Below are 57,671 nucleotides of genomic sequence, written 5' to 3' on the forward strand. Positions count from 1 at the left end.
CTCCTCGGAGACGGCGGTGGTCCCGATGCCGTCGTCCGGGGAGAATCCGCCCCACAGGCCCGCGAGCGCCGAGGCCGGGACCAGCTGCTCGCAGGCGAGGGGGATCGGCGTGCCGCTGACGGCGCCGCTCGCGCTCGGCTCCGGGTCGGCCGCTGGGGAGCAGCCGGAGAGGGCCGCCGCGGCGAGGGCGACGAGGAGGAGGGCGGCGGGACGGCGCATGCGTCGCACCCTAGCAACGCCGCCCTGCCGAGCGGCCCCGCGGTGCAGGAGGGACGGGGGGCGCGGGCGCGGCGGCCGGTAGAATCGCTCCCCGTGACTCCCGAACAGCTCGCCGCCTCCCTGCACGCCCTCGTCCTCGACGCCGTGCAGCGACGGGGGAGTGTTGCGGGCGTCGAGCTCTCGGACGTCGTGCTGGAGCGCCCGAAGAACCGCGACCACGGCGACTGGGCCTCGAACATCGCGATGAAGCTCGCGAAGCGGGTCGGCGCGAACCCGCGCGAGCTCGCCGCCGAGCTGGCCGAGGGGCTGGGCGCGGTCGAGGGCGTCGCCACGGTCGAGGTCGCCGGTCCCGGCTTCCTCAACGTCCGGCTCGAGGCCGCGGCCGCGGGCGCCCTTGCCGGCGCGATCGTCGAGGCGGGCGAGGCCTACGGCACCGGGTCCGCCTACGCCGGCGTCCGGATGAACCTCGAGTTCGTCTCCGCCAACCCCACCGGCCCCATCCACATCGGCGGGACGCGCTGGGCGGCGGTCGGCGACAGCCTGGCACGGATGCTCCTCTCGCAGGGCGCCGAGGTGACCCGCGAGTACTACTTCAACGACCACGGCGCGCAGATCGACCGCTTCACGCGGAGCCTCCTCGCCGCCCACCGCGGCGAGCCGACCCCGGAGGACGGCTACGGCGGCGCCTACATCGGCGACATCGCCGAGCGCGTCGCCGCCGCCTACCCGGGCGACCTCGCCGTCCTGCCCGAGGAGGAGCTCGCCGAGACCTTCCGCTCCATCGGCGTCGAGCTGATGTTCGGCGAGATCAAGCAGAGCCTGCACGAGTTCGGCGTCGACTTCGACGTGTACTTCCACGAGAACTCCCTGCACGAGTCGCGTGCCGTCGACCGCGCGATCGAGCGCCTCCGCGAGCTCGGGCACATCTTCGAGGCGGACGGCGCCACCTGGCTGCGGACCACCTCGTTCGGCGACGACCGCGACCGCGTCATCATCAAGAGCGACGGGGAGGCGGCCTACATCGCGGGCGACCTCGCCTACTACCTCGACAAGCGCGAGCGCGGCTTCGATCGGGCGATCATCATGCTCGGCGCCGACCACCACGGCTACATCGGCCGGATGATGGCGATGTGCGCGGCGTTCGGCGACACCCCGGGCGTGAACCTCGAGATCCTGATCGGCCAGCTGGTCAACCTGCTCCGCGACGGCGAGGCGGTCCGGATGTCCAAGCGGGCGGGGACCGTCGTCACGATGGAGGACCTCACGGAGGCCGTCGGCGTGGACGCCGCGCGCTACTCGCTGGTGCGCTCCTCGGCCGACTCGACCCTCGACATCGACCTCGACCTGCTGACCAAGCGGAGCAACGACAACCCCGTCTACTACGTGCAGTACGCCCACGCGCGCACCCGCCAGGTCGCGGCGAAGGCCGCGGCGTCGGGCGTCCCCGTCGAGCCGTTCGCGCCCGAGACGCTGGTGCATCCGACCGAGTCGGCGCTGCTCGGCGGCCTGCAGGAGTTCCCGCGCATCGTGGCGCACGCCGCGGAGCTGCGCGAGCCGCACCGCGTCGCGCGGTACCTCGAGGAGGTCGCCGGCCTCTACCACCGCTGGTACGACAACTGCCGGGTCGTGCCGCAGGGCGAGGACCCGGTCGAGGCCGTGCACTCGACCCGGCTGCGCCTGAACGAGGCGACCGGGCAGGTGCTCCGCAACGGGCTCTCCCTGCTGGGCGTCACGGCCCCGGACCGGATGTGAGCGCGTCGGGGGCGGCGCCGCGGCGCCGACGCGGGGGACGCGCGGCCGTGGTGGTCGTCGTAGTGCTGGTGCTGCTCGTGGTCGCGGCGGTGGTGGGCGACTCGCTCGCCCGCCGCGCCGTCGCGGACCGCGCCGCCGCGAGCCTCCGCGAGGCGCTCGCACTGCCCGCGGACCGGGCGGTGGACGTCGACGTCGCCGGCTGGGCCGTTCTCCCGCAGCTCGTCTCGGGGCGGCTGGACCGGCTCGACCTGCGCAGCTCGGACGTGACGTTCGGCGAGCTCGACGGCGACGTCGCCGCGACCCTGATCGGGGTGCCGGTGAGCGGCGTCGGAGCGGTCGAGTCCGGCAGCACGACGGTCGCGATCGACGCGGCCTCGGTCTCGCGGCTCGTCACCGAGCGCAGCACCGTACCTGTCGACGAGGTGACGCTGGACGCTCCGCTCGTGCGCGTGACCGCCTCCGTCGAGGTGCTGGGCCTCCGGCTCGGCGCGGGCGTGGGGATGGAGCTCGCCGCCGTGGACGGCGCCATCCGGCTGACCCCGGCCGAGGTCTCCGCCGCCGGTGCGACCTTCTCGGCGACCGACTTCCGCGACCGCTTCGGCGCCGTCTCCGGCGACCTGCTCGCTCCGTCGTCCGTGTGCATCGCGGACTCGGTGCCGCGCGGACTGACGCTGACCGGGGTCGAGGTCGCCGACGAGTCGCTGAACGCGAGCTTCGCGCTCTCTCCGACGTTCCTCAGCGACCCCGCGGAGCAGGAACCGGGCACCTGCGCCTGAGCCCGCGCGGCGCCGCCGCCCCGGACCGCTAGGATCGGAGCCCTGTGCCGGCGTCTTCCGCGGGCCGAACACTGACATCGCTGGCTTCAGGGGTCAATCCGGACCCGCTCGCCCCGCAGTGACGCTCCCACTCTCTCCTGTGAGGTCTCACCCGTGGACACCGTCGACGCCCGCGCCCGCGCCCCCCGGCATCCGCTCGCGCCTGATTGGCTGCTCACGCCCGCCGACCCGAACGCCCTGGCCGACGGCGTGTGGCCGGACAGCGCCGAGCGCGGCGAGGACGGCGGGATCCGGATCGCCGGAGTGCCCGTCGCCGAGCTGGTGCGCGAGCACGGCACTCCTCTCTACGTGGTGGACGAGGCCGACGCCCGCCGCCGGGCCGTCGAGATGCGCGAGGTCTTCGCCCGCGAGCTCGGCCGGATCGGCACCGGCGTCACGGTCTACTACGCGGGCAAGGCGTTCCTCTCGACCGAGGTCGCCCGCTGGATGCGCGACGAGGGCCTGAACCTCGACCTCTCCAGCGGCGGCGAGATGGCGGTGGCCCTCGCAGCCGGGATCGAGCCCGAGCGCTTCGGCCTCCACGGCAACAACAAGTCGCTCCGCGAGATCGACCGGGCCGTCGAGGTGGGCGCGGGCACGATCGTGCTCGACAGCCTCGTCGAGATCGAGCGCGTCGCAGCCGCGGCCGAGCGGCACGGCCGCGTGCAGGCGGTGCGCCTCCGGGTCAACAGCGGAGTGCACGCGCACACCCACGAGTTCCTCGCCACGGCGCACGAGGACCAGAAGTTCGGCCTCGCACTCGCCGACTGCCCGGCCGCGGTCGCCCGCATCCGCTCCTTCTCCTCCCTGCGGTTCCTCGGGCTGCACTGCCACATCGGATCCCAGATCTTCGGCTCCGCCGGGTTCGCGGAGTCGGCGTCGCGCCTGCTCGACGTCCACGCGGCTCTGCTCGCGGACGGCCCCGTGCCGGAGCTCAACCTCGGCGGCGGCTTCGGCATCGCCTACACCAGCGCCGACGACCCGACGCCGATCGCCGAGATCGCGGCCGCCGTCGCCGACGCGGTGGCCGAGCAGTGCGCCGCCCGCGGTGTCCCGGTGCCGCACATCGCGATCGAGCCCGGCCGCTCGCTGATCGGGCCCGCCGGCGTCACCCTCTACGAGGTGGGCACCGTGAAGGACGTGACAGTCGGCTCCGAGGGCTCGACCGCGGTCCGCCGCTACGTCAGCGTCGACGGCGGCATGAGCGACAACGCCCGTCCGGCGCTCTACGGCGCCGACTACACGGCGCGGATCGCCGACCGCTCCTCCTCGGCCGAGCCCGCCCTCGTGCGGGTGGCCGGGAAGCACTGCGAGTCGGGCGACATCGTCGTCCACGACGACTTCCTGCCCGCGGACGTGCGGCCGGGCGACCTGCTCGCCGTCGCCGCGACCGGCGCCTACTGCTGGTCGCTCGCCAGCAACTACAACTACCTCGGGCGCCCCCCGGTGGTCGCCGTCCGCGACGGGCGCTCGCGCGTCCTCGTGCGCGGCGAGACCGAGGAGGACCTCCTCCGCCGCGACGCCGGCATCGAACGAAAGGCCACCTCCCGATGATCGAGTACCGCAGCCTCCGCGTCGCCCTGCTGGGCGCCGGGTCCGTCGGTGCCCAGGTGGCGCGCCTCCTGCTCGACCACGGCGACGAGCTCGCCCAGCGCGTCGGGGCGCCGCTGGAGCTCGTGGGCGTGGCCGTCAGGGACGTGGACGCGCCCCGCACCGCCGACATCCCGAAGCACCTGCTCACCACCGACGCCGAGTCGCTGATCCTGGGCGCCGACATCGTGGTCGAGCTGATCGGCGGGCTCGAGCCCGCCCGCAGCCACATCCTCACGGCGATCTCGTCGGGCGCGGACGTGATCACAGCCAACAAGGCCCTGCTCGCCGCCCACGGCAACGAGCTCTTCGAGGCCGCCGATCAGGTGGGCGCCCAGCTCAACTACGAGGCGGCCGTCGCCGGCGCGATCCCGATCATCCGGCCGCTGCGCGACAGCCTCGCCGGCGACCGGGTCCACCGCATCCTCGGCATCGTGAACGGCACGACCAACTACATCCTCGACCGGATGGACACCGAGCACGCGAGCCTCGAGGACGCGCTCGCCCGCGCGACCGAGCTCGGCTACGCCGAGTCCGATCCGACCGCCGACATCGAGGGCTACGACGCGGCGCAGAAGGCGGCGATCCTCGCCCGCCTCGCGTTCCACACCGACGTCCCGGTCACCCTGGTGCACCGCGAGGGCATCACCGGCATCACGAAGGCGCAGGTCGACCAGGCCCGCGACTCCGGCTACGTGATCAAGCTGCTCGCGATCTGCGAGCGGCTGACCGACGCCAAGACCGGCGTGGAGGGCGTGTCCGCGCGGGTCTACCCCGCGCTCGTGCACCGCTCCCACCCGCTCGCGGCCGTGCACGGGGCCAACAACGCGGTCTTCGTCGAGGCGGAGGCGGCCGGCGACCTGATGTTCTACGGCGCCGGCGCCGGCGGGATCGAGACGGCCTCCGCCGTCCTCGGCGACGTCGTCTCGGCCGCCCGCCGCCACGTCGTCGGCGGCCCCGGCCTGGTGACCAGCGCGAGCTCCGGGCTCGCGGTCCTCCCGATCGGCCACGTCACCACCCGCTACCAGGTCACCCTCGAGGTGCTCGATCGCCCCGGCGTGCTCGCGCAGATCGCGGGCGTCTTCGCCGATCACGGCGTCTCGGTCGAGACCCTGGTGCAGACCCCGCCCGGCGCCGACCCGCTGGAGGAGCAGGGCGGTGCGGAGCGGCGCGAGCCGACCGCTACCCTGGTCATCGGCACGCACGCCGCGGCGGAATCCGATCTGGCGGCCACCGTCACCGCCCTCCATTCGCATGGTTTCGTCGGCGCCGTGACGTCCGTTCTACGAGTTGAAGGAGCCTGAGATGGCCAAGCAGTGGCGCGGAGTCCTGCACGAGTACGCGGACCGCCTCGATGTCACCGAGGCGACCCCGGTCATCACTCTCGGCGAGGGCGGCACGCCGCTCATCCCCGCGGCGGCGCTCTCGGCGCGCACGGGCGCGAAGGTGTGGGTCAAGTACGAGGGCATGAACCCGACCGGCTCCTTCAAGGACCGCGGCATGACCATGGCGATCTCGAAGGCCGTCGAGCACGGCGCGAAGGCCGTCATCTGCGCTTCGACCGGCAACACCTCCGCGTCGGCCGCCGCCTACGCGACGCACGCCGGCATCACCGCGGCCGTCCTGGTGCCGGAGGGCAAGATCGCCCTGGGCAAGCTCAGCCAGGCGATCGCGCACAACGCGCAGCTGCTGCAGGTGCAGGGCAACTTCGACGACTGCCTCGACATCGCCCGCGACCTCGCGAAGAACTACCCGGTCCACCTGGTCAACTCGGTGAACCCGGACCGCATCGCCGGCCAGAAGACCGCGGCCTTCGAGGTCGTCGAGGTGCTGGGCGATGCTCCGGACTTCCACATCGTCCCGGTCGGCAACGCGGGCAACTACACCGCCTACTTCCGCGGCTACTCGGAGGAGCTGGAGCGCGGCGAGTCGACCCGCCTCCCGCGCATGTTCGGCTTCCAGGCCGAGGGCTCCGCTCCGATCGTGCACGGCGCCCCGGTCCGCCACCCCGAGACGATCGCCAGCGCGATCCGGATCGGCAACCCGGCCTCGTGGGAGCTCGCCCTGAACGCGCGCACCGTCAGCGACGGCTACTTCGGCGCGATCAGCGACGAGAAGATCCTCGAGGCGTACCGCATCCTCGCGGGCGAGGTCGGCGTCTTCGTCGAGCCGGCGTCGGCGATCAGCGTCGCGGGGCTCCTCGAGCGCGCCGAGGCCGGAGCGATCCCGAAGGACGCCACCGTCGTCCTGACGGTCACCGGCCACGGGCTCAAGGACCCGCAGTGGGCGCTCCGCACGGCCGACGGCGCGGACATCACGCCGACCGTCGTCCCCGTCGACACCGCCGCGATCGCCGACGTGCTGGGGCTGGCCGGCGCATGACCTCGGCGGTTCCCGTCGGCCGCACCGTCCACGTCAAGGTCCCCGCCACCTCGGCGAACCTGGGCCCCGGCTTCGACACGCTCGGCCTGGCGCTCTCGTTCTACGACGAGCTCGACGTGACGGCCGTCGCGGCCACGGGTGCGCGGGTCACCGTGCACGGGGTCGGCGAGGGAGAGGTGGCGACCGACGAGACGAACCTCGTCGTGCAGGCCATCGCGTACACGTTCGCCGACCAGCGGCAGGAGATGCCCGGCATCGAGGTGATCGCGCGCAACATCATCCCGCACGGCCGCGGGATGGGCTCGTCCGGCGCCGCGATCGTCTCCGGCATCATGGCCGCGAAGGGCCTGCTCGAGGGCGTCGTCGAGCTCGACTCGGACGACCTCCTCCGCATCGCCACCGAGATGGAGGGGCACCCCGACAACGTGGCGCCCGCGCTGTTCGGCGGCCTCACCATCGCCTGGGTCGAGCCGCACGCCTCCGGCGCCGACGACTCGCCGCTGCGCCCGCGCTCCAAGAAGCTCATGGTCCACCGCGGCGTGTCCCCGGTCGTCTTCGTGCCCGAGCACACCATGTCGACGCGGCTGGCCCGCTCGCTGCAGCCGCAGAGCGTGCCGCACGAGGACGCGGTCTTCAACGTCTCGCGCTCCTCGCTCCTGATCGCCGCCCTCATCCAGAGCCCGGAACTGCTGTTCGCGGCGACCGAGGACAAGCTGCACCAGAACTACCGCGCGGCTGCCATGCCCGAGACCTCAGCGCTGATCGCGCTGCTGCGCTCGCACGGCTACGCGGCGGTCGTCTCGGGTGCGGGACCGAGCGTCCTGGTGCTCTGCAGCGACCCCGCGCAGCGCCTCGCCGCCGCGGATCTGGTGGAGCGGGAGGCCCCCACGCCGTGGCGCGCGCACATGCTGGCCGTCGACTTCAAGGGTGCTACAGTGGGGACCGCATCCCGAGGAACCGCGTAACGAGCGGAATCTGTCCGACGGATCGTCCCGACAACCACGGCCATCACATCGTGTGAAGGGCGCCCCTGCTCCTCTTGCAGACCGGCGCCTGGTCTCCGGGCCCTCTCCTCGCTCTCTGCGGCAGTCGGTCCCGGCGGCCGAGAGCATCGCGTGGATCAGAACACGCGATGGCACCGCACGGTCGATGAGCTCTCCCGGTGAGCACTCGTTCCCGGGGGGAAGGAACCCTCTCCAGTGACAGACGTCAACACCCACGGCTCGGCCGTGGACCTCACCGCCGACCTCTCCGGTCTGCGCGTCGCCGAGCTCCAGGCTCTCGCGACGCGGCTCGGCCTCGGCGGCGCCTCCAAGCTCCGCAAGGGCGAGCTGGTCCAGGCCATCTCGGACCTGCGCGCCGCCTCCGCCGAGGACGCGCCCGCCGCGATCGCCGACGCGGTCGGTCCGGACGACGCAGCGGTCGCCCCGGACGTCGACGCCACCGGCGTCGAGGCCGAGCCGGCCGATGTGGCCGAGCAGTCCGCTCCGCAGCCCGAGGCGCCGGCGGAGCTGCCGACGCCCGTCGAGAGCACCGAGGCCGACACGGCCGACGTCCTCGAGCAGGCCGCGCCCACCGTCGACGAGCCCTCCGCGACGGCCGCCGAGTCGGCCCCCGTCGAGCTCGAGCTCCCCGCGGCGGCCGAGCCGGTCGCCGAGCCCGCCGAGCGCGCGCCCCGCCGACGCAGCTCGCGCCGCGCCTCCAGCGGCACCGTCGCCGCCGGCGAGCACCTCAACATCCCCGGCGGGACCGGCGTCGAGTCGCTGATCCCCGACCTCCCCGTCATCGAGCAGGACCGCGACGCCGACCAGGCCGCGAAGCCCGTCATCGACATCGAGCTGCCCAACGGGCCGGAGTCGGACGACTCCTCCCGCGAGGGCGGCCAGCGCGAGCGCCGCGGACGCCGCCGCAGCCGCGGGGGCGCCTCCGAGCAGAGCGAGCAGGCCGAGCAGGCGCCCGCCGAGAACGACGCCGACTCCTCCGACTCCGGCGACCAGCAGGAGCAGCAGGGCGGCGACCAGCAGCAGAACGGCGACCAGCAGGGCACCGGCCGCGGTCGCAACCGCCGCAACCGGAACCGCAACCGCGGGGACGACCGCCAGAACGATGCTCAGCAGAGCCCCGCCGCGCAGTCCCAGCCGCAGAACGGTCAGGGCGCGCGCGCCGCGCAGTCCGAGGGCCAGCAGGCTCCTCAGCAGAACGGCTCCGGACAGCCCCAGAACGGCCAGCAGGCCGAGGGCGAGGACGGCCGCCGCAGCCGCTACCGCGACCGCAAGCGCCGCGGCGGAGCGATCGGCGACGACTTCGAGCCCGAGATCGGCGAGGACGACGTCCTCATCCCGGTCGCCGGCATCCTCGACGTCCTCGACAACTACGCCTTCGTGCGCACCACCGGGTACCTGCCCGGCGTCAGCGACGTCTACGTCTCCCTCGGCCAGGTCAAGAAGTACAACCTGCGCAAGGGCGACGCGGTCGTCGGCGCCATCCGCCAGCCCCGCGAGGGCGAGGGCGGCGGCCGCCAGAAGTACAACGCGATCGTCCGCGTCGACTCGATCAACGGCCAAACCGTCGAGGAGGCCGCTGCGCGCGTCGAGTTCCAGAAGCTCACGCCGCTCTACCCGACCGAGCGCCTGCGCCTCGAGACGGAGCCCGGCAAGCTGACCCAGCGGATCATCGACCTGGTCGCCCCGATCGGCAAGGGACAGCGCGGCCTGATCGTCGCGCCGCCCAAGGCCGGCAAGACCATCGTCCTGCAGCAGATCGCCAACGCGATCGTGCAGAACAACCCCGAGGTCCACCTGATGGTCGTCCTGGTCGACGAGCGTCCCGAGGAGGTCACCGACATGCAGCGCACCGTGCGCGGCGAGGTCGTCGCCTCCACCTTCGACCGCCCGGCCGAGGACCACACGACCGTCGCCGAGCTCGCGATCGAGCGCGCCAAGCGCCTGGTCGAGCTGGGCCACGACGTGGTCGTGCTGCTCGACTCCATCACCCGTCTCGGCCGCGCCTACAACGTGACCGCTCCTCCCTCGGGCCGCGTGCTCTCGGGCGGCGTGGACGCCTCGGCGCTGTACCCGCCGAAGAAGTTCTTCGGCGCGGCGCGCAACATCGAGAACGGCGGCTCGCTCACCATCCTCGCGACGGCGCTCATCGAGACCGGCTCGAAGATGGACGAGGTGATCTTCGAGGAGTTCAAGGGCACCGGCAACATGGAGCTCCGCCTCTCCCGTCACCTCGCCGACAAGCGGATCTTCCCCGCCGTCGACGTGAACGCCTCCGGCACGCGCCGCGAGGAGATGCTGCTCAGCGCCGACGAGGTCAAGATCACCTGGAAGCTGCGCCGCGCCCTCGCCGGGCTCGACCAGCAGCAGGCTCTGGAGATCATCCTGTCGCGCCTCAAGGAGACCTCGTCCAACGTCGAGTTCCTCATGCAGGTCTCGAAGTCGGCCGTCGGCCCGGCCACCGCCGGCCACGGCAACGGCCACCACTAGCGCCCCGACGTCCGCGGTCGCCCCTGTCACCGGGGGCGGCCGCGGGCGTTTTCGCGTCCCCGGGCGATGAGCCCGACCCCGACCACCTCCGGAAGCCAGGACCCCATGTTCGAATCCGTCAGCGTCCTCCTCGCCGAGCACGAGGACCTGCAGACGCAGCTCTCCGACCCGGCCCTTCACGCCGATGCCGCCCGCGCCAAGAAGGTCAACCGGCGCTACGCGGAGCTGAGCCAGATCAAGTCGGCCCACTCCGCCTGGATCCAGGCCGGCGAGGACCTCGAGGCCGCGCGCGAGCTCGCCCGCGAGGACGAGGCCTTCGCGGAGGAGGTCCCCGAGCTGGAGGAGTCGCTGCGGGTGGCGCAGGAGAAGCTGCGGCGCCTGCTCATCCCGCGCGACCCCGACGACGGCCGCGACGTCATCATGGAGATCAAGGGCGGCGAGGGCGGAGCCGAGAGCGCGCTGTTCGCAGCCGACCTCCTCCGGATGTACCTCCACTACGCCGAGGCGAAGGGCTGGAAGACGGAGATCCTGGACCGCGACGAGTCCGACCTCGGCGGCTACAAGAACGTGCAGGTCGCGATCAAGAGCAACGCCACCGATCCCTCGCAGGGCGTGTGGGCGCACCTCAAGTACGAGGGCGGCGTGCACCGGGTGCAGCGCGTCCCCGTGACCGAGTCGCAGGGGCGGATCCACACCTCCACCACGGGCGTGCTCGTGTTCCCCGAGGTGGACGCGCCCGAGGAGGTCGCGATCAACCAGAACGACCTGAAGATCGACGTCTACCGCTCCTCCGGTCCCGGCGGGCAGTCCGTCAACACGACCGACTCCGCCGTGCGGATCACCCACCTCCCGACCGGCATCGTCGTGTCGATGCAGAACGAGAAGAGCCAGCTGCAGAACCGTGAGGCGGGCATGCGCGTGCTGCGCGCCCGCATCCTGGCCCGCCAGCAGGAGGAGATCGCCGCGGCGGCTTCGGACGCGCGCAAGACGCAGATCCGCACGATGGACCGCTCCGAGCGCATCCGGACCTACAACTTCCCCGAGAACCGCATCGCCGACCACCGCACCGGCTACAAGGCGTACAACCTCGACGGAGTGATGAACGGCGCGCTCGACCCGGTGGTGGAGAGCGCCATCCAGGCCGACGAGGAGGCCCGCCTGGCCGACATCGGCTCCGAGGAGGCGTGACCCTCGTGACCACCGGTGTCGACGCGCGCACCCTCCTCGCGGACGCGGTCGCCCGCCTCGCCGCCGCCCGCGTCCCCACGCCGGACGTCGACGCGGAGCTGCTTCTCGGGCACCTCCTCGGGCTCGGCCGCGGCCGGCTGCAGGCGCGCCTCATCACGGGGTTGAGCGTCGACGAGGAGCACGCCGCGGCGTTCGCGAGCGCGATCGAGCGCCGGTCGGCTCGCGAGCCGCTGCAGCACATCACCGGGATCGCGCCGTTCCGCTCGCTCGAGCTCGCGGTCGGACCCGGCGTGTTCGTCCCGCGACCCGAGACCGAGGGCGTCGCTCAGATCGCGATCGACGCGCTCCGTGCGGTCGTCGACCCGGAGCCGATCGCCGTCGACCTCGGCACGGGCAGCGGAGCCCTGGCGCTCGCGCTCGCGCACGAGGTGCCGCACGCGCGCGTGATCGGCGTGGAGAACGCTCCCGAGGCGTTCATCTGGGCCCGCGGCAACCGCGAGCGGCTCGGGCTCGAGAACGCCCGCATCGTCTTCGACGACCTCGCCCGCGCGCTTCCCGAGCTGGACGGCACCGTCTCGGTCGTCGTCTCGAACCCGCCCTACATCCCGGTCGCCGCCGTCCCGCGCGACCCGGAGGTGCGCCTGTTCGACCCGCCCTCGGCGCTCTACGGCGGCGAGGACGGCTTGGACGTCGTCCGCTCGCTCTCGGCGACCGCCCTCCGCCTGCTCCGCTCCGGCGGAGTGCTGGTGATGGAGCACGGCGAGCTGCAGGGCGCCGAGATCCGCGCCCTGCTCACCGCCGACGGCTGGCGCGGAGCGACCACGCAGCGCGACCTCACCGGCCGCGACCGCGCGACGGTGGCGGTGCGCTGAGGCGTCGCGGAGCTCTGCTAGCCTCAGCGGCGATCCGGTGGCCGCACCGGGCAGACAGGCTCGGGAGGCTCGCATCGTCCCTCCACGCGATCGGCCGCGCCGTCGGCTCCGCCGTCCGCTGCTGATCGTCCTGGCGGTCGTGGTGGTCGCGGCCCTCGTCGTGGTCGCCGTGCGGCTCCTCGAGCGGAGCGACGGAACTGCTCCCGTGGCCTGCGCGCCGTCGTCCGCCTCCGCGTCGCCCGCGCCTGCCATCGGCTCGGTCGACGACTACCTGGGCGGCCGGTCCTACCTCCGCGGCGTGAACGTGTTCGACCTGCAGTCGCGCGTCGACGTCGGAGTCGACTGCACCGCCGGGAATCCGGCCGAGAGCTACGAGTTCCTGGCGGACCGCGGACTCACCCTGGTCCGGCTCGCGGTGCCCTGGTCGCTCCTGCAGCCGCAGGCCGACGGGGAGAGCACCGACGACGCTCTGGCGAAGGGGCTCGATCCGGCGGCGGTCGCGCTGCTCCGGACCGAGATCGCCGCCATCGGCGCCGCCGGCATGCGGGTCGTGCTCGACCTGCACAACAACGGCACCTATCCGGCGAGCCAGGGCGATCTGCCCGAGGGGACCGTCTGGTTCGGATCCGGGCTCTCGGTATCCCAGGCGCAGAGGGTCTGGACCCTGCTCGCGGCGGAGTTCCAGGACGACGGACGCATCGCCGCCTACGACCTCTTCAACGAGGTGAAGCGGTCGCTGGTCCCCGTCGAGACCTACAAGGCCTACACGCAGGCCGTGGTGTCGGCCGTCCGGGGGACGGGCGATCGGCACACGATCTGGGTCGAGGGGATGCGGGAGGCGACGACGGGCACGGTCGCCGCGATCGCACCCGACGGGCCGTGGATCCAGGACCCGCTGGACCGGATCGTGTACTCGCAGCACTTCTACCCCGGCGGCACGGGCACGACCCTGCGCTCGGACAAGCAGGGCGGCACCGACGAGCAGGTCTTCGTGGCGGCGGTGACGACCTTCGGGCAGTGGTGCCGGCGGTACGGGGTGCACTGCTCGGTCGGGGAGGTCGGCTGGCCCAGCGATCAGAGCCTCTCTCTCACCGCGGGCGGCGCGGGCTCCTGGACGGACGTCGGCGAAGCCTTCTACACGGCCGCCGACAGCTACGGCCTCGACGTGACCTACTTCGGCTCCACGAGGAAGTCGGACTGCGGCTGGCTGATGGCCTACTGCGGCGACGATCACGAGATCGACGACGCGCGCTCCCAGAGCTCCGTGATCGAGGCGCACCTCACGCGCTGAGCGCAGTTGTCCCCCTCGTGGGAGGGGGTCTCCTCGAATAAGCCTCACTCGCGCCACCCGCCGACGACCCCTTCCGACAATGGGGGGCGCGGGGCTCTCCCCGCGCCCACGACCGCACGTCCGGGAGGCCCCCCTTGATCGGCGACCGAACCACTCACGAGAACCCGGGGCGTCCCGCCTCCCTCCTGCGTCGCGGTGTCCTCGCCGCCGGTGCGATCGGGGCGGTCGGCGCCTGGAGCGCCGCCGCGGCTCCCGCCGCCGAGGCCGCGGTCACGATCTCGCAGGGCGAGCTCGACCGGATCGCCGTGGTCGCCTCCGCCGCCCGCTTCTCGGGCATCGACGCGACTGGCGCGACGGACTCGAGCGCCGGCCTGCAGAAGGCGATGAACGCCGTCCCCGAGGGCGGTCTGCTGGTGATCCCGACCGGCACCTACCTCGTCGGGACCTCGCTCTACCCCCGGCTCGCCAAGTCCCTGCGGGTGAGCGCGCACGGGGCGACCCTCGTCGCCACCTCGTCGAAGCCGATCTTCTCGGTCTCCGGGGCCTACGGCGCCGTCCTCCCCGTCACCGCCGTGACGGTCGCCGCTCCGGCCGGAGCCTCCGCCGTGTCGCAGCTGAGCGTCGGCGGCACACCGGACTGGGCTCCCGGCACGATCGTGAAGATCGTGTCGGACGACCCGATCCCGGAGCGCCGGCCGGGGGACGGCGTCGTCGAGTCCCGCCTGGGCGAGTTCGCGGTCGTGCGCTCCTCGTCCGGATCGACGGTGGTGCTGGGCGGAGTGCTCCGCGAGACGTACAGCACCAACATCCGCGTCGCGCAGATCTCGGACCAGACCTTCTCGATCGAGGGAGGCACCCTGATGGTCGCGGCCGCGCGGGCGACCGCGTCGAACGAGCCCCTCGTCTACTTCTCCCGCCTGCGCTATCCGCAGCTGCGCTCGGTGACGGTCACCCGCGCCTCGGGCCCGGTCTTCCGCTTCACCTCCTGCTACGGATACCTCGTCGAGGACGCGGTCGTGCGCTTCGCGACCGACGACGCGGGCTCGTCGATCCTGGGGTACGGCGTCTCCGACGTCGGGAGCAGCTTCGGCCAGGTCGACCGCGGCGTGTACTCGCATGTGCGCCACTCCTACTCCGACGACACCAACCGCGTCGCGGCCAATAGCGATCTCGCCGGCTACGGCCGCACCTACGGCACGGTCGTCTCGGGAGTGAACGCGCTGATGACCACCTCGAGCGCCTTCGACACGCACCACTGCTCGGAGGGAGTGACCTTCATCGGCTGCACGGCCACCTCCGGCATCGGCCAGGGCAGCCAGGGGCAGTCCGGGTACCAGCTGCGGGGGATCGGGCACCGGGTCGTGGACTGCACGGCCCGCTTCGTCGAGAACGGCGTGATCGTGCAGGACGAGGCCAAGGGCGGGGACTCGCGCTCGCATCAGATCAACGGATTCCGCGCGTTCGACGCCCGGGGAGCCGCGGTGCGCGTCGTCCGTCGACCCGCCGGGCACCCGAGCGCCGGCGTCTTCGACCCCTCGCCGACGGTGACGGCCTCAGACATCTACGCCGAGCGAACCGGAGCGCTGCTGGTCAGCTACAACGCCTCGGTCGTGCTGGCCGGAGGCGTGTTCCGCGCGGGCGCGAGCAATCCCGGCACCGGCGATTACCACGGCATCTACTCCGAGAACAGCCTGCTGCGGATCCGCGACACCATCCTCGACTTCGAGGCCAACACCTCCGGCACGCCCCGGCCCATCGGCTCGGGCAGCACAGCGGGCGCGGTCCCGGGTCAGCAGCGCACGGAGATCGACGGACTGGAGGTGCGCAGCACGCCCGACGTGGTCGCCCGCACATGGGGCGTCTTCAGCGGAACGGACCACCTGGTGCGCGCCCGCAATGTGCGGTTCAGCTACCCGTTCCGCTACATGCCGGGGGAGAACCTGTCGCCCCAGTCGTCCATCGAGTGGCGGTGCGACGTGCCCGCCGACGGAGCGACCGAGGTCGCCACGTCCGGCGTCTTCGTCTGGGGCAACAACGAGGTCACGACGACCCAGAAGCGCCTGCCGCTCTCACCCGACCCGGTGATCATGGTGCGACTGGTGTCCACGAACACGCTCACGATGGCGGCCCTGCCTTCGGGCTCCGTCTTCGGTCAGCGGCTGCACCTGCTGCACGCCGGGGCGCGTCCGGTCACCGTGCGCCACGGTGCGGCGGGCGGCACCGCGCTCACCGGTGGTCAGGACGTCGCCGTCGATCCGGGCGGGCAGCTGCTGCTGTTCTGGGACGGCGGGGCCTGGCGGCAGTCGGTCTAGCCGTCCGGCTGCACGGTCGGCCGGCGTCCGAGCGTGCGCCGCGTCAGCGGAGGAGGTGCTGCCGGCGCCGCTTCGGCGATTCGGCCTTCGACGGCAGCACCGGAGGCGTCTTCGCGCGACGGGCCGCGACGGCCACGGCGAAGACCAGCGGCCAGAGCGCGAGGGGCACGCCGGGGTTCGAGAAGTGGCTGTGGATGGTGGAGATCACCACGAGCACGACCAGCAGGATCGTCACCGGGAACACGGCCGCGGCTCCGAGCATCCGGCGGGAGCGGAGCACGACGGCGAACGCGACCAGCAGCAGCAGGACCTCGGGGAGGAGACCGAGGACCCCGCTCGCGATCAGCGTGCGCATCCACTCGGACTCGGGCGACACCCACACCAGCGAGGACGGCCGCACGGGCCAGCCCTTCTCGACGGCCGAGTAGACCTGGGTGCCCCAGCCGCTGAGCGGACGCTTCGCGATGGCGGGGAGGGTCTCCGTCACCCAGATGTTGACTCGGTAGCCGATGGTCTGCGGCAGCCAGGAGTATTGGGCGATCGCGTACTGCGACTGCCCGGACTGCTGCTCCAGGCGTGCGGCGATGCTCTGCCCGAGCACGAGCCATCCGGCCGCCAGCACGGCCACCCCCGAGAGCACCAGGACGGGGCGGGCCTTCAGCCGCAGGGCCGTGAGAGCCAGGATGACCGCTGCGGCGCCGATCGTCGCGAAGGTCAGCGTCGTGACGGCGCCCGCGAAGATCACGGTGAGGGCCGCGACCGGCCAGGGGGCGAGCTTCGTGCCCGCGGAGCTGATGATCAGGTCGACGCAGGACGCCGCGATCACGCAGGCGAGGTACCCGCCGAGAGCGGTCCAGTGGCCGATCGTCGACGTGCCCCGGATGTCCCAGCCGCTCGAGAGCCGCTCGGCGAGACCGCCGGAGCTCGTGATCTGCACCAGCACCTCGTTGACGCCGGGCACGCGCAGCAGCTGCGCGATCGCGATCAGCGCGACGAGCACGCCCGGTGCGCTGAACCCCCGGAGGAACGGCGCCAGGTCCGACGGAGCGCGGACGACCATCCGGACCGGGAAAGTGGCCGCATAAGCGACACCGACAGTGAGGAGCACGCCGATGAAAGGCGAATGCCTCAACTCGCCCGAATTCACGAGCTCGAGCATTCCCCAGGCGATGAGGAGAAGAAGGAAGGAGTAGTCGAGAGAAGTCAGTCTCACTCGGGCGAGAGGAGCCCTGTCCTTCCAGAGGAGTGCCGTGAGGAAGGACAGCCCCACGAGCAGCATGCTCACTCCCTGGAAAGGGCCGAGAGCGTTGACCTGGACTCCGACGAGTCCTGCCGCGGAGCCCAGGAGCACGCCCACCAGAAGCGGCCGTCTCGCTCGTCGAGGATCACTCGAGGGCATTCCGCGTCGCGCGACTCTCTGCCGCCCGTTGGGGGGGACAAGCGCTGATCGATTGTTCGAGATGGGATCGTCTTCCGTCGAGAGCGCGGGCGCCGCTCGCTAGCGGGGATATCACGCGGTGAGGCAGATGTGCCGAGTGCCGTTAGTCTAGGTCGGCGTCGTGATTCTCGCATGCCGCAGGACGAGGAGAGCATACTTCTGTGCCGAAGATCGACGTGGTCCACTGGAATCCCGCACAGCCGATCAGTCGCGCCCCCTGGGCTCGATTCGTGCCGATCCGCAGGAGAGTCGACAACTTCGGCGATCTGCTCGGCCCGATGATCGTGGAGCGGATCCTGCAGCGCGAGGGGATCTCACCCGGCTCCGCGCTCGAGCGCCGCCGACTGCTCGCCGTGGGGTCGATCCTCAAGCTCGCCCGCGACGGGGACACCCTGTGGGGCATCGGGGCGAACGGCAAGTCGCTGGACGCACGATTCGACTTCACCGACCTCGACGTCCGAGCCGTCCGCGGTCCTCTGACCCGCGGCTTCCTCCGCGCCCGGGGCATCGCCGTCCCCGAGGTCTACGGCGACCCGGGCCTGCTCGTCGGCACCCTCTGGGGTCGTGACGAGCTGCGCCGCGGCACTCCCGACCGCCGGGTGACCGTCCTCCCCAACTTGAACGATCTCCGTCGGATGCGCGCCGACGGGACCGCCCCGCGGCCGGAGGACGGCCTCGTCGAGCCGACGCGCCCCGTCCTCGAGGTGCTGGGCGCGATCGCCGCGAGCGACCTCGTCGTCGGTTCGTCCCTGCACGCGATCGTCGTGGCGGAGTCGCTGGGGATCCCGGCTCGGCTGGTGGCCTCGGCGAGCGAGCCCGACTTCAAGTACCGGGACTACTACGAGGGCTCCGGACGCGCGGGCTTCACTCCGGCCGCGACCGTCGCCGAGGCGATCCAGGCGGGGGGTGAGCCGCCCCTGGACTGGCGTCCGGACGCGCTGCTCGCGGCCTTCCCGCGCGATCTCTGGGGGAGCGTCGTCGAGGCTGCGCGGTGACGATCGCCGGTGACGCCGCCCGCGGCGCCGCTGCCACGCTCGGCGGGCAGTGGATCCGCTTCGTCCTGCAGCTGGGCGCGCTCGCGGTCCTCGCGCGGCTTCTGAGCCCGGACGACTACGGAGTGGTCTCCATGGTGCTGGCCATCGCCGGAGTCGCGACGCTCCTGGGCGACTTCGGGCTCTCCATGGCGTCGATCCAGTCCAGCGACGTGACCGACGCCCAGCGCAACAACCTGCTCTGGATCAACGTCCTCCTCGGGCTGGTGCTGGGCGGGATCGTGTTCCTGCTCGCAGTGCCGATCGCGGCGTTCTACGGGCGCGACGAGCTCGTCCCGGTCTGCCAGGCGCTGTCCGCGGTGTTCGTGGTCAACTCCGTCACGGCCCAGTTCAAGGCCGAGGTCTCCCGCCGCTTCCGGTTCCGCTGGCTCGCCGCCTCCGATGTGCTGGCGCAGCTCGTCGCCTCCACGGGCGCGGTCCTGCTCGCGCTGTCGGGAGCGGGCTACTGGGCCCTCGTCGCCCAGCAGCTGCTGGTCGCGGTCACGACCCTGGTCGTCCTGGTGATCGGTGCCGGCTGGCTGCCCGGCCTGCCCTCGCGCACGCAGGGCATGCGCGCGTTCCTCGGCTTCGGCGCGAACACGGTCGGGGTGCAGCTGGTCAACTACATCAGCGGCAACGCCGACAGCGTGCTGATCGGTCGGGTCTGGGGAGCCGGCGCGCTGGGCGTCTACGACCGCGCCTACCAGATCTTCCGGATGCCGCTCCAGCAGATCGCCGCGCCCATGACCAGGGTCGCCTTCCCCGTGCTCTCGCGGATGAAGGACAGCCCGGAGTTCGAGCGGTACGTGCAGCGGGCCCAGCTCGTGCTCGCCTACGTCATGGGCGGAGTCTTCTTCGCGGCAGCCGCGCTCGCCGACCCGATCATCGAGATCGCGCTCGGCCCCGGCTGGGACGAGTCGAAGACGATCTTCCGGATCCTCGCGATCGGCGGCGTCTTCCAGGCGCTCGGGTTCGTCTACTACTGGGTGTTCCTGGCGAAGGCGCTGACCGGGCTCCAGCTGCGGTTCAGCATCGTCTCGCGCTCGCTCATGGTCGTCTTCATGGCGATCGGAGTGGTGTGGGGGCCGATCGGCGTCGCGATCGGCAGCACCGCCGGCCTCGTCCTGAACTGGGTGGTGCTCTCGTTCTTCGCGGTGCCGCGCGCCGGCATCGACGTGAGGGCGCTCCTCCTGCAGGCCTGCCGTCCGCTCGCGCTCGGTGTCGCGATCGTCGTCGCCTCGCTGCCCGCGCTGGCTTTGACCGCCGGGCTCGGCGCCCTGGGCCAGCTGCTGATCGTGGGCGCGATCGACCTGGCGATCGCCGGGCTCGCTGTCCTCCTCCTCCGGGCCTACCGGGAGGACGCGCGGCTCCTCCAGCGGACCGTCCTGGCGATCCGCCGACGCTGAGGTCGCCGACGTCGCGGAGGGCGCCCGGCCCGGGCGCCCCGGCGGTCAGAGGGTCAGCGACCTGCGGAGCCCGGCGAGGCGCTCCCGCCCGACAGCGAGGTCGGCCAGGAGCCGGTCCCTCTGACCGAGCAGCGCCTGCGCCCGCTCCACGGCGTCGGTCTCGCCGGTGACGTCCTTCTCAGCGAAGGCCACCGGCAGGGTCGTGACTGCGGCGAACGTTCGGCGCACCTTCTCCGGGTCGCTCGTGGTGAAGCCGATCGGGACGGCGCCCTCGGTCATCCCGAGGATGAGGGCGTGGATCCGGTCGCTGACGACCGCGGCGCAGTCGCGGTAGAGCTCGCGCACCCGCTCCTCGTGGTCGGCGTGCGAGACGGAGGCGTCCCAGCCCAGGACGGTGCCGTCCAGGTCGCGGGCGAGCTCGGCGCAGCGCTGCTCGTCCTCCTGCATCTGATCGACGACGACGATGCGGGCGTCGAGCGAGCGGGCGAGTGCGCGCACCGTCCCGAGCCAGACCGCGGTCGGGGCCGGACGGTCGCCCCTCAGCGCGACGGCGATCGTGCGGCGCTGATCCGCGGGACGGAACCGCTCGGGCGCGCTGCCCAGCGCGAAGGCCCAGTCCGGAGCGACGGTCCCGACGCCCAGATCGGCACGGCTGTCGGGGTCGCGCCAGCTGATCGTCCCGGTCAGGGAGAGCATGCGTCGGAACCACCGGCGGGGGAGGGCTCCCTGGTCCCGCCGCAGCGCGATGCCGAGCGCGACGGGGCGGCCGCCGCCGAGGCGCGAGCGGGTCAGCAGCGCCGTCTGCCAGGCGGAGTTGACGAGGAAGCGGCGATCGAGGACCCATTCGCCCGCGTTCAGCGCGAAGCCCATGCGGGAGCCGCGCGGGCCGACGGCGAGGGCGGCACGGAGCCAGCTCGAGCGGGAGTGGTAGACCACGTCCTCCGTGGACAGGCCCAGGCCCGAGATGTACGCGGAGTGGGTGCCGGCGTAGACGTGCAGCTGTCCCTGATCGCGCAGTGCGTCGAGGTACGCCCGGCGGAGCACCGAGTCGCCCAGGTTCTCCTTCTGGCCGCTCGGGTTGACGAAGATGCGGGTGCTCATGAGGTCCCTCTTGTTCGGCGGGCACGAGCGACGGGGGCGTCGACCGCGAGGTGGTAGGCGCGGGCGTAGGACGCGCCGACGGCGCTCCAGTCGCGTCCCGCGAGGACGGGTCCCGATGCGGGGAGATCGGCGGTCGCACGGACGGCGGCGAGCAGGTCGTCGCGGTCGATCCCGCCGTCGAACATGCGCACCCACTCCTGCCCGACCTCGTCGGCGAGCAGGACGTTCGCCGGGGTGCGCGGCACGAGGACGGGGCGGCCGAGCGACAGCGCGACCAGCAGGATGCCCGAGTTGTGCATCTCGGTGTAGGGGAGGATCACCAGCTGCGACGAGGTCATCTCGGCGACCATCTCCTCGTCCGGCACGAAGCCGAAGCGCGTCGTGACCCGGGCGTCGAGGGAAGCGGCCCGGGCGATCCGCTCGGCGAGGGCGGCGGGCGCCTTGCCGACGACGCCGAGGACGAGCTCCGGATCGTCCAGCTCCCGGAAGACCTCGACCAGGCGCTCGACGTTCTTGTAGGGCTCGATGCGGCCGAAGTACAGCAGGCGTCCCGGTTGCATCGGGGCGCTGTGCTCGAGCGGGAGCACGTCCCGGTAGTGGCCGTGCGGGATGAGGACGGAGCGTGCACTCCCCGGCACCGGCGTCACCCCCGTCAGGGTCACGAAGAGGTCCGTGCGGCGCTCGAGAGCGGACAGGAGCGCCGTCTCGATGCGACCCCCGGGGGCGTGCGGCTCGAGATTGTGCAGAGTGCGGACCACTTTTCCCCGAGAAAGCGACGATCGAGCGATAAAGAGCGCGAACAATGCCGTCCGCACCGCGGCTATCGGCTTCGATCTCCCTCTCATCAGGAATTCCGGCCAGTGGACGTGGAACACGTCCCATCTGCCGATCAAAGCCTTTCTCCAGGAGAAGAAGGAGAAGTCGATATCCTCTGGAGCGAAGCGCGTCACCTGGTCGACGAATCGTGTGGTTCCGTCCGGCGGAGCGACGGAGAGGAGGACTCGGACGGTATTCCTCTTCGGGGCCGGATCGGTCACGCGTCATTCCCTTTCGAAGTGTTCAGGATATGGAGTCCCATTCGGGAATCCGACGATTGTCGGTCGGACGAACGGGTGTCATGCCCTCGTCCCGCACTGTCTGTAATACTCGACGAACCGAGGTGAAGGCTAATCGAACGGGTTCGCGGGCGAGGTGAACGATTCTCGCCGTCATGACCCCCCAACGGGTAGCCGTACCGGTCTCGGTCCCGAATTCCCCGGTGTTACCGTCAAGTGATCCGTCTGGAGACCCTCGCCCCGTGAAAGCACTGTATCTATCCGGCGCTCCGCGCCTGTCGACCAAGCCCTCCACCGAGAGTCTGGGCCCGCGCTCGCACATTCTCGGCGTGATCAACGGCTTGGAGCAGAGCGGCGTCCGGGTCGAGCGCTTCATCGTCGGCGACGCGATGCCGGAGGCGGTGCACGGGCAGGGGTCGGAGAGCCGCATGTCCGGCTCGCGCCTGTCCATCGTGGCGACCGACGTCTTCCGGCTGGTCTCCCGGGTGCGCTCGCGCTTCCAGCTGAAGCGCCGGGTCTCCGGGTCGACCGCCGACTTCGCCTACGAGCGGTACGCGCTCTTCCAGGAGCTCGGCTCCCTCGCCCGTCGCGCCACCGGGGCCGTCTGGGTCCTGGAGGTCAACGCCCTCCTCGCCGTCGAGGCGACCAGCGAGCGACGGGCGACCACCAGCCGCGCGCTCGCCGAGTGGATGGAGGGACGCACTCTCCGCCGCGCCGATCTGATCGTCGCCGTCACGGACGCCCTCGCCGACCAGCTCACCGCCCGGTACGGCATCCCCCGGGAGCGCATCCTCGTCGTCGCCAACGGCGTCGACCACACCGTGCACCGCCCCGCAGAGATCGTGGACGGGACCCGCACCCCGAGGATCGGGTTCCTCGGCACGCTCTACCCGTGGCAGAACGTCTCCTCGCTGGTCGAACTGCTGGCCTCGGAGGACCTGGGCGAGGTCCACCTCGACATCGCCGGCGACGGACCGGTCCGCGCCGACCTGGAGAGGCAGGTCCACGAGCTCGGCCTCGCGGATCGCGTCACCTTCCGCGGACGGGTGCACCCCGACGACGTCCCCGCCTTCCTCGCCGGCGTCGACCTCTGCTTCGCCGGACACTCCAGCGCCAACGGCAGCTACTTCTCCCCGCTGAAGCTCTGGGAGTACCTCGCCGCGGGCAAGCCGGTGGTCGCGAGCCGGCACGACGTGACGGCGGGCCTCCAGCGCGAGGGCTATCCCGTCGTCTGCTACGACTCGGCAGGAGAGGAGGACCTGCGCAGTGTCCTCACCGAGAGCGTCCGCTCGCTGCCGGAGCTCTCCCGGGTCGCCGCCGACCGTCAGCGCGACGTCTGGGCCGAGCACTCGTGGGCCCGCCGCGTCGAGACCATCGTCACCTCCGTGAAGGAGACCGCATGACAGCCGCTGCGCGCACTGCGCTCCCCTTCGACCTCGGTCATGTGGACGCCCGGACCGCTCCGGAGATGATCGCCGAGATCCTCGCCGGCGAGCACCGCGGCCGCATCATCGGGAACCTCAATCTGCACGGGCTCTACATGGCGCAGACCGACGAGCACTTCCGCCGGTTCTGCGAGAAGGCCGACACCGTGCTGATCGACGGCTGGCCGATCCTGGCGCTCGCCCGAGGAACGGCGGTCGACTCGCCTCTGACTCCGCAGCACCGCATCGGCAGCACCGACTGGCTGTTCCCGCTGATCGAGAACGACGAGCCTCTGGTGGTGGTCGCTGTGGGCGGCACGCCGGAGTCCTCGGCCGCAGCGGCGGAGGCGGTCGCCGCCCGCACGTCCCGGATGACCTGGCTCGCGTACGACGGATTCGACCAGCAGTGGCACGGCATCGGCGAGGAGCTGCCGCTCGCCGAGTCGCTCGCCCGTGCCGATCTCGTCCTGGTCGGGATGGGCATGCCCCGCCAGGAGCGCTGGATCCTGGAGAACCGGGACCTCGCCCCGCGGGCGGCGTTCGCGAACGTGGGGGGCTGCCTCGACTACATCGCCGGCACGCAGGCGCTCGCCCCGCGGTGGATGGGCGCCCTGGGCGTGGAGTGGCTGTTCCGCCTGGCGCGCGACCCGCGCCGCCTCGCGGCTCGCTACCTCCTCGAGCCGCTGCAGCTGCTCCGCATCGTCCTGTCCGGCCGGTCCCGCGCGAAGCGGACGCCCGGCCCGTGCGACTCTCCGCGGCCGTCCGGCCGGGTGTCGACCGGAGTCGGTCCGCACTGATCCCCGCCGGCGGGCCGCCTCAGGCCTGAGCGGAGTACTTCTTCTCGGTGGCGGCCTTCGCGGGGCGCCACCAGTCCTCGTTGGCGCGGTACCAGTCGATGGTGGCGGCGAGTCCGGCGTCGAAGTCGGTGTAGCGGGGGCGCCAGTCGAGTTCGGTGCGCAGGCGGGTGGAGTCGATGGCGTAGCGGAGGTCGTGTCCGGCGCGGTCGGTGACGTGGTCGAAGGCGTCCTCGGGTTGTCCGAAGGCGGTGAGGATGCGGGTGACGACGTCGAGGTTGCTCTTCTCGCCGTCGGCGCCGATGAGGTAGGTCTCGCCGATCTCGCCGCGGTCGATGATGGCCCAGACACCGGTGTTGTGGTCGTCGACGTGGATCCAGTCGCGGACGTTGGCGCCGGTGCCGTAGAGCTTGGGGCGGATGCCGTCGATGGCGTTGGTGATCTGGCGGGGGATGAACTTCTCGACGTGCTGGTAGGGGCCGTAGTTGTTGGAGCAGTTGGAGATCGTGGCGCGCACGCCGAAGGAGCGCACCCAGGCGCGCACGAGGAGGTCGCTGGCTGCCTTGGTCGAGGAGTAGGGGCTGGAGGGGTTGTAGGGGGTGTGCTCGGTGAAGCGCGCGGGGTCCTCGAGCTCGAGGTCGCCGTACACCTCGTCCGTCGAGATGTGGTGGTACCGCACGTCGTGCGCGCGCACCGCCTGCAGGAGCGCGAAGGTGCCGATGACGTTCGTCGCGAGGAAGGGCGTCGGGTCGTGCAGGGAGTTGTCGTTGTGCGACTCCGCGGCGAAATGGACCACCAGATCCGCGTCGGCGACCAGCCGGTCCACCAGCTCGGCGTCGGCGACGTCGCCCTCGACCAGCCGCACTCGGTCGGCGACGGGGGCGAGGGAGTCGCGGCTGCCCGCGTAGGTGAGCTTGTCGAGCACGGTGATCCGCGCGTCGGGACGCTCGCGCAGGGTCAGGTGGACGAAGTTGCTGCCGATGAAGCCGGCACCGCCGGTGACGAGGATCCGCACGGGTTCTCCTGGAGGTCGGGAAGGTCGGGGGAGGCCGGGCTCAGCGGCCCGCGTTCACGCCTTCGAGGCTGAGCAGGCGGTGGAGGTAGGCGCCGTATCCGCTCTTGACCAGCGGTGCGGCGAGCTCGGCGAGGCGGGCGTCGTCGATCCAGGAGTTGCGCCAGGCGATCTCCTCGATGCAGCCGATCTTGAACCCCTGCCTCTGCTCGATCACGCGCACGAACTCCGTCGCCTCGATCATGGAATCGAAGGTCCCGGTGTCGAGCCAGGCCGTTCCCCGGTCGAGCACCTGGACGTTCAGCCGCCCCGCCTCGAGGTAGCGCTCGTTGATCGTCGAGATCTCGAGCTCGCCGCGGGCCGAGGGCGTGATCGTCTTCGCGATCGCCACGACGTCGTTGTCGTAGAAGTAGAGGCCGGGCACGGCGTAGTTGCTGCGCGGCTGCTCGGGCTTCTCCTCGATGGAGACGGCTCGGAAGTGCTCGTCGAACTCGACGACTCCGTAGGCGCGCGGGTCGGCGACCTGGTAGGCGAAGATGACGGCGCCCTCGATCGTGGTGTTCGCCGCGAGGGCGGTGCCCAGGGCGGTGCCGTGGAAGATGTTGTCGCCCAGGACCAGGGCGACGGACTCGTCGCCGATGAACTCCTCGCCGATCAGGAACGCCTGCGCGAGCCCGTCGGGGGAGGGCTGCACGGCGTACTCGATCCGCATGCCCAGGCTCGACCCGTCGCCCAGCAGGGCGCGGAACTGGTCGTTGTACTCGGGGGTCGTGATCACGAGGACCTCGTCGATCCCGGCCATCATCAGCGTCGACAGCGGGTAGTAGATCATCGGCTTGTCGTAGATCGGCATCAGCTGCTTCGAGATGCCCTTGGTGATCGGCCACAACCGCGACCCCGAACCACCCGCGAGGACGATGCCCCTCATCGGAGCAGCCCCGGGTGAGGAGCGGCGGCGGAGGTCCGCTGCACCGCCGAGGGGAGCGTGAAGATCTGCGGGGAGAGGGTCACGGAGCCGACTCTATCGGCGGCGCCGCGGTGCCTCCGCATGCCGGTGCGGCGGGCGCGGGACCCGTGGCGGGGACTGACGGTCGAGTGACCGCTGCCGACGCGATCCGACTCCGTGAGCGGCGCGCACGCCGCCCCCGCCTCCGTATCGCGCCTCCCACTCGGAGGCCGCCGGGCACGGGGATAACTTCTCCGACGTCCGCGGCTCCGCCTGCCGCGACGGAGAGAGGTACCGCCCTGTGCACGAGGTCATCGACCAGCGGGACTCCGCGCTCCTCCCGTCTCCCGGTCCCTGCCGCCGATCCCCCCTGACGGGGGGAGTCCGCCCGTGCTGACCATCGGGATCGTCGCCCTCGACGCCTGGCACGCGGCTCCGCTCGAGCGCGCCTGGCGCCGCCAGGGGCACCGCGTGGTCGTGGTGACCGGTGACCCGGAGGGGTTCAGCGGGGCGGAGCTCCGCCCCAGCGTGCTCGCCCGCTTCCTCGAGCCCGCCGGCCGGAGGGGCGCCGGGTCCGTCGGGCTCGCCGTCGTCACGCGCCGGGCCCGCCGACTGCTCGCCCCGGAGCGGCCCGACCTCGTGGTGGCTCTCCCGGGGACGGCCGTGGAGCTCGCCGGGCTCGCTCCGACGACCGTCCTCCTGGCCGACGACCTCCCGGCACTCCCGCGCCTCCGGTTCGAGGAGGAGCGCCGCGGTGCTGTCGTCGTCACCCCGACGGAGCGGCTCGCGTCAGCCCTCGCGGGAACGGTCGTACCCCTGGGCCTGCCGGACGCGTCGTTCCCGACGCCGTCCGCCCCCGACGGGCCCCTCCGCTTCGCCGCCGTGGGAGCCTCCGGTCTCGACCGGGGCACCGAGCGGCTCGATCTCCTCGCCCGGCTGGACGGCACCGAGTACGTCACCGTGATCGACGACGGCGGCGGGATCGCCGACGACCTCGCATCGGGGCTGCGCTCCGTCGGCGAGCAGGACCGCGACGGCGTCGTCGAGGTGCTCCGCCACTCCCACGCGTACGCCCATCTGACGCCGTCGACGACCGGCGCGGCCGCCGGACTCGACGCGCTGGCGAGCGGGCTGCCGGTCCTCGCGATCGAGTCGAGCGTCCTGGCCGATCTCTGCGCGGCGGGGGCGGGCGTGGTCCTCTCCGACGACGCGACGCGCGAGGAGTACGAGGACGCCCTCCACCGGCTCCGACGCGAGTGGACGGCTCTCTCCCGGGGGGCCGCCGAGCTCGCGCGGGAGCGCCCGTGGTCCGTCGCGGCCGAGGAGATCCTCGCCCTCGCGGAGGGACGCGTCCGTGTCGCCTGAACCGGTCCCGGCTGTCGGCGCCTCCGCCGACGCGATGCTGCCGAACGCCGTCGCCCTGCGCCTGGCCGCCGTGCTGGTGCAGTACAGCCTGCGGACGCACGGCGTCCGCAGCCTCGTGGTGAAGGGCGAGGGTCTGCACCGCCAGGGGATCCGCGCGCCGATGACGTCGGCCGACGTCGACCTCTGGGTCGACCCCGAGCGCTTCGACGAGGCTCTCGCGCTGCTCGCCTCGATGGGCTGGCGCCGCCGCGCCGAGGCTCTCAGCTGGACCCTCTTCGTCGACCACTCGATCACGCTCGTCCACCCCTCGTGGCCGTGCGACGTCGACGTCCACCGCTCCTTCCCGGGTGCCTTCGAGGAGGAGCGGATCGTCTTCGACCGCCTCTGGGCGGCCGCCGAGGATCTGCCGCTGAGCGACGAGACCCTGCGGATCCCCGGGCGCGCGCACCACCTCGTGCTGCACGCCCTGCACCAGCTGCGCAGCGCGCGCTCCGCCTCGGCGACCACGGCGCTGGCGGTTCTGAAGGCGCACGGCGCCGGCCTTCCGAGCGAGGAGCGCGAGGCGATCCGCGACGCGGCCGTCGAGCTCGGCGCGCAGACGCCGATGACGGAGCTCCTCACCTCCTGGGGAGTCCCCGCCGCGCCCGAGCAGCGCTACCGGCACGCCCAGACTCTCTGGGACGTGCGCCGCAGCTCCGACCGGCACACCTTCAACTGGCTGCACGCCGTGGCGTCCGCTCCCTGGCGCCTGAAGGGAGGCCTGCTGCTGAGAGCCGCCTTCCCCACCCGCGCGGATCTCGAGGCGAGCCATCCCGAGGCGACGACGGTCCGACGTCGGCTCCGGCTCCGGGGGGAGCGGACCCTGCGGGCGCTCCGAGGCCTCCCCTCCGCCCTCACCGGTTTCGCCAGGGTGGCGCTGAGCGGCCGCAGCGAGGAGCAGGGCCCGGCGTCCTCGTTCGAGGCGATCGCGGCGACCACGGCGCCGGTGAGCGACCTCCCGGCCTCGTCCGATCCCGCGGCGAGCGCCGTGCATCCGGTGGAGGCCTCCGCCGAGGCGCAGGGTGGCAGCGCGCCGCCGGCCCAGCGCTTCGCCGTCGAGCGCACGGACCGTCAGGTCTACGTGCTCGACCTGTCCCGCCCGTCGGTGCCCCCGATCGTGCTCTCGCCGAGCGCCGCCTCGGTCTTCGAGGCCGTGATCCGGCAGCGCCGGCCCCGGGACGAGGTCGTCGACCTCCTCGCCGATCACTACGACGTCGACCGCGGGACGATGGGCCGCGACGTCGACGCCGTCCTGGCCGAACTCGACGTCCGCTTCCCGGGCGCGGTTCCCGACGGGGCGCTCTCATGAGGGCCGCCCGTTCCCGATCCCTGCGGATCCTGCACGTCCTCGACTCCTTCGAGGACGGCGGAGCGCAGCGTGTGGCCCTCTCCCTGGGCGCGTGGAGCCGCGAGCACGGCTGCGAGACCGCCTACTGGGGGCGTCCCGGGCCGCTCAGCGACCGCGCCGCGCAGGAGTCGCCCGTCTTCGTGGTGCCGAGACCGAGACAGGGCTTCGCGGCCGATCTCCGCGGCCTCGCTCTCGCCGTCCGCCGGTTCCGCCCGCACATCCTGCACGCCCACCAGCGCCGCGAGGCTCTGCTGGCCCTCCTCGTCGGCGCCGCGCTCGGTGTCCCCGTGGTCGAGCACGCGCACACCGAGCTGCCCGGGATCGACAGGCGAGCGCTCTCCTTCCGCTCCCGGCGGGTGTTCGCCGTCTCCGCCTCCGTGGGGCGGATGGTCGTCGAGGGCTACGGCCGCCCGCAGGATCGCGTCGTGGTCACCGGCAACGCCCCGGCGAACGTCACCGCGGAGCCCGCGAGCGCGCCGGAACTCGCCGAGCCGGTCGTCCGCGTCCTCGGCATCGGGCGGCTCGCGGAGCAGAAGGACCCGATCCGCTTCCTCGCGGTCGTCGAGGCCCTCGCCCGGGTCCGCCCCGTCACCGGCACCTGGCTCGGCGACGGTCCGATGCTGCCGGTGCTGCGCGAGCGAGCCCGGGGAGCCGGAGTGGTCGACTTCGCCGGTCCGTCGGCGGACGTGACCGGAGCGCTGGACGCGGCGCACCTCCTCCTGTCCACCTCGCGGTGGGAGGGGACTCCGCTCGTGATGCTGGAGGCGATGGCCCGCCGTCGCCCGGTCGTGGCGACCGACGTCGGCGGTGTGGGCGAGCTGCTCGCCGACGGCCGGGGCCTCCTGCTCCCCGCCGACGCCGACGGGGAGCGGATCGCCGAGCTCCTCGCCGCCGCTCTGGAGCGACCCGAGGGGCTCCTGATGCAGGCCGACCGCGCGAAGGCGTGGGTGGACGAGGCCGCCTCGCCCGACTCCGTCTTCGGCCCCGTCGTCGCCGCCTACCGCGAGCTCGGGGGCCGACGGTGAGCGGGCGCGTGCACTCGGTGACCGTCGTGGCTCCCTGCTACAACGCGATCGCCCGGCTCGACGGCTTCCTCGCGCGGCTCGCACTCACTCTCGGACCGGGGATGCGGGTCGTCCTCGTCGACGACGCGTCCTCGGACGGCACGGCGGAGGTGCTCGAGAAGTGGGCCGAGGGACGCGAGGACGCCCGGGTCCTGCTCCTCGAGCAGAACGGCGGCGTCGCTGCCGCCCGGAACCGCGCCCTCGACGGCATCGACTCCGAGTTCGTCTGGTTCGTGGACGTCGACGACGAATGGGACACGGAGATCCTCCGGACCCTCACCGCCGAGGCCGAGCGGACGGCGGCCGACGTCGTCGTCTGCCGGGCGCTCTACCGCACCCGGCAGTCGACCTCCGGACGCGTGATCGACGGTCTCGACCGGCGCGAACTGGTCTCGTCCGAACTCGCTCTCGAGCGGATGGCGTCCGGGCGCCTGCACGGCTTCCTCTGGAACAAGCTCTTCCGCCGCGCCGTCCTGCAGGAGGAGCTCTTCCCGCGCTTGAGCTCCCAGTCCGACTTCGTCGGTGTGCTGCGGGCGGTCCAGGCGTCGGAACGGGTGCTCTTCGTGCCGGAGATCCTCTACTCCTACATCCACACGGCGTCCTCGATCACCCGTCGGCGCGACCCGGACCTCCGGAACCTCCTGGTCTGCGCCGAGGAGATGCGCGCGGCGCTCGCCCGTACGTTCGAGGAGGTGCCGCGCCCGCTGTCGGACTGGTTCACGACCTGGTTCTACGCCGTCCCCGTCGCGCTCACCCCGATCCGCCAGAACTCCGACCCGGCGCTCGTCGAGACCGGCGTCCGGCTCGGGTCCGAGGCGCTGCGCGACGTCCGCGTGCTCCGCTCCGCGCGGTCGCCGCGGCTGCTCGTCCTGGGGCTGGTGCTCAAGCACGTCCCCGCCGCCTTCACCGCGCTCAGCCGGATCCTCTACGCCGTGCACGACACCCGCCGCCGGCTCTCCGATCGGAGGAGCACCCGGTGGACGACGTGACCGTCCCCGTGCAGGCGGCCGCGACCGGCCCCTTCCGCACACCAGCTCCGTTCCCTCCCTCCCGCACCGACCCCCGAGGAGCACCGGCATGACCTCCTACATCACCGGCCGCATCGAGCGGATGCCGGCCAGCATCACCACGCTCGACGAGGCGGCGGAAGCCGTGCTCGAGCTGTCCCGGAGCGGCCGCGACGAGCTGGTCGTCACGCCGAACACCGACCACTTCGTGCGCTGGAAGCACTCCGGCGAGTTCCGGCGGTACTACGGCCGGGCGTCCCTCGTGGTGCTCGACGGGGCGCCTCTGGTCTGGCTGGCCCGCTCGTACGGTCACCGCACGGCGAGCCGCGTGACAGGAATCGACCTCTTCACCGAGGTCTGCCGTCGCGCGGCGCTCGAGGGCGCGCCGATCGCTCTCATCGGCGGACGCCCCGGAGTCGGCGATCGCGCAGCCGCCGAGCTGCAGCAGCGCTTCGCCGGGCTGCAGGTGCCGGTCGTCGTCTCGCCGGAGCCGGCCGAGCTCGCGGACGACGCCTACCTCGCCCGCCTCTCCTCGACCCTGCGCGCGACCGACGTCCGCATCGTCGCGCTCTGCCTCGGCTCCCCGAAGCAGGAGGAGGTCCGCGAGCGCCTGCTCGCCGTCGGCGGCACGGGAGCGGTGTGCCTCGGCGTCGGCGCCGCCGTGGACTTCCTCGCCGGCGAGATCCCGCGGGCGCCGCTCGTGGTGCAGCGCCTCGGCCTCGAGTGGGCGCACCGGCTCAGCCGGGAGCCCGGCAGGCTCTGGCGGCGCTATCTGGGCGACGCCGTGCGGGTGCTGCCGAGCGTGGTCGCGGCCCTCCGCTACCGGGTGCGCCGTGCCGTCCGCTGAGCACGGGGGAGTCGCCGCCGCCGCCGAGAGGCCGCTGGTCCTGGTCTGGAAGCGCGCGTGGCTGCAGGACTCCGAGACGTTCGTCCGCAATCAGATGCACGGACTCGAGCGCTGGCGCGCCCTCGGAGTGGGCCTCGAGCGCACCGGCTCGGGCGTCCTCCACGACCGCACGGACATCGTCCTGCACGATCCGATCACCCCTCGCGGGCGGCGGTCCCTCCTCCTGCGGTGGTTCGGAGTGTCACGACGGCTCGACGCGATCGTCGATGAGCACCGGCCCGCCCTCATCCACGCGCACTTCCTCATCGACGCCGTCTCCATCGCGCGGTACGCACGGAGGAGGCGCCTCCCGCTCGTCGTGACGGGGCACGGCTACGACGTGACCAGCTGGCCGCTCGCGACCGGAGCTCCGCGCCTGCTCCGACCCTTCGCCCGCGCTCACCGCGCCCTCGAGGCCCGCGCCGTCTTCCGCACCGCGCTCGCGGTGATCGGGGTCTCCCGCTTCATCACCGACGGGCTCCTGCGACTGGGGGCGGACCCGCGGCGCACCGGAGTGGGCTACATCGGCGTCCCGACCTCCCGCCCCGAGGCCGCACCGGCTGCGGAGCGCGCGGGAATCGTCTTCGTCGGACGCCTCACCGACAAGAAGGGCGTTCCGGATCTGCTCGAGGCGGTCGCCGCCCTCCCCGGACCGATCCGCGACGTCCCCCTGACCGTCGTCGGCGACGGCCACCTGCGGGAGGCGCTCGTCGAGCAGGCGGCGCGGCTGGGCCTGCAGGTGACCTTCACCGGCTCCCTGCCCCCCGCCGAGGTCGCCCGCATCCTCGCCGGCGCCGCGGTCTTCTGCGCACCGTCTCGGACCGCGGCGACAGGCGACTCCGAGGGCTTCGGCATGGTCTTCCTCGAGGCCGCGCTCGCAGGCGTCCCTGTCGTCTCGTACCGCCACGGCGGCGTCCCGGAGGCGGTCCAGGACGGCGTCACCGGGCTGCTCGTCCCGGAGGGGGACGTGCCCGGCCTGACCGGGGCGCTCGCCGCCCTGCTCCGGGACCCGGACCGCGCGGAGCGGATGGGTGCGGAGGGGCGGGAGCGCGTGCTCGCCTCGTTCGACCTCGCCGAGCGGATCCGCGACCTCGAGGACCTCTACGACCGGGCGGCCGGCCGATCGATGCCGACGACGACGGACGGAGATCGCGGATGAGCCGCGCCGAGCACCGCGCCGACGATCCGCGACCGGGCCTCCGTCCGGCCTCCGCCGGGCGGGAAAGGTGAGCCTGCGCCGGAGCACCGTCGACGCGACCGCCTGGACGGCGGTCTCGTTCGCCGTCGCGCTCGTCGTGCAGCTCGGGCAGTTCGCGCTCCTGGCGAGACTGCTGGACCCCTCCGAGATGGGGATCATCGCGATCGTCACCCTGCTCAACGCGTTCGTCGACATCTTCCTCGGCATGGGGGTCGCCCAGGCGATCATCCAGCGCCGGCGGGCGACCAGCTTCGAGCTCTCGTCGGTCTTCTGGCTCAACCTCTCCGTCGGGCTCCTGGTCACCGTCGCCGTCCTCCTGGGTGCCGCACCGATCGCCTCCCTGCTCGGGTCAGCCGCCGCGGCGCCGGTCCTCACCGTCGCCTCGCTCGTGTTCGTGGGCAGCGCAGTCGGGCAGGTACCGAGAGCGGTGCTCGAGAAGGGGATCCGGTTCCGAGCGGTCGCCGTGTCCGAGACGATCGCTCTCGTCGGCGGCTTCGCCGTGACGGTCTGCCTCGCGGTCTCGGGCGCGGGGGCGCTCTCCTACGCGTGGGGGCTCGTCGCGACCGCGGCTCTACGCTCCGTGCTCGCCCTCGTGCAGGCCCGCCGCTGGTTCCGGCTGCGGTTCCGGTTCCGGATCCGCGAGACCGCCCGCTTCCTCTCCTTCGGCGTCTTCCAGACCCTCGACGGCATCGTCAACTACCTGGGCTCGAACGCCGGCTCGCTCGCGATCGGCCGCCTGCTCGGACCGGCCCAGCTGGGCGGATACACCCTGGGATACAACCTCGCCGTGAACCTCCCCGCGAGGGTCAACCCGATCGTGACGCGAGTGATGTTCCCGGTGTTCTCCTCGATCCAGCACGACCGCGAGCGCGTCGCGCGGACCCACCTCCGCGTCACCGCGGTGCTCAGCATGGCGAGCATCCCGCCGCTGATCTTGGTGGCGCTGCGCTCCGAGGAGATCGTGCGACTGTTCTACGGACCCGGCTGGGGCTGGATCGCGGGCATGACGAGCGCGCTGACGGTGGTGGGCGCGGTGCGGGCCATCGGCAACCCGGTCGGCTTCATCCTGATGGCGATGGACCGGGTGCGGTTCGGGCTGATCGTGAACATCGTGAAGACCGCGATCACGATCCCGATGATCGTCGGCGGGGGAGTGCTGTTCGGACTCGACGGCTTGATCGGCGGGCTGCTGCTCTCGAGCGCTCTCGGCTTCGCCGTCACCTGCGCCGTGCTGCGGGTGGTGCTCGGAGTGCGCCTCGGCGCGTTCCTGCGCGCGTGCGCCGCGGGGCCGCTGCTCGCCGCACCGATGGCGATCGTGCTGCTCCTGCTCCGCCTGCTCCCCGAGGGCGCGCCCCTGCGGCTGCTCCCGGTGGAGCTGGCGCTCGCGGGCCTCGTGCTGGGAGCGACCGCCCTCCTGGCGCCGGGGCGCGACATCGCCGAGGCGCGATCGCTCGTCCTGTCGCGACTGCCCGCCCGGCTCCGGCTCGGCTCCGCCGCCCCGGTCGAGGTCGCCGTGGTGCTGGCCGCCGAGGAGCGCTTCGACGGCAGCGGGGGAGCCGTGGCGACCTGGGTCCGCGAGACGGTGTCCCGGTCCTCGCTCCGGATCGCCGTGCACGCGCCGTGGTCGTCGGCGTCACCGGGCGTGGACGTCCGGCCGCACCGCCTGTACCGGCGGATCTACGCGGTCCAGCGGCGCGCGGCACTCCTCCTGGCGCGTCGGCGCGACAGCGACCCGGGCGCCGAGCTGCGCCGGCTGTCCTTCGGTGGCCGCTTCTGGCTGCTGGTGCTCGCTCCGTCGCTGCGCCGTGTCCCGACGGTCTGGATCCACAACCGCCCCCGCTACGCCGTGCGCCTGCGCCGCCTGGGCTACCGGGGGCGGATCATCGCACACCTGCACAATGACCTGCTCGATCACCTGCCACCCGATCCCGCCGCCGCCCGGCGCTACCTCGACGCGGTCGACGAGTGGATCTTCTGCAGCGAGTTCCTGCGCGCCCGGGCGGTCGACCGGTACGGCCTGATCGCCACAGCCGTCCTGTACAACGGGGTCGTCCCTCCGCCCGAGGTCCCGCCGGCGCCGCTCGGCGGTACTGCGGAGGCGGTCTTCGCCGGGAGGCTGGTGGCCGAGAAGGGAGCCCGCGAGGCCGTCGAGATCGTGAGGCGGATGCGGACCGAGCACGGCGCCGATCTGCGGCTGGTCATCGCCGGCGCATCGGGCCTCGGGGACGACGCGACGCCCACCCCGTACGTCCGAGCGCTCGACGAGGCTGTCGCCGCCCTGCCCGGCGTCGTGCGCCGGCTCCCGTTCCTCCGGCACGAGGACCTGCTGGAGCTGTTCGGCTCCTCGGCGCTCCTGCTCTACCCCTGCCGCTGGGACGAGCCGTTCGGGATGGTGGTGGTGGAGGCGCTCTCGCGGGGGATCCCCGTCGTGACGGTCGAGCGCGGAGGCCTCCCCGAGATCCTGCGCACCTCCGACGGAGTGGTCGACGGATCCGTCCTCGTCCCGCCGGGCACGGAGGAGGAGGTCGCGGACGCCGTCCTCGCGGAGCTCCCCGCCCTCATCGCCTCGCTGCGCGATCCCCGGCGACGCGCGGAGGTCGCTGCGGCGTCGCGGCGCCGAGCGGCGGACTTCGGCTGGCCGGGCATCGCCCGCCGCGCGGACGAGCTGCTGGCAGACCCCCGTGGCTGAGGCGCGGGGACGCCGCGCGCACGCGGATCGACGTTCCGCGCCAAGCCCGTCGAGGCTCGTGCCGCGCGATTAGTGTCGGCGCGACATGCCACCTGCATCCCCTCTCCCGCCCGCGTCCGCCGACGCCACCGCCTCTCCCGTGCTGCTCGATCCGCCTCCCGCCCCGGACCGGCGCCCGCGGACGACCCTCCCGCCGCGAGAGGTCGGCCCGTCGTCCCGGAATCGGCGCGCCGCTCCTCCGCTCCGCCAGACGGAGGCCTCCACCGGCACCTCCGCGGAACGGCTCTGACATGGGCCGCCACGCCGACGACGCCCTCCTCCGCCGCCCGACCGCCTCTCGTCCCTCCGTCATCGCCGCGACCCGCGTCACCGACGCTCCGGAGACCCGCGGGCGGCCGTCGCGCGCGCCGGCGGATCCCGCTCAGCGGCGGCACGAGCGGATCGTCCTCGTCTTCCTCGCGGTGCTCCTGGCGCTGAGCGTCGTGCAGCTCTACACCCTGGGCCCCGTCACCGCTCCGGTCGCCTGGAGCCTGCTCTTCCTCCCGTACTCCGTGGCGCGGCTGCGCGGCGGGCGGATCGACCGGTTCGTGGTCGTGGTCCTCCTCGTGATCGCCGGAACCCTCTTCGCGCTCACCTATTCCGGAGCACGCGCGGCCGCGCTGCGCGACGTGGTCTCCGTCGTCTCCTTCCTCACTCCGTACCTGGCCGTCCGCGGGCTCGGCGACGGCGCCTGGCGTGTCGTCGGCCGCGCCCTCAACTGGGCGGCGCCCGTGTTCCTCCTCCAGGTGACGCTCACGATCCTCTTCCAGCTCGATCCCGTGCAGGAGACCGCCTACCTCCGGTGGCCGGACGCGGTGCTGTTCTCCGACATCTACGTGCGGGACATCTTCACGACGTCCTTCAACAACGTCCTGCAGGAGAAGTCGGGAGGGTTCTTCCTCAACGGCAACATCGCCTCGATGTACATGGCCACGACCGGCGCGCTGGCCTTCGCCGTCTGGAGACGGCAGCGGGGGAGGCTCCTCCTGCTCGTCGCCGTCGCCGGGCTGGTCGGCGCCCTCTTCACGCTGTCCAAGACCGCGATCGTCCTCGCGATCGTCCTGCCCCTGCTGGTCGCCGCGATCCGCGGACTCAAGGGACGCAGCCTCGGTCCGGTCGCCTGGATGATCACCATCCCCTCCGGGATCACGGCCGTGTACGCCGTCGCCGTGTCCTTCCCGCAGCTGGCGGAGGCCGGCCTGCTCACGCTCGGGGCCCGCGGCGACTTCCTGCGCCTGGCTGCGAGTGCGTTCCCCGACAACTGGCTGCTGGGGCTGGGGTACGGCGGATGGCAGGAGCTGTGGCTGGCGCGCGGGTCGCAGTTCACCCAGCACAGCGAGCCGCGCCCGCCTCACAACCTCCTCGTCACCGCGTGGACCAACGGCGGGCTCCTGATCGCGCTCCCCGTCCTCGCGTTCCTCCTCCTCGCCACCGTCGCCGTCGTGCGCCTGCTCCTCCGGGTCGCCCGGAACGAGGCCGTCGCCGTCGGTGCGCTCGCCGTCGCCGTCCTCTGGACGTTCCTGCACGGGATGGCCGACAACACCACCTGGTTCGGCGATCAGCACTCGCTCGCGACGCTCGCCGTCTCCGTGGCGCTCGTGGGCGTCCTGTCGGCGGAGGCGCCCGCCACGCCGGGCCGAGTGCCTCACGGAAGCGCTCCGGCGGCCTCGGCCGGCGCGGGTCGGGCGCCGCTGCGACGGCCGCCGAGCCCCGGCCTCGGGCGGCGCTGACGCGACCGCCGCGCCGCAGCCGGTCCGGACACGGACCGCGCCGGTATCATCGACCCGTTATGGCACGCATCTACGACTGCTCCGTCGACACGGACCTCCTGACCGGCACCCGTCTCGCGCGGACGGCCATCGGCCGCGGCGAGCTCGTGGTGATCCCCACCGACACCGTCTACGGCGTCGCGGCCAACGCGTTCGACGCCGCCGCGGTCCAGCGCCTGCTCGACGCGAAGGGACGGACGAGGCAGTCGCCGCCGCCCGTCCTGATCGGGGACGTGGCCGCCCTCGACGCCCTCGCCGAGAACGTGCCGGAGGCGGTGCGCGACCTCGCGCGCGAGTTCTGGCCCGGCGGGCTCACCATCGTCCTGCACGCCCAGCCCTCACTGGTCTGGGACCTGGGCGAGACGCGCGGGACCGTGGCGCTGCGCATGCCGGACAACCCGGTGACGATCGAGCTCCTCGCCGAGACCGGCCCGCTGGCGGTCTCCTCCGCCAATCGCACCGGGCAGCCCTCGGCCACGACCGTACAGGAGGCGTTCGACCAGCTCGGCGACTCCGTCGACGTCTATCTCGACGCCGGCGCCGCCGGATCGCGCTACAGCGACCGCCCCGCGGGCGCCAGCGAGTCCTCGACGATCGTCGACGCGACAGCGCTGAGCTTCGAGGGCGGCACCCTGCGCATCCTGCGCCAGGGCGTCGTGTCGGCCGAGCGGATCCGCGAGGTCGTCGGAGACCTGCTGCCGAATCCGGACGCGCCTCGTGCCGAGACGTCGGATCCCGACGCCTCCACGGCCGGCGCGGCGCAGGCCGGGTACCAGCAGGAGCCCGCCGAGACCGCGACCGGCAGCGACCCGTACGCCTTCGAGCGGACCCCGACCGCGCGCCCCGACTGGGCCTCCGGCGCCCGCCTGCAGGACGACTCCGCGCCCGGCGACTCCGCGCCCGTCGATTCCGCCGATGCGCCGGACACGGGCTCGTCGAGCACGAACGCGCCGACGCCCGGCACCGGCGCCGCCCGCACCGACTCCGCTCCGGGTGAGTAACCGGTGATCACCTTCGCCCTCGTCTCGCTCGCGGTCGCGCTCGTGACCGGAGCGCTGTCGTGGGTCATCTGGAAGCTGAGCCTGAAGTACCGGCTCTACCCGAAGATCCGCGTCAGGGACATGCATACGCGGCCGACCCCCCGCCTGGGCGGCATCGCGATGTTCCTCGGGATCCTCGTCGGCTTCGGCATCGCCTCCCAGCTGCCCTACTTCCGGCTGGTGTTCGCCAATCCCGAGCCGATCCTCGCGATCCTCGGCGCGAGCCTGCTCATCGTCCTCATCGGCGTCGCCGACGACATCTGGGACCTGGACTGGACCACGAAGCTGGCCGGTCAGCTGATCGCCGCGGGCCTGATCGCCTGGAAGGGCGTGCAGATCGTCTCCCTGCCGATCGGCGGCCTGACCGTCGGCTCGCCGTGGATGTCGCTGATCATCACCGTGCTCGCGATCGTCCTGGTCACCAACGCTCTCAACTTCATCGACGGCCTCGACGGCCTCGTGGCGGGCGTCGCCCTGATCGCCAACGGCGTCTTCTTCCTCTACAGCTACCTGCTGGTGCAGCAGACCTCGCCCACCGACTACTTCAACCTGGCCTCGCTCATCGCGGTCCTGCTGGTCGGCGCCTGCGCCGGATTCCTCCCCATCAACTGGCGTCCGGCGCGGATGTTCATGGGCGACAGCGGCGCACTGCTGATCGGGATGCTGATGGCCACCTCCGCGATCGCGGTCACCGGCCAGATCGACCCGGCCCAGCTCGCGGCGAAGGAGCTCCTGCCCGCGTTCATCCCGATCATCCTGCCGTTCGCGATCCTCGTGGTGCCGCTGATGGACTTCGGCCTCGCCGTGATCAGGCGCCTGCGCGCGGGCAAGTCGCCGTTCAGCGCCGACCGGAAGCACCTGCACCACCGCCTGCTCGACATGGGGCACTCCCACCTGCACGCCGTGCTGATCTTCTACGCGTGGACCGCCGTCGTCGCCGTCAGCTGCCTGCTGATGTTCGTGGTCGACGTGCTGTGGGTCCCGCTCGTCTTCCTCGGAGTCGGTCTGCTGGTCTGCACCGTCGTCACGCTCGCCCCGCTCAGCCGCCGCAAGCGGCTCGAGGCGGCGGCGCAGTCCGCGGAGGCCTCACCCGTCCTCGACCCCCTCGACCGCGCGTCCTCGACGGAGCTGCTCCGTCCGCCGGCCGGACTCCCGATCGACCGGGACACGACAGCGCCGACCACGGCGCGGAAGGAAGCATCATGACCGGAGCCTCCCCGGCCACCCCCCGTCCGCAGCCCGCGTCCGTCCCCGTCCTGCGCCGCGCGCTGGTCGTGGGCGGCCTCTTCGTGCTCGCCCTGGCCGTTCTCGGCACCGTCGTCGGCGGGATCGCCGCCGGGGGAGAGGGCGCGATCGGAGCCCTCCTCGGCGCGATCGTCGGCGGCGTGATGGTGCTCCTCACCGCCGCGAGCATCCTCGTCGCCAACCGCCTCGACATCGGCGGGTTCTTCGCCGTCGTCCTCGGCACGTGGCTCGCCAAGTTCGTGCTGTTCGTGATCGCCGCCCTGGTCCTGCGCGATCAGCCGTGGCTGAACAGCACCGCGATGTTCGTCACGATCATCGTCGCCGTCCTGGGGTCCCTGGTGATCGACGTCCTCGTCGTCTCGCGCTCGCGCATGCCGAACGTCAGCGACATCGCTCGATGAGGACGAGCCGAACGGTTCCTGAGAGGACCACGATTCGGCTCTCAGGCCGTTCTGTTGCTACAGTAGGGACGAATCCCGCAGGCGAACGTGTCCTCAGATCGTCTCATCGTTGATGGCGGTCGTCGAGCACGATCGCCGTCCGAGCGGAAAACCCCACCTTTCGTCGTCGCGAGAGCGTTGCGTCCGAATGATTCGATTCGGTCGGCTGCAACGTGCCACGCCCCGAATTCCAGGAGCTAGCGCTGTTTGCTAACGCTGTGACCCTGTTGGTCTCGTCCTCGACCGGTGAGAGTGACTTCCACACCCCGTCGATCTCCGAGTTCTTCCCGCCCGGTTTCCTCTTCGAGGGAACCCCTTTCGAGATCAACCGCGTCATGCTGGTCCGCTTCATCGCGGTCATCGCACTGATGCTGTTCTTCTGGCTCGGGACGCGCAAGCTGCGCCTCGTCCCCGGCCGCTTCCAGAACGTCGTCGAGCTCGCGTTCGACTTCGTCCGCGTCACCATCGCCAAGGACATCCTCGGCGAGAAGGACGCGCGCCGGTTCCTCCCGATCCTCGTGACGATCTTCTTCGCGATCATCTCGATGAACCTGACCGGCATCGTCCCGTTCCTGAACATCGCGGGGACCTCCGTGGTGGGCATGCCGCTCTTCCTCGGCCTGGTCGCCTACGTGACGTTCATCTACGCGGGCATCAAGGACCGGGGGATGGGCTTCTTCAAGAACGCCCTGTTCCCGCCCGGAGCGCCGTTCCTGATCTACTTCATCCTCACGCCGATCGAGCTGCTGCAGACGTTCATCATCCGTCCGCTCTCGCTCGCGCTGCGGCTCGTGATGAACATGATCGTCGGCCACCTCCTGCTGGTGCTGTGCTTCTCGGCCACGCAGTTCTTCCTCTTCAGCTCCCAGATCGACCCGGGCTTCAAGCTCTTCGGCGTCGTGACCTTCGCCTTCGGCGGTGCGTTCACGCTCTTCGAGCTCCTCGTCGCCGTGCTGCAGGCCTACATCTTCACCCTCCTCGCTGCGGTCTACATCCAGTTGGCCGTCGCCGAGGAGCACTGACCCCACTACTCACGGGCTCCCGCCCGTTCTCACGATCACCCCACTGAAAGGACCCACTCGTGGACTCAGTCACCGTTCTCGCCGAACTCACCGGCAACATCGCGACGGTCGGTTACGGCCTCGCAGCGATCGGCCCCGGCATCGGTGTCGGCATCGTCGCGGGCAAGACCGTCGAGGCCATGGCGCGCCAGCCCGAGATGGCCGGCCGCCTCCAGACCACGATGTTCCTCGGCATCGCGTTCACCGAGGTGCTCGCGCTAATCGGCCTCGCCACCTACTTCATCTTCGCGGCGTAGTCGTGTTCAGCACCGCTGTGAACATCGCTGCGGAAGAAGGTGACGTCCCCGCGGTCATTCTGATCCCGGAGTTCTACGACTTCTTCTGGTCGGGGGTGATCTTCCTCATCCTGCTGTTCTTCTTCTGGAGGCTGGTCCTGCCGCGCCTGCAGAAGATGCTCGACGCGCGCTCCGCCGCGATCGAGGGGAACATCGCGAAGGCCGACGAGGCCCAGCGACAGGCTGAGGCCGCCCTCGAGAAGTACACCGCCCAGCTGGCCGAGGCCCGCGCCGAGGCCGGAGTGATCCGCGAGAAGGCGAACGCCGACGGCAACGCGATCGTGGCGGCGAAGAAGGAGCAGGCGCAGGTCGAGGCCGAGCGCATCCTCCACAACGCGCACGCCCAGATCGAGGCGGACCGTCAGGCCGCCGTGGTCTCGCTCCGCTCCGAAGTCGGAACCCTCGCCATCGACCTCGCCTCCGGCGTGATCGGCGAGAGCCTCAACGACGACGCGAAGGCGTCCGCGATCGTGGACCGCTTCCTCGCCGACCTCGAGGCCTCGGAGAAGGCGAACAACTGATGGGCAGCGCGTCCAGGCAGGCACTCGCATCGGCGAAGGCGGAGCTCTCCGCTCTCGCCGGTCAGGCGTCCCTCGACACGGCCCAGCAGCTCTTCGAGGCCGCACGGGTCATCGACGGCCAGGCGCAGCTGCGCGCGGCCCTCGCCGACCCGAGCGCCGACTCGAGCAGCAAGCAGGCTCTCGTCGCCCGCGTGTTCGGTCCCTTCGGCGAGCCGGCCAAGCGCCTGCTCACCGTGATCGTCGGCCACCGCTGGTCGAGCCCGAGCGACATGGTCGCCGGTGTCGAGGAGGTCGGGGTCCGCGCGATCGCGTCCTCCGCTCCGGAGGGCGTCAACCTCGAGAAGGAGCTCCACTCCTTCGGCGAGGTCGTCGCCTCCGACGCCCAGCTCGAGCTCGCGCTCGGCAGCAAGCTCGCCGCCGCCGACTCGAAGGTCGCGCTCGTGCAGCGCCTCCTCGAGGGCAAGGCCGCGGCCGAGACGCTGGCGATCCTCCGGCAGCTGATCGCGCACCCGCGCGGTCGACGCATCCCGGAGCTCGTCCGCTTCGCAGCCGGCGTGGTCGCCGACCAGGGCGGGTTCATCCTCGCCACGGTCTCGGTCGCCGCACCGATCGCCCCCGAGCAGCTCGACCGGCTCCGCTCGGCGCTCACGCGCCAGTACAGCCGACCGGTCTCCGTCAACGTCGTGGTCGATCCCTCCCTCCTGGGCGGGATGCGCCTGCACGTCGGCGACGAGGTCATCGACGGAACCGTCTCCGCACGGCTGTCCGACCTGAAGCTCCAGCTCGCGTCCTGACGGGCGCACGTATCCTCAGAGGGCACTGCCCTCGACCCCCGCACCATCCAGGTCAGGCCCCGACGACCTCTTCGGCTCGCACGGACCCAACGAATAGGAATTCCCATGGCAGATATCACCATCAGCCCGGATGAGATCCGCGACGCGCTGAAGGACTTCGTCTCGTCGTACGAGCCGGGCAAGGCCTCCACCACCGAGGTCGGCTACGTCATCGACGCCGCCGACGGCATCGCCCACGTCGAGGGCCTCCCCGGCGTCATGGCCAACGAGCTCATCCGCTTCTCCAACGGCGTCCTGGGCCTGGCCCAGAACCTCGACGAGAACGAGATCGGCGTCGTCGTCCTCGGCGAGTTCTCCGGCATCGAGGAGGGCATGGAGGTCACCCGCACCGGCGAGGTCCTCTCGGTCCCCGTCGGCGACGGCTACCTCGGCCGCGTCGTCGACCCGCTCGGCAACCCGATCGACGGACTCGGCGAGATCGCCTCCGAGGGCCGCCGCGCCCTCGAGCTCCAGGCTCCCGGCGTCATGTCGCGCAAGTCGGTCCACGAGCCGCTGCAGACCGGCATCAAGGCCATCGACGCGATGATCCCGGTCGGCCGCGGCCAGCGCCAGCTCATCATCGGGGACCGCCAGACCGGCAAGACGGCCATCGCGATCGACACGATCATCAACCAGAAGGCCAACTGGGAGTCGGGCGACACGAACAAGCAGGTCCGCTGCATCTACGTCGCCATCGGCCAGAAGGGTTCGACCATCGCCTCGGTGAAGGGCGCGCTCGAGGACGCCGGAGCGATGGAGTACACGACCATCGTCGCGTCCCCGGCCTCCGACCCCGCCGGCTTCAAGTACCTCGCCCCCTACACCGGCTCGGCCATCGGCCAGCACTGGATGTACGGCGGCAAGCACGTCCTGATCATCTTCGACGACCTGTCGAAGCAGGCCGAGGCCTACCGCGCCGTGTCGCTCCTCCTGCGCCGCCCGCCGGGACGCGAGGCGTACCCGGGTGACGTCTTCTACCTGCACTCCCGTCTGCTGGAGCGCTGCGCGAAGCTGTCCGACGAGCTCGGCGCCGGCTCGATGACCGGTCTCCCGATCATCGAGACCAAGGCGAACGACGTCTCGGCCTACATCCCGACCAACGTGATCTCGATCACCGACGGCCAGATCTTCCTGCAGTCCGACCTCTTCAACGCCAACCAGCGTCCCGCGGTCGACGTGGGCATCTCGGTCTCGCGGGTCGGCGGCGACGCGCAGGTCAAGTCGATCAAGAAGGTCTCCGGCACGCTGAAGCTCGAGCTGGCGCAGTACCGCTCGCTCGAGGCCTTCGCGATGTTCGCCTCCGACCTCGACGCCGCCTCGCGCCGTCAGCTCGCCCGCGGCGCCCGCCTGACCGAGCTGCTCAAGCAGCCGCAGTACTCGCCGTACCCCGTCGAGGAGCAGGTCGTCTCGATCTGGGCCGGAACGAACGGCAAGCTCGACGAGGTCCCGGTCCCCGACGTGCTGCGCTTCGAGCGCGAGCTCCTGGACTACCTGGGCCGCAACACCCAGGTGCTGAACACCCTCCGCGACACCAACGTGCTCTCCGACGACACCGTCGCCGAGCTCAACCGTGCCGTCGACGGCTTCAAGCTGGAGTTCCAGACCGGTGAGGGCAAGCCGCTCGCCTCGGTCGGGCGCGAGGAGCACCAGGCCATCGCGGCCGACGAGGTCGGCCAGGAGAAGATCGTCAAGGGCCGTCGCTGACCAGCGGCACCCCGTCGATTCGCCACTTTTAGGACAACAGGAGACACATGGGAGCGCAACTCCGGGTCTACCGGTCGAAGATCCGCTCGGCCCAGACGACCAAGAAGATCACTCGGGCCATGGAGCTGATCTCGGCCTCGCGCATCCAGAAGGCGCAGAACCGCGTCGCTGCCGCGGCGCCGTACTCGAACGCGATCACGCGCGCCGTGTCCGCTGTCGCGACCTACTCGAACGTGGAGCACCCGCTCACGACCGAGCGCGAGAAGCTGGACACGGCCGCGATCGTGATCTTCACCTCCGACCGCGGCCTCGCCGGCGCGTTCTCCTCGAGCGTGCTCAAGGAGGCCGAGGAGCTGGCCGCGCTGCTGCGCAGCGAGGGCAAGGAGGTCGTCTTCTACCTGGTCGGCCGCAAGGCGAACGCGTACTTCTCGTTCCGGAAGCGGGCCAGCGTCCGCGTCTGGACGGGCGGCACCGACCAACCCGTGTTCGAGACGGCGAAGGAGATCGCGGACGCGGTCGTCGAGTCGTACAACCTCGATGACGAGGAGGGCGGCGTGGACGAGATCCACCTCGTCTACAACCGCTTCGTCAGCATGGTCACCCAGCAGCCGACCGTCGTCCGGCTGCTGCCGCTCGAGGTCGTCGAGGGCGCCGAGGAGCAGAACAGCGAGCTGTACCCGCTCTACGAGTTCGAGCCCGACCCCGAGACGGTCCTCGACCGCCTCCTGCCCGTGTACGTCGAGAGCCGCATCTTCAACGCGATGCTGCAGTCGGCGGCCTCGGAGCACGCGGCACGCCAGAAGGCCATGAAGTCGGCGAGCGACAACGCGGACACGCTGATCAAGACCTACACGCGTCTCGCCAACAACGCCCGCCAGACCGAGATCACGCAGCAGATCGCCGAGATCGTCGGCGGCGCCGACGCCCTGTCCTCCTCCAAGTAAGAGGGCTCCGCTCCACACAGTTTCGACTCCGCCCTCCGGGAGCGGTGAGACCACAGAAGGAAGTAGCAATGACACTGACCGCACCTGAGGCGGCGACCGGGACGTCGGGCGGGGCCATCGGCCGCATCGCCCGCGTCACCGGCCCCGTCGTTGACATCGAGTTCCCCCACGACGCGATCCCCGAGGTCTACAACGCGCTCTACACGCACGTCGAGGTCGAGGGCGTCTCGAGCAAGCTGACCTTCGAGGTCGCGCAGCACCTGGGCGACGACCTCGTCCGGGCCATCTCCCTGAACCCCACCGACGGACTCGTCCGCGGCCAGGAGGTCCACGACACCGGCCTGCCGATCTCGGTCCCGGTCGGCGACGTGACCAAGGGCAAGGTCTTCAACGTGATCGGCGAGGTGCTCAACGCCGACGCCGACGGGAAGATCAACGGAGAGTCGTTCGAGATCACCGAGCGCTGGCCCATCCACCGCAAGCCCCCGCAGTTCGACCAGCTCGAGTCCAAGACCGAGCTGTTCGAGACCGGCATCAAGGTCATCGACCTGCTCACTCCGTACGTGCAGGGCGGCAAGATCGGCCTGTTCGGCGGCGCGGGCGTCGGCAAGACCGTCCTCATCCAGGAGATGATCCAGCGCGTCGCGCAGGACCACGGTGGAGTGTCCGTGTTCGCCGGCGTCGGCGAGCGCACCCGTGAGGGCAACGACCTCATCGCCGAGATGGAGGAGGCGGGCGTCTTCGACAAGACCGCGCTCGTCTTCGGCCAGATGGACGAGCCGCCGGGAACGCGTCTGCGCGTCGCCCTGTCGGCACTGACCATGGCGGAGTACTTCCGCGATGTGCAGAAGCAGGACGTGCTGCTCTTCATCGACAACATCTTCCGCTTCACGCAGGCCGGCTCGGAGGTGTCGACCCTCCTGGGTCGCATGCCCTCCGCGGTGGGCTACCAGCCGAACCTCGCCGACGAGATGGGTGTGCTCCAGGAGCGCATCACCTCGACGCGCGGACACTCGATCACCTCGCTGCAGGCGATCTACGTCCCCGCCGACGACTACACGGACCCGGCGCCGGCGACCACCTTCGCCCACCTCGACGCGACCACCGAGCTCTCCCGCGAGATCGCGTCGAAGGGCCTCTACCCGGCAGTCGACCCGCTCACGTCCACCTCGCGCATCCTCGACCCCCGCTACCTGGGCGCCGACCACTACCGCGTGGCGACGAACGTGAAGCAGATCCTGCAGAAGAACAAGGAGCTGCAGGAGATCATCGCGATCCTCGGTGTCGACGAGCTGTCGGAGGAGGACAAGATCACGGTGTCGCGTGCGCGCCGGATCCAGCAGTTCCTCTCGCAGAACACCTACATGGCGAAGAAGTTCACGGGTGTCGAGGGCTCGACCGTCCCGCTGAAGGACACGATCGAGTCGTTCGACGCGATCACCAAGGGCGAGTTCGACCACGTGGCCGAGCAGGCGTTCTTCAACGTCGGCTCGATCTCGGACGTCGAGGAGAAGTGGACCCAGATCCAGAAGGAGAACGGCTGATCATGGCCGGGACCCTGAAGGTCAGCGTCGTGTCCGCGAACGCCGAGGTGTGGTCCGGAGAGGCGAAGCAGCTCACGGCTCGCACCGTCGAGGGCGAGATCGGCATCCTCGCCGGCCACGAGCCGATGCTCGCGATCCTCGCCACCGGCGAGGTGCGCGTCACGGCCCTGGACGGCACGCGTCTCACCGCGCAGGCCGACGACGGCTTCCTGTCCGTCGAGAACGACGTGGTGACCGTGGTCGCCCGTCAGGCATCGCTGGTCTAGTACACCGCCGCTCACCGCGGCACGGAGGGGCCGGACGATCATCGCGATCGTCCGGCCCCTTCGTCGTGCCGCCCGTCCCTCTTCTCCGAAGGAGTCCTGTGCACGTCCTGCTGCCACCGTCCGAGACGAAGCGCGGCGGCGGCGACGAGCCGTTCGTGCTCGAGTCGCTCGCCTTCCCCGAGCTCCACGCGAAGCGGCGCGAGCTGGCGGAGGCGCTGATCGCGCTGGCCGGGGACCGCGAGCTCTCGGCCCGGGCGCTGAAGCTCGGTCCGCGTCAGCTCGGCGAGATCGATCGCAACGCGGCGCTCGCGACCGCGGCAGGCCTCCCCGCGGTCGACCGCTTCGACGGGGTGCTCTTCGATGCGCTCGACGCGCGCAGCCTCGATCCCGGTGCACGGGAGGTGCTCGGTCGGACGGCGATCGTGCAGTCCGCGCTCTGGGGGCCGATCCGCGCCCTCGACCTGATCCCTGCCTACCGTCTGTCCCACGACTCCCGCGTCCCGGGGAGGCCGCTCAAGCGCTGGTGGGCAGCGGAGGCCGGGCGGGTGCTGAGCGCGCTCGACGGGCTCGTCCTCGATCTGCGGAGCGAGGCGTACGCGGCGCTCGGACCGGTTCCCGCGGGCGAGGGGCGGTTCTTCGTCCGCGTCCGCTCGCGCGGGGCCGACGGCGCCCTCCGGTCGCTGAACCACTTCAACAAGCAGGGCAAGGGGCGCTTCGTCAGGGCGCTGGCGGAGGACCGGGTGGCGACGGAGTCACTCGGCGAGCTCTCGGCGTGGGCGGCCGGGCGCGGGTTCCTGCTCGCCGAGAACCGGCACACGGGAGAGCTCGACCTCGTCGTACCGGAGTCGTAGGCGTCAGCGTCGGCGCCAGCAGCCGGTGAGGTGATCGTCGACGACTCCGGCCGACTGCATCAGCGCGTACGCGGTGGTCGGTCCGACGAAGCGGAGCCCCGCGGCCTTCAGCGCTCGCGCGAGCGCCGTCGACCCGGGCGTCGTCGCAGGGACGTCGGCGGCTCGGACCACCCGGTCCTCGACGTCCGGATCGAGGAAGGACCACACGAGCTCGTCGAGCGCGCCCTCGCCTCTCTGCTCGAGGAGCGCGAGCACGGCCCGGGCGTTGTCCCGGGTGGCTATGATCTTCGCGCGGTTCCGGATGATGCCGCTGTCCTCCATCAGCCGCTCGACATCGGCGTCGTCGTACCGGGCGACCCGGGCCGGATCGAAGCCGTCGAAGGCCTCGCGGAACCTCGGCCGCTTGCGGAGGATCGTGATCCAGGAGAGGCCGGACTGGAACGCCTCGAGGGAGATCTTCTCGAACAGCGGGCGATCTCCGTGCAGCGGGGTGCCCCATTCCTCGTCGTGGTAGCGGCGGTACTCCGGATCCGCGCCGCTCCAGGCGCAGCGGACCAGGCCGTCCTCTCCCTCGACGAGTCCGTCGGCCGTGCTCATCGGTGGGCGATCCCCTCGTGATCGAGAAGCCAGGCTTTCGTGGCGACGCCCTCGCCCGCGCTGAAGCCGGTGATCCGTCCGTCGCTCGCGAGGACGCGGTGGCAGCCCACGATGATCGGCACCGGGTTCGCACCGACCGCTCCGCCGATCGGCCGGCCCGCCCGGGGGCGACCGGCGGCCGTGCCCAGTGCGCCGTAGGAGGTGATCTCCCCGAAGCCCAGAGCCTGGAGCCGCTGCCAGATCTCGAGCTGGAAGGGCGTGCCGCGCAGAGCGACCGGCAGATCGAAAGAGCGGCGGGTCCCGTCGAAGTACTCGTCCAGCTGCTCGACGGCCCGCAGGAGCACCGGGAGGTCCGACTCCGGGAGGTGCTCGTGCGGGAGCAGACCGGCCTGCTCGATGGCGAGCGAGACGATCGCATCGCCGTCGCTGCCCACCTCGATGCGGCCGAGGGGGCTCGTCGTCCGTCGGACGTGAAGGGGAGTCGTTCTCATGCGTCGAGAGTATCCGCGGGACTCCCCGCCGACCGGCGGGAATCGGACACCGGTGCAGAACTCGGCCGATCGGTCCCTGTGGGGGAATTCCTGGGGGCCGGAGGGCGCCATCCGTGCGCCGGCGATTCGGTGTCGATGGGACCTCTCCCTCCACAGGCGGCGATCTCGAGATCCTTCCGATGATCCCGAGGGCCGTCGCTCCCGGCGGGTGCGAGGGTCGGCAGGATCGCAGCATGACCTCCTCAGCGATCTTCCTCCACCCCGCTCCCGCCTCGCGTGTCCCGGCCTCACCCGACGACGCCGCCCTGTTCCACGCCGCTCACGGGTCCCGGCGGGGTGCGGCCGAGGCGAGCCTCGTGCTCGTCCCGTTCCGGGCCGGCGCGCCGAGCGGCTCGCTCCGTTTCGAGCTGTCGGGGGCGGATCCGTCCCTGATCGCGCGGGCCAGCCTCGGTGCGCTCGGCCGGTTCGGGCGGGTGCAGCGAGCACTCGCGCTGGTGCATCCCGGCGAGGCGGGTCCGGAGTCGTGCGAGGGACTCGTCGCCGCCCTCGAGGAGCGTGCGCGCCGGCTCCCCGGCCTCGCCCTCCGCGTCGCCGTGCTCCCGTCGTCCGGCCGCGACGACGGGCTCGAGGCCGGCGACCGGGACGACCCGCGAGCGGTGGCCGCCGCGGTCGACCGTCTCCTCGACCGCCACCCGCGGGCCGAACTGCCCGACGTGCTGTTGCACGGCGTCGACGACCTCGTCGGGCGAGCTCTCACCGGTCCCGATCCCGAGGTCCGGCCTGCGGGCCTGGCTGCGCTCGTCGTGGCCGTGCAGCGCAGCCGCGGTGCGGACCGCGTGCTGCGGTCGGCGCGGAGCGGTGACCCCGGCGCGGCGGGAGCGCTCGCCCCGCTGCTCCGCCGTGCCGCCGTCGTCGCACCCGCGAGCGAGCGAGCCGGAGTGCTCGTCCTCCTCGCGCGGATCCTGGCCGGTGAGGGCCGTGCCGACGAGGCCGGACGGCTCGCCGACGAGGCCGTCGCTCTCGATCCGCACCACGCAGGTGCGCGCCGGGTCGCGGCCGCACTCGCCGCCGATCGGCGGGAGCGCGCCGCGTGAGGTCGCTAGAGCCGCGACCAGGCCTCGGTGAGAACGCTCCGGAGGATCTGCTCGATCTCGTCGAACTCGCGCGGGCCGATGGTGAGCGGCGGTGCGAGCTGCACGACGGGATCGCCTCTGTCGTCCGCCCGGCAGTACAGCCCCGCGTCGAAGAGCCCCTTCGAGAGGAATCCGCGCAGCAGCCGCTCCGACTCGTCCTCGTCGAACGTCTCCTTCGTCGCCTTGTCCTTCACCAGCTCGATGCCGAAGAAGTAGCCGTCGCCCCGGACGTCGCCGACGATCGGCAGGTCGAGCAGCTTCTCGAGCGTGGACCGGAAGACGGGCGAGTTCTCTCGCACGCGCTCGTTCAGGCCCTCCTCCTCGAAGATGTCGAGGTTCTCGAGCGCGACCGCGGCCGAGACGGGGTGGCCGCCGAAGGTGTAGCCGTGCGGGAAGACGACCTGACCGTGGCGGAAGGGCTCGTAGATCCGATCGCTGACGATCGTCGCGCCGATGGGGGAGTAGCCGCTGGTCATCCCCTTCGCGCAGGTGATCATGTCCGGCACGTAGCCGTACTCGTCGCAGGCGAACATGTGCCCGATACGGCCGAACGCGCAGATCACCTCATCGGACACCAGCAGCACGTCGTGCTTGTCGCAGATCTCGCGGACCCTCTGGAAGTACCCGGGAGGGGGCGGGAAGCAGCCGCCCGAGTTCTGCACGGGTTCCAGGAACACGGCGGCCACCGTGTCCGGCCCCTCGAACTCGATCATCTCCTCGATGCGGTTCGCCGCCCACAGGCCGAACGCCTCCAGGTCGTCGCCGTGCTCGGGAGCCCGGTAGAAGTTGGTGTTGGGGACACGGAAGCCGCCCGGCACCAGCGGTTCGAACATCGACTTCATCCCGGGGATGCCCGTGATCGCGAGCGCTCCCTGGGGAGTGCCGTGATACGCGACCGAGCGCGAGACGACCTTGTGCTTGCCCGGCTTGCCCTGCAGCTTCCAGTAGTGCTTGGCGAGCTTGAACGCCGTCTCCACCGCCTCGCCGCCGCCGGTCGAGAAGAAGACCCGGTTCAGGTCGCCCGGCGCGTGGTCAGCGAGCCGGTCGGCCAGCTCGATCGCCGAGGGGGTCGCGTAGGACCAGAGCGGGAAGAAGGAGAGCTCGGACGCCTGCTTCGCCGCGGCCTCCGCCAGTCGGCGCCGCCCATGTCCCGCATTGACGACGAAGAGGCCGGACAGGCCGTCGAAGTACTTGCGCCCGGTGCTGTCCCAGATGTGGTGTCCCTCGCCGCGCGTGATGATCGGCACGCCCGCGCCGGAGTCCATCGTCGACTGACGGGTGAAGTGCATCCAGAGGTGGTCCTTCGCCTTCTTCTGCAGGGAGGCGTCGTCGATCCCCCCAGGCGCGTCGGTCCCGCGGACGGGATCGCCCGACTCGAGGCCGGAGGTCGAGAAGGCTGTCTCGGTGGTCATCTTTTACCGCGTTCCCCAGTTGTAGAACTGCTTGTGGAGCTTCAGATAGACGAAGGTCTCGGTCGAGAGCACGCCGGGAAGCGACCGGATCTCCTGGTTGAGCAGGGCGATCAGATCGTCGTCGTTCTCGCACACGACCTCGGCGAGGATGTCGAAGGAGCCGGCCGTCAGCACGACGTAGTCGACGGCGGGGATGGAGGCGAGCCGGTCCGCGACGTCGCGGGTGTCGCCGGTGACGCGCACACCGATCATCGCCTGGCGGTAGAAGCCGAGCTGCATCGGATCCGTCACCGCGACGATCTGCATGACGCCCGACTCGGTGAGCTTCTGCACCCGCTGCCGGACGGCCGCCTCGCTCAGGCCCACGGCCTTGCCGATCTCGGCGTACGAGCGCCGACCGTCGGCCTGCAGCTGCTCGATGATCGCCTTCGACACCTCGTCGAGCTGGACAGGACGCTGAGAGGGCGGGCGAGACGGGGCCATGCGGCGATTCTGGCAGTCCACGGGTGCCCGGGCAAGTGGATCCGCACGTCGGAGCTCGATCCGGCATCGGATCCGGAGGTCGGAGCGTCGACCCGTCTGCGCGACGGACATCGGGCGACAGCGATGGCGGCCGGCTCGGCGGAGGGCCGTCAGCGACTACCATCGGGAGGCGGCCGGGCACCCCTGGCGCCGGCGGTCACGGGCCGTCGGACCGGACGACCGCGGGCCACGGGGATGCGAGGAGCAGCGATGACGCAGATCGGCCGCAGCCGCGCGTCCGTCACCGTCCCCGTCTCCGCCTGGAGCTCCGACGCACCCTCGGCCGAAGTCACCCTCGGCTGGGCCGCGCGCACCGAGACCGGCCACGTGCGCAGCGCGAACGAGGACAGCTACCTCGCCAAGAGCCCGCTCTTCGCTGTCGCCGACGGGATGGGCGGGCACGCGGCAGGAGAGGTCGCCAGCGACGCGGTCGTGTCCCGCCTGTCCACCGCGGCGCTCGGCGCGACCGTCGGAGCGGAGGAGATCGACCGGGCGCTTCGGGAGGCGGTCGGGGACATCGCCCGGCAGTCGCACACGGCCGACGTCGGCACCGGGACCACGGTCACCGGGATCGCGCTCACGGTGGTCGGGGGAGAGCCCTACTGGTCCGTCTTCAACATCGGCGACTCGCGCGTGTACCTGAGCGTCGCCGGGACCCTCGTGCAGCTCACCGTGGACCACTCCATCGTCCAGGAGCTGGTCGATGCGGGCCTGATCTCCCGCGACGAGGCCGACGTGCATCCGCACAGCAACGTGATCACCCGCGCGGTCGGCTTCCACGAGGCGCCCGTCCCCGACTACCGGCTCGTGCCCGTCCTCGCCGGATCGCGTCTGCTGATCTGCTCGGACGGACTCACGAAGGAGCTGACCGATGCCGGCGTCGGCCACCTGCTCAGCGGCACCGGCTCCGCTCAGGAGGCGGCCGACGCCCTGGTCGACGCCGCGCTGGACAACGGCGGGCGCGACAACGTCACCGTGATCGTCGTCGACGTCCTCGCGGTCACCGGCGACGAGGAGGCCGGCGCACCGGTCTGACGAGCAGCGCCCCGGCACGGGGCGGCCGCGGTCGTGGTGCCGCCGGACCGCCCGCACGCTCCTAACGGCCGTACGACGGTCCTGCGCCTGCCGGTTCGCGTCGGGTTCGGCCGGCTCGGGGCTCCCCGCGCCGGCGCTGGGTACGATGGTGAGCGGAAGGGCGTTCTCGGTGATCTGCAGCACGTGTGGCTCCAACCTCGCTCCCGGGGCGATCCTCTGCGGCGAGTGCGGTTCGTCGGTGGCGGCGCATGCCACGACGGGTGCGTCCCGCCCCTCGTCCTCCGGCGACACGACGGTCCTCGATCCGTCCCGCCGTGCCTGGCTGCCGGGCCTGGCCCCCGGCCGGCACCGGCGTCCCGCCCCAGGCGCTCCGATGGCGCCGCCCTCGCAGGGGCTCGTGCGCCTCAGCTTCGCGACCGGGCAGCACGCGATCGTGACCGGCAACGGCCTGATCGGACGCCAGCCGCTCCCGGACCCCAACGAGACGTTCCGGCACATCCTCGCGATCCCGGATCCGTCGCGATCCCTCTCCAAGACCCACCTCGAGTTCGGCTTCGACGAGGGCGGGCTCTGGGTCAGAGACCGCTGGTCGGCCAACGGGTCCGTGCTGGTCGCGCCGACCCAGGCGCCACTCCCGCTCGAGGCCGGCCGCCGCTACCGCGCGAAGCTCGGCAGCCGGATCCTGCTCTCCTCCGTCGAGATGGCGGTCGAGCGCGTCGACGGGTCCGCCGGCGGCTCGGGACGCCCGCCCATCACCCGCTGACGGCACGGCCTCCGGGGACCGAATCGGCGGTCGACACGGCCTCCGGGTGCGGAATTCGTGACGATCATGTTTCCGGATGAGCGTTCTCCTCCGTTCGCCGTGACAGGCGGATGAGCGCTGTGCCAGTATTTCCCCACGTTCGGCCCCCGAGGCACGAGCCCCGACGCAGTCAGGAGCCCCCGCCATGACCCGTCCCCTCCCGAGGGATCCCGTCCTCCGCCGGGCCGTCGCCGCGGCACGCTCGCACGAGCGCGAGCGCCGGGCGGTCCTCTCGCGTCGGGCGGTCCTCGGCGGGATCGGCCTCGGAGCGGGTGCCCTCGCCCTGGCCGCCTGCGCCCCGCAGACCCGTGCCGCTCCGACCGCCGCCGCCGACGGATCGGCCGGCGACCCGCGCCTGGTGTGGGACAACTGGCCCGCCTACATGGACGAGGACGACGACGGGAACCACCCCACGCTCCAGGGCTTCGAGGAGCAGACGGGCATCGCGGTGACCTACAACGTCGCCGTCGACGACAACAACTCGTACTACGGCAAGGTGAAGGACCAGCTCGCGCTCGGGCAGTACATCGGCGCCGACACGGTCTGCCTGACGGAGTGGATGGTCTCGCGCCTGGTCCGCCGCGGCTACGTGCAGGAGCTCGACCACGCGAACATCCCGAACATCGCCAACCTCACGCCCTCGCTGGCGAACCCCGACTTCGATCCGGGCCGCCGGCTCTCCCTCCCGTACCAGGCGGGGTTCTCGGGCATCTGCTGGAACAGGGAGAAGCTGCCGAACGGGCTCTCGAGCATCGAGGAGCTGTGGGATCCGTCGCTCCGCGGCCGCGTCGGCGTGCTGAGCGAGATGCGCGACACGATCGGGCTCATCATGCTCGCTCAGGGGACGGACATCGCCGGTTCCTGGGGCGACGACGAGTACATGAACGCGATCGACGTCTTCCGCGAGCAGGTCGACGCCGGACAGATCCGCAACATCAAGGGGAACGCGTACCTCAACGACCTGCAGAACGAGGACACCCTCGCGGCGATCTGCTGGTCCGGCGACATCACCCTGATCAACGCCGAGGCCGGCGACAAGTGGGAGTTCGCCTTCCCCGACTCGGGCGGCGCGCTCTGGAACGACACCTTCGTGGTCCCGATGGGCTCCGAGCGCAAGGCCAACGCCGAGGCCCTGATGAACTACTACTACGAGCCCGAGGTCGCCGCCGAGGTGGCCGCCTGGGTCAACTACACCACCCCCGTGGATGGAGCGAAGGACGTCATGGAGAGCATCGATCCGGAGCTGGCCGAGAACCAGCTGATCTTCCCCGACGAGGACACGCTCGCGCAGGCGCACGTGTTCCGGACCCTGACCGCCGCGGAGGAGAAGGAGTACCAGGCCGAGTTCCAGAAGGTGCTCCTGGGCATCTGATGGCGATCGGGACCTTCGCCGAGAGCGGCGCCGACCTCCAGCTGGTCGGGATCAGCAAGCAGTACCCGGGCTTCACGGCCATCGACTCCCTGGACCTCACCATCCCGGCGGGCTCCTTCTTCGCCCTGCTGGGCCCCTCGGGCTGCGGCAAGACGACGACGCTGCGCCTGGTCGCCGGGCTCGAGGAGCCCTCCGCCGGCCGGATCCTCATCGGCGGGCGGGACGTCACCGAGACGAAGACGTACCAGCGGCCCGTCAACACCGTGTTCCAGTCGTACGCGCTGTTCCCGCACATGTCGATCCTCGAGAACGTCGCCTTCGGCCTGAAGCGGCGGAGGATCGCCGACCCCGTCGGCAAGGCGCACGAGGCGCTCCGCCTGGTCGAGCTCGACCACCTCGCCCAGCGCCGCCCCGCGCAGCTCTCCGGTGGTCAGCAGCAGCGGGTCGCCCTCGCGCGCGCGCTCGTCAACCGGCCCGCCCTGCTCCTGCTCGACGAGCCGCTCGGCGCCCTCGACCTCAAGCTCCGCCGGCAGATGCAGCTGGAGCTCAAGTCGATCCAGGAGGAGGTGGGCCTCACCTTCCTCCACGTCACGCACGACCAGGAGGAGGCCATGACGATGGCCGACACCGTCGCGGTGATGAACAAGGGCAGGATCGAGCAGATGGGCGCGCCGGAGGAGCTCTACGAGCTCCCGCGCACCGCGTTCGTCGCGAACTTCCTCGGCCAGTCCAACCTCTTCACGGGTGAGGTGGTCGGCAGCACCGACCGCGCACTCACCGTCGACGCGGGCGGGCACCGGATCGTCGTGCCCGTCGCCCGCTGCGCCCGCACGAGCGGGGAGATCACCGTCGGCGTCCGCCCCGAGAAGCTCCTGCTGCTGACGCAGGAGCCGCCGTCGGACTCCGGCCGGAACGTGCTCGGGCCCGGCCGCGTGGTCGACGTCTCCTTCAGCGGGGTCAGCACCCAGTACACGATCCGGATGCCGGGCCTGGGCCCGGTGGTCGTCTTCGCGCAGAACATGGTCTTCGGGCCGGTCGTCGGCGAGGGAGCGGAGGTGTGGGTCGGCTTCAGCACCGAGCACGGCTTCGGACTCGCGGACGAACCGGGCTCGGTCCCGCGCTTCGAGGCGGACGACTCCACCAGCGCCATCGCCGTGCAGCGCCGGGGGCTCCTGGCCGGTCGCAGCGGGGGAGCGTAGGCATGGCCTTCGCCGCCTTCGCCACGGGGCAGGCGGATCCTCAGGACGCTCCGGTCCGCCGGCGGTCGACGATCGCGCTGGTCCTGCTGCTGCCGGGCATCGCCTACATGCTGCTGTTCTTCCTGGCGCCGCTCATCTCGCTCGTGCTCACGTCCTTCCAGGCCGAGGTGCCGGACGGGGACATCGGCGAGTACGCCCCCGGCTTCGCCTGGCAGAACTACCTCGTGGTGATGGGCGACTACTGGCCGCACGTGCTCCGCTCCTTCGGCTACGCGCTGATCGCGACGGTGCTCGCGCTGGTGATCAGCTACCCGCTGGCCTACTTCATCGGAGTGAAGGCGCGGCCCTGGCCGCTGCTGCAGAACCTGCTCCTCACGCTGGTGATCGCGCCCTTCTTCATCAGCTTCCTGCTCCGGACGCTGGCGTGGAAGCAGATCCTCGCGGACGAGAGCCCGCTCGTGCAGGCGCTCAAGGCCGTGGCGGTCCTGCCGAGCGACGGCCACCTCACGGGGACGCCGATCGCCGTGATCTTCGGCATCACCTACAACTTCATCCCGTTCATGACGCTGCCGCTGTACACGACGCTCGAGCGCCTCGACGTGCGCTTCCTGGAGGCAGGGTCGGATCTCTACGCGCACCCCGCCTCCGTGTTCTGGAGCGTGACCGTCCCCCTGTCGATGCCGGGCATCGTCTCGGGCACGCTGCTGACGTTCATCCCCGCGGCTGGCGACTACATCAACGCGAGCCGGGACTTCCTCGGCTCGTCGCAGACCTCGATGGTGGGCAACGCGATCGAGGCGAACTTCCTCTCGCTCGAGAACTACCCGGCGGCCGCCGCGC

Annotated in this window: 50 protein-coding genes and 1 pseudogene (2 of these 51 running past the window's edge); 41 read left to right on the plus strand and 10 right to left on the minus strand. The window is 71.7% G+C overall.

The window, feature by feature from the left end; genetic code table 11:
* On the minus strand, positions 1-219 hold the 5' end (the start) of the coding sequence (locus C5C10_RS01310) for a hypothetical protein (protein WP_104237561.1). 309 nt of this gene lie to the left of the window's left edge; only the first 219 of its 528 coding nucleotides appear in the window; the start codon lies at positions 217-219; the stop codon falls past the left edge of the window.
* A gap of 93 nt (positions 220-312) precedes the next feature.
* On the opposite strand from C5C10_RS01310, the gene argS reads away from it, so the two are divergent.
* The 11 genes from argS to C5C10_RS01365 all read left to right on the plus strand — a co-directional run bounded on the left by argS (position 313) and on the right by C5C10_RS01365 (position 15,912).
* Complete coding sequence (argS, locus tag C5C10_RS01315; protein ID WP_104328324.1) at positions 313-1,971, plus strand: arginine--tRNA ligase; 1,659 nt, start codon at positions 313-315, stop codon at positions 1,969-1,971.
* A gap of 47 nt (positions 1,972-2,018) precedes the next feature.
* Complete coding sequence (locus tag C5C10_RS01320; RefSeq protein WP_104262485.1) at positions 2,019-2,747, plus strand: LmeA family phospholipid-binding protein; 729 nt, start codon at positions 2,019-2,021, stop codon at positions 2,745-2,747.
* Between the two features lie 153 nt (positions 2,748-2,900).
* A complete protein-coding gene (gene lysA / locus C5C10_RS01325) occupies positions 2,901-4,340 on the plus strand; it encodes a diaminopimelate decarboxylase (RefSeq protein ID WP_104328325.1) in 1,440 nt (479 codons plus the stop codon).
* On the plus strand, positions 4,337-5,680 hold the full coding sequence (locus tag C5C10_RS01330) for a homoserine dehydrogenase (RefSeq protein WP_104223002.1): 1,344 nt from the start codon (positions 4,337-4,339) through the stop codon (positions 5,678-5,680). The genes lysA and C5C10_RS01330 overlap by 4 nt, the downstream gene beginning before the upstream one ends.
* Before the next feature lies 1 nt (position 5,681).
* Positions 5,682-6,758 carry a threonine synthase gene (gene thrC / locus C5C10_RS01335; RefSeq protein WP_104223003.1) on the plus strand — a complete coding sequence of 359 codons (1,077 nt, stop codon included), beginning with the start codon at positions 5,682-5,684 and terminating at the stop codon, positions 6,756-6,758.
* Entirely contained in the window at positions 6,755-7,723 is a 969-nt protein-coding gene (gene thrB, locus C5C10_RS01340) for a homoserine kinase (RefSeq protein WP_104223004.1), read from the plus strand. Before thrC ends, thrB begins: the two co-directional genes overlap by 4 nt.
* Positions 7,724-7,957: 234 nt before the next feature.
* A complete protein-coding gene (rho, locus tag C5C10_RS01345) occupies positions 7,958-10,249 on the plus strand; it encodes a transcription termination factor Rho (RefSeq protein WP_104249567.1) in 2,292 nt (763 codons plus the stop codon).
* 105 nt (positions 10,250-10,354) lie between these two features.
* Positions 10,355-11,437, plus strand: a complete 1,083-nt coding sequence (prfA, locus tag C5C10_RS01350; RefSeq protein WP_104225564.1) for a peptide chain release factor 1 — start codon at positions 10,355-10,357, stop codon at positions 11,435-11,437.
* Positions 11,434-12,309: a peptide chain release factor N(5)-glutamine methyltransferase gene (gene prmC / locus C5C10_RS01355; protein ID WP_104328326.1), complete on the plus strand. Its 876-nt coding sequence runs from the start codon at positions 11,434-11,436 to the stop codon at positions 12,307-12,309. The genes prfA and prmC overlap by 4 nt, the downstream gene beginning before the upstream one ends.
* Before the next feature lie 139 nt (positions 12,310-12,448).
* Positions 12,449-13,600 carry a glycoside hydrolase family 5 protein gene (locus tag C5C10_RS01360; protein ID WP_181073355.1) on the plus strand — a complete coding sequence of 384 codons (1,152 nt, stop codon included), beginning with the start codon at positions 12,449-12,451 and terminating at the stop codon, positions 13,598-13,600.
* 134 nt (positions 13,601-13,734) lie between these two features.
* Positions 13,735-15,912: a hypothetical protein gene (locus tag C5C10_RS01365; RefSeq protein WP_104328328.1), complete on the plus strand. Its 2,178-nt coding sequence runs from the start codon at positions 13,735-13,737 to the stop codon at positions 15,910-15,912.
* A gap of 43 nt (positions 15,913-15,955) precedes the next feature.
* On the opposite strand, the gene C5C10_RS01370 is transcribed toward C5C10_RS01365, so the two are convergent.
* Entirely contained in the window at positions 15,956-17,269 is a 1,314-nt protein-coding gene (locus C5C10_RS01370; protein WP_181073356.1) for an O-antigen ligase family protein, read from the minus strand.
* Between the two features lie 242 nt (positions 17,270-17,511).
* Between C5C10_RS01370 and C5C10_RS01375 the strand changes: the two genes are divergently transcribed.
* Positions 17,512-18,345, plus strand: coding sequence for a polysaccharide pyruvyl transferase family protein (locus C5C10_RS01375; RefSeq protein ID WP_104328330.1), 834 nt, complete (start codon positions 17,512-17,514; stop codon positions 18,343-18,345).
* Positions 18,342-19,787 carry a lipopolysaccharide biosynthesis protein gene (locus C5C10_RS01380; protein ID WP_181073357.1) on the plus strand — a complete coding sequence of 482 codons (1,446 nt, stop codon included), beginning with the start codon at positions 18,342-18,344 and terminating at the stop codon, positions 19,785-19,787. The genes C5C10_RS01375 and C5C10_RS01380 overlap by 4 nt, the downstream gene beginning before the upstream one ends.
* A 45-nt stretch (positions 19,788-19,832) precedes the next feature.
* Here the strand turns inward: C5C10_RS01380 and C5C10_RS01385 are convergent, their stop codons facing one another.
* Together C5C10_RS01385 and C5C10_RS01390 are read right to left on the minus strand one after the other, a co-directional pair.
* On the minus strand, positions 19,833-20,888 hold the full coding sequence (locus C5C10_RS01385; protein WP_104328332.1) for a polysaccharide pyruvyl transferase family protein: 1,056 nt from the start codon (positions 20,886-20,888) through the stop codon (positions 19,833-19,835).
* Entirely contained in the window at positions 20,885-21,646 is a 762-nt protein-coding gene (locus C5C10_RS01390) for a glycosyltransferase (protein WP_181073358.1), read from the minus strand. Before C5C10_RS01390 ends, C5C10_RS01385 begins: the two co-directional genes overlap by 4 nt.
* 452 nt (positions 21,647-22,098) lie before the next feature.
* Here C5C10_RS01390 and C5C10_RS01395 point away from each other — a divergent pair, with 452 nt between their 5' ends.
* Together C5C10_RS01395 and C5C10_RS01400 are read left to right on the plus strand one after the other, a co-directional pair.
* Positions 22,099-23,346 (plus strand): glycosyltransferase, encoded by a 1,248-nt coding sequence (locus tag C5C10_RS01395; protein WP_104249575.1) that lies wholly within the window; start codon positions 22,099-22,101, stop codon positions 23,344-23,346.
* Positions 23,343-24,164 (plus strand): WecB/TagA/CpsF family glycosyltransferase, encoded by an 822-nt coding sequence (locus tag C5C10_RS01400; RefSeq protein ID WP_104328334.1) that lies wholly within the window; start codon positions 23,343-23,345, stop codon positions 24,162-24,164. The genes C5C10_RS01395 and C5C10_RS01400 overlap by 4 nt, the downstream gene beginning before the upstream one ends.
* 19 nt (positions 24,165-24,183) lie before the next feature.
* On the opposite strand, the gene rfbB is transcribed toward C5C10_RS01400, so the two are convergent.
* Together rfbB and rfbA are read right to left on the minus strand one after the other, a co-directional pair.
* Positions 24,184-25,176, minus strand: a complete 993-nt coding sequence (rfbB, locus tag C5C10_RS01405) for a dTDP-glucose 4,6-dehydratase (RefSeq protein ID WP_104328335.1) — start codon at positions 25,174-25,176, stop codon at positions 24,184-24,186.
* Between the two features lie 40 nt (positions 25,177-25,216).
* A complete protein-coding gene (rfbA, locus tag C5C10_RS01410) occupies positions 25,217-26,101 on the minus strand; it encodes a glucose-1-phosphate thymidylyltransferase RfbA (protein WP_104223010.1) in 885 nt (294 codons plus the stop codon).
* A 408-nt stretch (positions 26,102-26,509) separates the two neighbouring features.
* Here rfbA and C5C10_RS01415 point away from each other — a divergent pair, with 408 nt between their 5' ends.
* From C5C10_RS01415 to C5C10_RS01510, 20 genes and pseudogenes are all read left to right on the plus strand, one after another.
* Positions 26,510-27,484, plus strand: a complete 975-nt coding sequence (locus C5C10_RS01415) for a hypothetical protein (protein WP_104328336.1) — start codon at positions 26,510-26,512, stop codon at positions 27,482-27,484.
* Positions 27,474-28,832, plus strand: a complete 1,359-nt coding sequence (locus C5C10_RS01420) for a PqqD family peptide modification chaperone (protein WP_104328337.1) — start codon at positions 27,474-27,476, stop codon at positions 28,830-28,832. Before C5C10_RS01415 ends, C5C10_RS01420 begins: the two co-directional genes overlap by 11 nt.
* The gene (locus C5C10_RS01425) at positions 28,829-29,896 is read left to right on the plus strand and encodes a glycosyltransferase family 4 protein (protein ID WP_104328338.1); all 1,068 of its coding nucleotides are present in this window, start codon (positions 28,829-28,831) and stop codon (positions 29,894-29,896) included. Before C5C10_RS01420 ends, C5C10_RS01425 begins: the two co-directional genes overlap by 4 nt.
* Complete coding sequence (locus tag C5C10_RS01430) at positions 29,893-30,924, plus strand: glycosyltransferase family 2 protein (RefSeq protein WP_181073359.1); 1,032 nt, start codon at positions 29,893-29,895, stop codon at positions 30,922-30,924. Before C5C10_RS01425 ends, C5C10_RS01430 begins: the two co-directional genes overlap by 4 nt.
* 88 nt (positions 30,925-31,012) lie before the next feature.
* Complete coding sequence (locus C5C10_RS01435) at positions 31,013-31,789, plus strand: WecB/TagA/CpsF family glycosyltransferase (RefSeq protein WP_104328340.1); 777 nt, start codon at positions 31,013-31,015, stop codon at positions 31,787-31,789.
* Complete coding sequence (locus tag C5C10_RS01440; RefSeq protein WP_104328341.1) at positions 31,776-32,987, plus strand: glycosyltransferase; 1,212 nt, start codon at positions 31,776-31,778, stop codon at positions 32,985-32,987. Before C5C10_RS01435 ends, C5C10_RS01440 begins: the two co-directional genes overlap by 14 nt.
* Before the next feature lie 67 nt (positions 32,988-33,054).
* Positions 33,055-35,715, plus strand: a complete 2,661-nt coding sequence (locus tag C5C10_RS01445; RefSeq protein ID WP_181073360.1) for an MOP flippase family protein — start codon at positions 33,055-33,057, stop codon at positions 35,713-35,715.
* A gap of 290 nt (positions 35,716-36,005) precedes the next feature.
* Positions 36,006-37,484, plus strand: coding sequence for an O-antigen ligase (locus C5C10_RS01450; protein ID WP_104328343.1), 1,479 nt, complete (start codon positions 36,006-36,008; stop codon positions 37,482-37,484).
* Positions 37,485-37,543: 59 nt separating this feature from the next.
* Positions 37,544-38,224: pseudogene (locus tag C5C10_RS01455) on the plus strand (L-threonylcarbamoyladenylate synthase); the annotation flags it as partial.
* Positions 38,225-38,527: 303 nt separating this feature from the next.
* The gene (locus tag C5C10_RS01460; RefSeq protein ID WP_181065442.1) at positions 38,528-39,769 is read left to right on the plus strand and encodes an MraY family glycosyltransferase; all 1,242 of its coding nucleotides are present in this window, start codon (positions 38,528-38,530) and stop codon (positions 39,767-39,769) included.
* The gene (locus C5C10_RS01465) at positions 39,766-40,209 is read left to right on the plus strand and encodes a hypothetical protein (RefSeq protein WP_104223021.1); all 444 of its coding nucleotides are present in this window, start codon (positions 39,766-39,768) and stop codon (positions 40,207-40,209) included. Before C5C10_RS01460 ends, C5C10_RS01465 begins: the two co-directional genes overlap by 4 nt.
* A 257-nt stretch (positions 40,210-40,466) precedes the next feature.
* Positions 40,467-41,270 (plus strand): F0F1 ATP synthase subunit A, encoded by an 804-nt coding sequence (gene atpB, locus C5C10_RS01470; RefSeq protein WP_068254016.1) that lies wholly within the window; start codon positions 40,467-40,469, stop codon positions 41,268-41,270.
* Between the two features lie 59 nt (positions 41,271-41,329).
* Positions 41,330-41,566, plus strand: coding sequence for an ATP synthase F0 subunit C (locus tag C5C10_RS01475; RefSeq protein ID WP_055794702.1), 237 nt, complete (start codon positions 41,330-41,332; stop codon positions 41,564-41,566).
* Between the two features lie 2 nt (positions 41,567-41,568).
* The gene (locus tag C5C10_RS01480) at positions 41,569-42,126 is read left to right on the plus strand and encodes a F0F1 ATP synthase subunit B (RefSeq protein WP_244229449.1); all 558 of its coding nucleotides are present in this window, start codon (positions 41,569-41,571) and stop codon (positions 42,124-42,126) included.
* Entirely contained in the window at positions 42,126-42,920 is a 795-nt protein-coding gene (locus tag C5C10_RS01485) for a F0F1 ATP synthase subunit delta (protein ID WP_104232703.1), read from the plus strand. The genes C5C10_RS01480 and C5C10_RS01485 overlap by 1 nt, the downstream gene beginning before the upstream one ends.
* A 105-nt stretch (positions 42,921-43,025) precedes the next feature.
* Positions 43,026-44,663 (plus strand): F0F1 ATP synthase subunit alpha, encoded by a 1,638-nt coding sequence (gene atpA / locus C5C10_RS01490; RefSeq protein WP_104223023.1) that lies wholly within the window; start codon positions 43,026-43,028, stop codon positions 44,661-44,663.
* Between the two features lie 47 nt (positions 44,664-44,710).
* The gene (locus C5C10_RS01495; protein ID WP_104223024.1) at positions 44,711-45,607 is read left to right on the plus strand and encodes a F0F1 ATP synthase subunit gamma; all 897 of its coding nucleotides are present in this window, start codon (positions 44,711-44,713) and stop codon (positions 45,605-45,607) included.
* A 68-nt stretch (positions 45,608-45,675) separates the two neighbouring features.
* Positions 45,676-47,151, plus strand: a complete 1,476-nt coding sequence (gene atpD / locus C5C10_RS01500; RefSeq protein ID WP_104223025.1) for a F0F1 ATP synthase subunit beta — start codon at positions 45,676-45,678, stop codon at positions 47,149-47,151.
* A 2-nt stretch (positions 47,152-47,153) separates the two neighbouring features.
* On the plus strand, positions 47,154-47,417 hold the full coding sequence (locus C5C10_RS01505) for a F0F1 ATP synthase subunit epsilon (protein WP_104223026.1): 264 nt from the start codon (positions 47,154-47,156) through the stop codon (positions 47,415-47,417).
* Between the two features lie 98 nt (positions 47,418-47,515).
* A complete protein-coding gene (locus C5C10_RS01510) occupies positions 47,516-48,268 on the plus strand; it encodes a YaaA family protein (RefSeq protein ID WP_104328345.1) in 753 nt (250 codons plus the stop codon).
* 3 nt (positions 48,269-48,271) lie between these two features.
* Here the strand turns inward: C5C10_RS01510 and C5C10_RS01515 are convergent, their stop codons facing one another.
* Entirely contained in the window at positions 48,272-48,865 is a 594-nt protein-coding gene (locus C5C10_RS01515) for a DNA-3-methyladenine glycosylase I (protein WP_104328346.1), read from the minus strand.
* Positions 48,862-49,356, minus strand: coding sequence for a methylated-DNA--[protein]-cysteine S-methyltransferase (locus tag C5C10_RS01520; protein WP_104291518.1), 495 nt, complete (start codon positions 49,354-49,356; stop codon positions 48,862-48,864). The genes C5C10_RS01515 and C5C10_RS01520 overlap by 4 nt, the downstream gene beginning before the upstream one ends.
* A 233-nt stretch (positions 49,357-49,589) precedes the next feature.
* Between C5C10_RS01520 and C5C10_RS01525 the strand changes: the two genes are divergently transcribed.
* On the plus strand, positions 49,590-50,450 hold the full coding sequence (locus C5C10_RS01525) for a hypothetical protein (RefSeq protein ID WP_104328347.1): 861 nt from the start codon (positions 49,590-49,592) through the stop codon (positions 50,448-50,450).
* Positions 50,451-50,455: 5 nt separating this feature from the next.
* Here the strand turns inward: C5C10_RS01525 and C5C10_RS01530 are convergent, their stop codons facing one another.
* Positions 50,456-51,901: an aspartate aminotransferase family protein gene (locus tag C5C10_RS01530; RefSeq protein WP_104223031.1), complete on the minus strand. Its 1,446-nt coding sequence runs from the start codon at positions 51,899-51,901 to the stop codon at positions 50,456-50,458.
* A 3-nt stretch (positions 51,902-51,904) separates the two neighbouring features.
* On the minus strand, positions 51,905-52,384 hold the full coding sequence (locus C5C10_RS01535) for an Lrp/AsnC family transcriptional regulator (RefSeq protein WP_104223032.1): 480 nt from the start codon (positions 52,382-52,384) through the stop codon (positions 51,905-51,907).
* Between the two features lie 249 nt (positions 52,385-52,633).
* Here C5C10_RS01535 and C5C10_RS01540 point away from each other — a divergent pair, with 249 nt between their 5' ends.
* The 5 genes from C5C10_RS01540 to C5C10_RS01560 form a co-directional block, all read left to right on the plus strand.
* Complete coding sequence (locus C5C10_RS01540; protein ID WP_104225583.1) at positions 52,634-53,458, plus strand: PP2C family serine/threonine-protein phosphatase; 825 nt, start codon at positions 52,634-52,636, stop codon at positions 53,456-53,458.
* Positions 53,459-53,831: 373 nt separating this feature from the next.
* Entirely contained in the window at positions 53,832-54,221 is a 390-nt protein-coding gene (locus C5C10_RS01545) for a hypothetical protein (RefSeq protein WP_104328348.1), read from the plus strand.
* A 184-nt stretch (positions 54,222-54,405) separates the two neighbouring features.
* A complete protein-coding gene (locus tag C5C10_RS01550) occupies positions 54,406-55,632 on the plus strand; it encodes a PotD/PotF family extracellular solute-binding protein (RefSeq protein ID WP_104328349.1) in 1,227 nt (408 codons plus the stop codon).
* Positions 55,632-56,831, plus strand: a complete 1,200-nt coding sequence (locus C5C10_RS01555; protein WP_104328350.1) for an ABC transporter ATP-binding protein — start codon at positions 55,632-55,634, stop codon at positions 56,829-56,831. The genes C5C10_RS01550 and C5C10_RS01555 overlap by 1 nt, the downstream gene beginning before the upstream one ends.
* A gap of 2 nt (positions 56,832-56,833) precedes the next feature.
* Positions 56,834-57,671: the 5' portion of an ABC transporter permease gene (locus tag C5C10_RS01560; protein WP_104328351.1), read on the plus strand. 80 nt of this gene lie beyond the right edge of the window; 838 of the gene's 918 nt are visible here — the first part of the coding sequence; its start codon is at positions 56,834-56,836; its stop codon lies beyond the right edge, outside the window.

Origin of the sequence: Rathayibacter sp. AY1A3 (assembly GCF_002930975.1) — a bacterium.
GTDB lineage: Bacteria > Actinomycetota > Actinomycetes > Actinomycetales > Microbacteriaceae > Rathayibacter.

Coding starts and splice junctions, on each gene's coding strand:
- C5C10_RS01330 (WP_104223002.1), top strand. CDS start 4,337: ATGATCGAGTACCGCAGCCTCCGCGTCGCCCTGCTGGGCGCCGGGTCC.
- thrC (WP_104223003.1), top strand. CDS start 5,682: ATGGCCAAGCAGTGGCGCGGAGTCCTGCACGAGTACGCGGACCGCCTC.
- thrB (WP_104223004.1), top strand. CDS start 6,755: ATGACCTCGGCGGTTCCCGTCGGCCGCACCGTCCACGTCAAGGTCCCC.
- prfA (WP_104225564.1), top strand. CDS start 10,355: ATGTTCGAATCCGTCAGCGTCCTCCTCGCCGAGCACGAGGACCTGCAG.
- C5C10_RS01385 (WP_104328332.1), bottom strand. CDS start 20,888: ATGAGCACCCGCATCTTCGTCAACCCGAGCGGCCAGAAGGAGAACCTG.
- C5C10_RS01395 (WP_104249575.1), top strand. CDS start 22,099: ATGACCCCCCAACGGGTAGCCGTACCGGTCTCGGTCCCGAATTCCCCG.
- C5C10_RS01400 (WP_104328334.1), top strand. CDS start 23,343: ATGACAGCCGCTGCGCGCACTGCGCTCCCCTTCGACCTCGGTCATGTG.
- rfbA (WP_104223010.1), bottom strand. CDS start 26,101: ATGAGGGGCATCGTCCTCGCGGGTGGTTCGGGGTCGCGGTTGTGGCCG.
- C5C10_RS01425 (WP_104328338.1), top strand. CDS start 28,829: ATGAGGGCCGCCCGTTCCCGATCCCTGCGGATCCTGCACGTCCTCGAC.
- C5C10_RS01435 (WP_104328340.1), top strand. CDS start 31,013: ATGACCTCCTACATCACCGGCCGCATCGAGCGGATGCCGGCCAGCATC.
- C5C10_RS01450 (WP_104328343.1), top strand. CDS start 36,006: ATGGGCCGCCACGCCGACGACGCCCTCCTCCGCCGCCCGACCGCCTCT.
- C5C10_RS01465 (WP_104223021.1), top strand. CDS start 39,766: ATGACCGGAGCCTCCCCGGCCACCCCCCGTCCGCAGCCCGCGTCCGTC.
- C5C10_RS01485 (WP_104232703.1), top strand. CDS start 42,126: ATGGGCAGCGCGTCCAGGCAGGCACTCGCATCGGCGAAGGCGGAGCTC.
- atpA (WP_104223023.1), top strand. CDS start 43,026: ATGGCAGATATCACCATCAGCCCGGATGAGATCCGCGACGCGCTGAAG.
- C5C10_RS01495 (WP_104223024.1), top strand. CDS start 44,711: ATGGGAGCGCAACTCCGGGTCTACCGGTCGAAGATCCGCTCGGCCCAG.
- atpD (WP_104223025.1), top strand. CDS start 45,676: ATGACACTGACCGCACCTGAGGCGGCGACCGGGACGTCGGGCGGGGCC.
- C5C10_RS01505 (WP_104223026.1), top strand. CDS start 47,154: ATGGCCGGGACCCTGAAGGTCAGCGTCGTGTCCGCGAACGCCGAGGTG.
- C5C10_RS01515 (WP_104328346.1), bottom strand. CDS start 48,865: ATGAGCACGGCCGACGGACTCGTCGAGGGAGAGGACGGCCTGGTCCGC.
- C5C10_RS01520 (WP_104291518.1), bottom strand. CDS start 49,356: ATGAGAACGACTCCCCTTCACGTCCGACGGACGACGAGCCCCCTCGGC.
- C5C10_RS01525 (WP_104328347.1), top strand. CDS start 49,590: ATGACCTCCTCAGCGATCTTCCTCCACCCCGCTCCCGCCTCGCGTGTC.
- C5C10_RS01530 (WP_104223031.1), bottom strand. CDS start 51,901: ATGACCACCGAGACAGCCTTCTCGACCTCCGGCCTCGAGTCGGGCGAT.
- C5C10_RS01535 (WP_104223032.1), bottom strand. CDS start 52,384: ATGGCCCCGTCTCGCCCGCCCTCTCAGCGTCCTGTCCAGCTCGACGAG.
- C5C10_RS01540 (WP_104225583.1), top strand. CDS start 52,634: ATGACGCAGATCGGCCGCAGCCGCGCGTCCGTCACCGTCCCCGTCTCC.
- C5C10_RS01545 (WP_104328348.1), top strand. CDS start 53,832: ATGGCGCCGCCCTCGCAGGGGCTCGTGCGCCTCAGCTTCGCGACCGGG.
- C5C10_RS01550 (WP_104328349.1), top strand. CDS start 54,406: ATGACCCGTCCCCTCCCGAGGGATCCCGTCCTCCGCCGGGCCGTCGCC.
- C5C10_RS01555 (WP_104328350.1), top strand. CDS start 55,632: ATGGCGATCGGGACCTTCGCCGAGAGCGGCGCCGACCTCCAGCTGGTC.